Raw genomic sequence first — 57671 nt, forward strand, 5'->3', positions numbered from 1 at the left:
GGGCGCGCCCCCCCCCCGCTTCGTTTCGACACCGGAAACCCACCCTGATGCGTCGCGCGTTGGTAATCGCACCGAACTGGATCGGTGACGCATTGATGGCGCAGCCGCTGTTTTCGCGGCTCGTGAAACTGCATCCGCGCATCGCGATCGATGCAGTCGCGCCCAGCTGGGTCGCGCCCGTGCTCGAACGCATGCCTGAGATTCGCGACGTCTACGCCACCGATCTCGCGCATGGCAAGCTGCAGATGCTGCGCCGCTGGCAGCTCGCGAGCGACCTGCGCGACGTCGGCTATGACGCCGCCTACGTACTGCCGAATTCACTGAAGTCGGCGCTGATTCCGTGGATGGCGGGCATCGGGCTGCGCATCGGCTATACCGGCGAGAGCCGTTATGGCCTGCTGAACGTGCGTCATGCGAATCCGCGCAAGGACGAGCGTCCGCCGATGGTCGGCCAGTACACCGCGCTCGCTTATACGCCGGGCGCAAAAGTGCCCGGCGACCTGCCGATGCCGCGCCTCGACGCCGACCTGAACGAGGCGTCGCGCGTGTCGGCGCGCTTCAATCTGGATACGCGCGTGCCGCTGGTCGTGTTCTGCCCGGGGGCCGAATACGGCCCGGCCAAGCGCTGGCCGCCCGAGCATTTCGCCGCGCTCGCGAAGATGATCGGCCAGTCGTTTCCCTACACGCAGATCGTCGCGCTCGGTTCGCCGAAAGACGCGCCGATTGCGCAGGCCATTGCGGACCGCGCGTCGAACGTGCGCAACCTGTGCGGCCAGACCGCGCTCGGCGAGGCGTGCGCGCTGATCTCGCGGGCGAGCGCCGTCGTCACCAACGATTCCGGGCTGATGCACGTCGCGGCCGCGCTGCGCCGGCCGCTGGTGGCCGTCTACGGCTCGACCGATCCGCGCCACACCCCGCCCCTGTCAGAGCTCGCGAAGGTACAATGGCTGCATCTCGAATGTAGCCCCTGCTTCCAGCGCGAGTGCCCGCTCGGCCATCTGAACTGCCTGCGGCAGCTCAGCGCGGAACAGGTCTTCGATGACCTGCGCGGCATGCTGGTCGCGCAACGCTAGAACCGTCTGATCGCCATACGCATGCTTCATCGCGTCATGTCCGCGCCTCACGGCGCGGACATCCTCGCGGAAGTCCCATTCGTTCATGCACGCCGGGGCACTGCCGCTGACTGTCGAGCCGTTCCGAAGACGCACCCGGACACGCAACCGCGCGCCGCGCACAAGAGACTGACGAGCCATGCCACGTTTTGCCCACATCTTCGAAGCCGCCGCCGACACGCTCAACGCCTGGTATCAGGCCATCGCCGAGGCCAACATCGACAGCTTGATGGGCCTGTGGATCGACGAGGAATTCGTCAGCTGTATCTGGGCGGACGGCTCGCACCTGCATGGCCTCGAAAGCATCCGCGCGGGCCTGTCCGTGCAGCTCGAAATGAATCCGGTGTCGATCGAGCCGCTCGATATCCGCGTCTACGACAGTCTTGGCACCGTGGTCTACGCGATTGCGGAAGCGCACCGGCCGGTCGATCCGGCCGCCACGCCCACGATGGTCTTCGCCACCTACGTGATGGTTCACGAGCGCGGCGAATGGTGCATCGCGCACATTCACGCGAGCCCGATGCCCGACACCGCCGCGAGCCAGTTCGCGGCCAAGATGCGGCGCGGACAGGGATCGCTGCACTGACGCTGCCTGTTTTTCCTGCCGCTCCTGCTTTTCCGTTTTTTCGATCTGGCTGCTGGTATGAGTACGACGCATAACAAGAACGGTTCGGATACGTCGCCTGTCGAGGACGTCGCGCAACGGCTCGCCGACCTGCGCTATCGCGCACCGCTGTGGCTGCCGAACAGCCACGTTCAGACCATCGTTCCCGCGCTTTTCGCTCGCGTGCCGGCCGTCGCCTACCGGCGCGAACGCTGGGACACGCCCGATGGCGACTTCATCGAACTCGACTGGCTGAAGCGCGAACCTTCATCGGCTGCACGCACGCACGATGGCACCGCGCCCCTCCTCGCTTCCGACGACAAAACGCCACTGTTCGTGCTGTTTCACGGCCTGGAAGGCAGTTCCGCATCGCATTACGCGCGCGCGCTGATGGCCGGCGCGCGCGATCGCGGATGGCATGGCGTCGTGCCGCATTTTCGTAGCTGCAGCGGCACGCTGAACCTGCTGCCGCGCTTCTATCATCTCGCCGACAGCAATGAAGTCGACTGGGTGCTGCGACGTCTGCGCGGCATGCATCGCGGGCCGATCGTCGCGGCAGGCGTTTCGCTTGGCGGCAACGTGCTGCTGCGCTGGCTGGGCGAACGCGGGCAGGATGCATCGTTTGTCTCGGCGGCGGCGGCGATTTCCGCGCCGCTCGACGTGCACGCCGGTGGACGCGCACTGTCGCAAGGTTTCGGCAAGGTGTACACGCGCAGCTTCCTGAAGACGCTGAAGCTGAAAGCGGACCAGAAGCTCGCGCAATACCCCGGCCTGTTCGATCGTCACGCGATGCTCGCGAGCCGCACGATGTACGAGTTCGACAATGTCGTGACCGCGCCGCTGCACGGCTTTCGCGATGCCGACGACTACTGGACGCGCGCGACAACGAGCCCGCTGCTGCCGGACATCACCGTGCCGACGCTCGTGCTGAATGCGCGCAACGACCCGTTCCTGCCGGGCTCGGTGCTACCCTCGCGCCATGAGGTGTCGGCGTCGGTGGAACTGGACCAGCCGGATCACGGCGGCCACGTCGGCTTCATGACCGGGCCGTTCCCAGGCCGCATCGACTGGCTCGCGCAGCGCGTTTTCGGCTATCTCTCACCCTTCGCCCATCATGGATGACATCGTCAGGCAGGCCCTCGTCAAATGGCCGAACGTGCCGCATTGCACGGGCTGGCTGCTGCTCGACCGGCGCGGCAACTGGCGCATGCGCGACGAGGCCGCGCAGGCCCAGGGTGCGCCCGGCGCGCCGATCCGTCATGAGGCGCTGCTGGGGTTCATTCACCGCAACTACGAAGCCGACGCACACGGGCAGTGGTTCTTCCAGAACGGCCCGCAACGCGTGTACGTGGAACTGGTCTACACACCGTGGATCGTACGGCTGGCCGTCGATGCAAACGGCGCGCTGACGCTCACCGATCAGGCGGGCGGCACGTTCACGCCCACTGCCGCATGGCTCGACGACGAAGGCGGCATCCTGTTCACCGAGGCGGCGACCGGCGAGGGGAAACAGCCGCGCGTGGCCGCGTTGCACGACCATGATCTCGATCTGTTCTCGGAACACGCCGAAATCACCGACGATGGCCGGAGCGGCGCATTCCACTGGCGTTCCGACGTGACCTTGCCGCTGCAAGCCATCCCGCGCGCGGACGTCGCGGCGCGCTTTGGCTTCGTCGCGAGCCCCGCGGCGCAGGCAGCGCAAGCCGCCGAAGCGTCCGGCGACCGCGCCTGAGCGCCCTATCCGCGATTCTTGTCGTCTTCGCGCTCTTCCTTGTAACGCGCCTCGAAGTCGTGCAGACGCGCGTCGATCGTCGACAGTTCGTAGTAACCGGCGGTCTTGATGTCGCGCGCTTCTTTCAACTGACGGATCGCCGATGGCCACGCCCCCTCCAGCGCGAACTTCTCCGCGAGCGCGCGATGCTGTGTGAGCGCGTCGCCGGTGCCGACGCTCGCCTGCGCGAGATAGCGCCACCATAACGGCTGTTGCGGGTCGCTACGCGTTTCCTTGTACGCGAGCGCCTGGGCATCGGCGAAGCGGCGGGCGCTGAGCAGCGTCTGCAGCCGCATGTCGATCGCGGCGTGCGACGCCGGCCAGCGACGTTGCGCCACTTCGGCGAGACGCACCGCGTCGTCGTTGCGTCCGGCGCGGCGGGCGATATCGACGTCCAGCACGTCGAGGCTCGGCGAGCTGCGGGCAGCGACACCCTCGCTGTGTCCGGTCGCGCAGAAGGCCTTGCGCGACGCGGCAAGCGACGCAGCCGCATCGTCGTAGCGCTCGAGCAGCATTTGCGCGAACGCGATGCCATACCAGTTCGCCGCGACGTTCAGCGCGGTTTTGTCCTCGATCTCGGCGCGCATCCGGGAGATTTCGTCGGCGTAGTCGCTACGCGAGCGGTCCTGCAGCACACGCGCCCGGGCACGCACAAATCCATATTCCGGCGACTGACGCGGCTGGCGATACGGCGAGCGGCGCGCGCGGTCTTCCATGTCGGCGATGCGCTCGACGGTCAGCGGATGCGTGCGCGCGTAGACCGGAATGCCGGCGTCGCCCATCGACGCGCGGTCGAGCCTGCCGAAGAACGTCGGCATCGCGTACGGGTCGTAGCCCGCGCCCGCCAGCATCTGGAAACCGACGCGGTCCGCCTCGTGCTCCGCAGCGCGCGAGAACTTCAGCTGGGTGTCGACCGCATAGGCCTGGCCGCCCATCACAATCGCGCCGCCGAGATCGCCGCTATGAGCGACGACGCCCGCGAGAATGCCGAGCAGCATCGCGGCGAGCGCGGCGTAGCCGGTGCGCTCGCCAGCACTGATCATGCGCGCGATGTGCCGCTGCAGCACGTGTCCCATTTCGTGGCCGATCACGGACGCGAGTTCGGATTCCGTCTGCGTCGTGACAATCAGGCCCGTGTTCACGCCGATGAATCCGCCCGGCAGCGAAAACGCGTTGATCTGCGCGTCGCGCATCGCGAAGAGGTCGAAATCCGGCTGGTAACCGCCGATGTAAAGCGCCGTGGCCGCCGCCGACAGTTTCGCGGAAACCGAATTCAGGTAGTCGCGCATGAGCCAGTCGTCGAGATAATCGGGGTCGGCACGCACTTCGCGCATCACGCGCTCGCCGAGCTTGCGCTCGGCTTGCGGCGTGAGCGAGCCGCCGGAGCCGTCGCCGAGATCCGGCAACTGCTGCGTCAGAAGCGGCGCGTGCAGGCTGACGTTGGCGCCCGGCGTGCCGGCAAACCGGCTCTCGGCGCCGCCGTAAGTGCCGAACACGCCGGGCGCGATATTGTCGGGAATCAGCGGTGACGTCCAGGACCTGATCGGACCGATTTCGAGCGACGGCGTCTTCGGAGCGGAATTCGATGCGGAAGACTGCGCGAACGCCCCCGACGGCGCCGCGAGCGCGATCGAAAGACAGACTGCGAGAAGCCGTTTCAGACGCATTGCGTGATGGGCAAAAGCAAGGTCGGGAACCAGTCGGGCGCTTCGGCGCGGCGGCGCCGGGCGCGCTTTAATTGTACTCAGTGGCAGGCGGTATCGAGAACCCTGTGCCCGGGAAGTTGCCGCTGCTGTGTCTATACCTGCCGTCGAGTCTGTGCTCGCGCCGGATTTGAGGCCGGTTGCCCGCAGGACGTGCATGCGCGCAGCGCGAGGCGGACAATCACCGTCGAATGGGCGCTGTTATGATGGCACCCTTCAGGGAGCCCACCATGACGGAATTGACTCATTTCGACGCAGCTGGCCAGGCGCATATGGTCGACGTCGGCGGCAAGCAGGAGACGAAACGCATCGCCATCGCGAGCGGCACGATCCGCATGCTGCCCGCGACGTTCGCGCTGATCCGCGACGGCAACGCGAAAAAAGGCGATGTGATTGGCATCGCGCGCATCGCGGCGATCCAGGGCGCGAAGCGTACCGCCGACCTGATCCCGCTCTGCCATCCGCTTGCGCTGACGCGTGTCGCCGTCGACTTCACGCTCGACGACGCGCTACCCGGCGTGCACTGCACCGTGCAGGTGGAAACGCTCGGGCGCACCGGCGTGGAGATGGAAGCGCTGACGGCCGTGCAGATCGGTCTTTTGACCGTGTATGACATGTGCAAGGCCGTCGACCGCGGCATGACCATCACCGATGTGAAAGTGCTGGAGAAGCATGGGGGGAAGTCGGGGGACTGGGTGGCGAACCCTTAACCTTCACGCCCGCGCTTCGAGCACGAGATTGAACGGCGTCTCCGTCGCGCGACGGAACTGCGTGAAGCCGCCCTTCGTCACCACGTCGCGCAGTCTCGCTTCGCCGGCCTGCGCGCCGAGCCCCATCTGTCCTTCCTGCGCGAACGACGCCGGCGTGCAGATCATCGCCGATGCCGAATAGAAAATGCGTCCGACGGGATTCATGTTGTCGGCGGCGTTGTCGTTGGCGAACGGCTCGACGATCATCCACGTGCCGCCCGGCTTCAGCGACTGCCGCACATGCGCGGCCGCGCCCACCGGATCGCCCATGTCGTGCAGACAGTCGAAGAACGCGACGAGGTCGTAGTCGTTACCCGGGAACTCCTTCGCGGGCGCGACTTCGAACGTGACGCGATCGCGCACGCCTGCGTCCCCTGCTAGCTGACGTGCACGTTGAATCGACGGCTCGTGATAATCGAAGCCGACGAACGTCGCCTCGGGATACGCCTGCGCCATCAGCACCGTCGACGCGCCGTGCCCGCAGCCGACATCCGCGACTTTCGCGCCGCCCGCCTTCAGCTTCGCCTCGACGCCATCGAGCGCGGGTATCCACGCGCTGACGAGATTCGCCGCGTAGCCAGGACGGAAGAACCGCTCGGTGCCGCGAAAGAGCGAATGATCGTGCTGGTGCCAGCCGAAGCCAAGCCCGGTGCGAAACGTGCCTTCGAGTTTATGGATGTCGCGAAACATCGATTCGGCTATCTGGAAGAAACCCGGCACGAACACTGGACTCGTCTCATCGGCGAAACACATCGCCTGTTCGTCTTCGAGTTCGAAGGCATCCGCGGCAGCGTCGTAACGAAGAAAGCCGGCGGCCGCCTGGGCAAGCAGCCATTCACGCACGTAGCGCCCGTTGACCTGCGCAGATTCGGCGACCTGCCCGGCGGTCATCGGTCCCTGCCCCGCCATCGCCTTGTAGAGACCCAGCCGGTCACCCAGCAGGATCAGCGGCGCTGAAGCAACCGCGCCAAATTCGCCCACCATCCGCCCCATGAAATTCTGCAGCTTGTCCTGATCGATCTGCATGACTGGTCTCCCGTTCGAGTTAAAAATGAAACGGGCATGGCGCGGGGAAATTGAATGGCTACGATACCTTCCACTTTCGAGGCGCTCGCTCGGTATCGAAAAGTATAGGTTTGCAGCAGGAAGTTGAAAGGCGTTTCACCGGCGCGCGCATTGCACGTGCGCGCCCGGTCAATGTATTAACGACATCACTCGTCGTCGGATTCGTCATCCTGATTGATGTCCCTGGGCGGCATGCCGTACTTCTTCATGAGCTCGGCCTTGAAGCCGGAAAGCATCTTCTGGTCGTCGCAAAGATCATACAGATAGCCGAGTTGCGACGGCCAGTCCTTCAACTCCTGCGCGAAGATTTTCAGACGCTCGACCGTATCGAATGCGGCGTCGGTGTCGCCATTCAACGCCTGCAACACGGCATAGCGACGCAGCACCGTCTCGCCCGGCAACAACGCGAGCGCCTGCTTGTGCATCGCCAGCTTGTGCGGCAGGTTCTGCGCGTTCATCGGCAACAACGTTGCCATGCCGTATTCGCCCCACGCCTGGAACAGGAACGACGGGTCCGTTCGATACTCCTCGGCCGGATGTTTGCCGTAGTACAGCACTTCGGCGCGCGCGTAGTCGCGATACACCGGATAGAGCGACGCGAGTCCGACGAAAACCACGAGCGCATAGATACCGAATGCCGCGCCCTGCGGCCCACGCAACGGCTTCGTTTCAAGCAGGCCGAAAACGAACATCGCCGGCAGCAGGAAAAACATGTATTGCTGCGGATACTCGACAAGCGCGTGCATCACCAGCACACCGATCATCGCCAGCCCGAAAATGCGCGCCGCCGTATGCGGCGCGCGCACGACGCGGATCAGCCAGCTCACCAGACCGATGACGACAATCGCGGCACCGAGCAGGCCCGTCTTCGCGAGCAGATCGATAAAAATATCGTGCGAGTTATTGGCGATTTCCACGCCGCCGAGTGTCTTCGCCAGATCGAACTGATAGCGCGGAAACTCACCCCAACCGACGCCCATCAGCGGATGCATCCTGAACATCGTCCAGCCGTACTTCCACAGCGCGAGACGCGGTGCGATCTGACCGGCGTCCTGCATCCGCTCGGCCGCCGACTGCGCGAGATCGAGCTGATAACGCACGTTCGCCCAACGGATCGCCGCGTTGACGACGACGAAGAGCGTCGCCAGCGCAACTGGAATCAGCCACGCGCGGTCGCTGCGCTTGCCTGTCCCGCGCTCCAGCGGCTCGCTGCGTCGCCCGGCAAACGCCATCCAGAACCCGGCCACGACGATCACGCCCATCTGCAGCCACGGCCCGCGCGATACCGTCAACGCGAGCCCGGCGCTGAAAATCGTCGAGACGACAACCCACAGCACGAGATTCAGACGCCGCGTCTGCACCAGATACAACGCACCGGCCATCGCGAACGCGATGTATGTCGCGAGGTGATTGGCCTGCGCCATGTTGCCGAACGGACGGCGATCGATCGTGATGTTGTACGCCACCACGAGCGGCGTGACCTTCGCCTCCAGATGAAACAGTTGCACGACCTGGCAGAACACCGCGAACAGTCCGCCGACGATCAGCGCCGCAGCCATCCAGCGCAACGTCGTCTCGCTCAGGTTCGCGCGCGTGAAGCCATAGCCCGCGTGGGTCGCCATGAACGCAGCCAGCAGGAACCCGGCGCCGAGCCAGTTCATCGACGGTTGCGCAACCGGCAGCGCAAACGACTGCAGAACCAGCACAAGACCGAATGCAAGCGGCACGAGCGCGACAACCGGAGAGGCGAACGCAACACGCGGCCGCGCGCTGCTGACCAGCAGCACGACAGCGGCGCCCGTCAGCAGATACAGCGAGAGTGCGGTGAACTCGGCATAGAACGTCGGAATCGGATACGTGTGATTGACCACGGCATACGGCAGGGTCAACGCAAGAGCCAGCAGGACGAGAGACAGATAGCGCGCGAATGGGGTGGGCATGAGTAACCGGGGGCGTCAGCAACCGGCGCACTATACAAAAAAATCAATGACCTGTGCGCCGGCTGACCTAAATAACGCCAGATTACAGGGATGTACGCATGCGCCCGCCATTTGTGATCCCGTGCGTCGCTACACCCGTATCCACGTTCGTCGTCAGGTGCGGCATTCAGGTGGCGCGAGGTTCGCTGGCAGCGTCGCCGCATCTGCCGGTGCCGGACCCGATCCCGGCGCGGGTAGCGACGAACTGTTCTTGCCGCCCGCGAAGCATTCCCACGTGAGCGTGCCCGGCTGCGACGCTCCCCTGGCGAGGCCGACCCGCGCAGTGGGGGTTTCCGGGTTATCCGGCACCGACGGCACGAGCACGATCGTGTTCGATCCCGCAGCCGCGACCCGCGTCGTGAAGGCGACCGTGATCTGACCGTTGTCGTCGTCGACGTGAATCGACTCGACGTTGCGCGTGGCCGGCGGCGACGCGTATCCGCCACCCAGCGCAGTGCCGCTCGCCGCGTTCTCGGCAACCGACAGACGCGCCGACGAAGCCAGCGACAAGCCCTCGCCCACCCGGCCGCGCGCCAGATAGTCCTGATACGCCGGGATGGCATAGGCGGCGATGACACCGACGATCGCCAGCACGATCATCAGTTCGATGAGCGTGAAGCCGGCGTGACCCCAGCGGGCGTACCGGCGGCGCGCATGGGCAAGCTCGACAGGCCAGGGCCAGCGCCTGAAACACCGCATGGCGCCCACGCGAATGCGGCGGACCATCGATGAGGATGGCGACGAGGAAGGCGATACGGAACAAGGTACAGACACAATCATCAGCAGGCTCCCGAAACGAAAAACGCCTGCTTCACGTATTGAGGCAGGCGCTTCGATCGTAGCCAGTGGGAAAAGCGTCGGACAGTCGGCCGGACGGCCAACGCTCCAGGTTCAAGGTGGGCCGGGCGGCGCCTGCGTGGCCTCGCGACGTGCGTTGCGGCGCTTGAGCGCATAGCCGACGATCACGACGAACAGCGCGCCCGCGATGCTCATGCCGTACTCGGCGGCCGGCATGTCGAGGACAGGCCAGCGGTCGCCGGCAGGATCGTTGATGATGAGACCGCCCGCGATCCAGCCGAGCAGCGCGGCGCCCAGCGTGATCACTACGGGCAAACGGTCGAGCAGCTTCAGCACCAGCTGGCTGCCCCACACGATCAGCGGAATGCTCACGACCAGGCCGAAGATCACGAGCGCAAGGCGATGCTGCGGATCAGCGGCTTCGGCGGCGCCGGCAATCGCGATGACGTTGTCGAGGCTCATCACGGCGTCGGCGACGATGATGGTCTTGATCGCGGCCATCAGCTTGTCGGCCGGCTTGACGTCCGCGTGTGCGTCGTGCGCGGGCGCCATGAGCCGCACGCCAATCCACAACAGCAGCAGGCCGCCCGCGAACTTCAGCAGCGGCACATCGAGCAGGGCGACCGCAAACGCTATCAGCGCGACGCGCAGCACGATCGCACCGACTGTGCCCCACAGCACGCCACGGGTGCGCTGATCGGCCGGCAGATTGCGGCACGCCAGTGCGATCACGACCGCGTTGTCGCCACCCAGCAGGATGTCGATCACGATGATCTGGAAAACGGCGCCCCAGTGGAGCGTAGCGAAAAACTCGAACATGGCAGGAAGCGTAGAAGGACGTGAAGCGAAAAACCAGCGGAAACGAAAGCGCGAAGACAAAAAAAAGCGAGGGAAGCAGATGCTCCCTCGCCTTGACACTTCGCTCTTACGAAAGGGATTCGTAAGGGTATCAAAATTTCGGGACGGCCGGGGCCGTCGTCGTTATTTCGATTACAGCATCGCCTTCAGAAGACGCGCCATTTCCGACGGGTTCTTCGTGACCTTGATGCCGCATGCATCCATGATTTCCAGCTTCGCTTCGGCCGTATCCGCACCGCCCGAGATCAGCGCGCCGGCATGGCCCATGCGCTTGCCCGGAGGCGCCGTCACGCCAGCGATGAAGCCAACCACCGGCTTCTTCATGTTGTCCTTGATCCACTCAGCGGCATTCGCTTCGTCCGGACCGCCGATCTCGCCGATCATGATGACGGCGTCCGTATCCGGATCGTCGTTGAACATCTTCATCACGTCGATGTGCTTCAGACCGTTGATCGGGTCGCCACCGATACCGACTGCCGACGACTGGCCCAGGCCGATCGCCGTCAACTGGCCGACTGCTTCATACGTCAGCGTGCCCGAACGCGACACGACGCCGATGCGGCCCTTGCGGTGGATGTGACCCGGCATGATGCCGATCTTCAGTTCGTCCGGCGTGATCGTGCCCGGGCAGTTCGGTCCGAGCAGCAGCGTCTTGCTGTTCTTTGCGCGCATACGAGCCTTGAGCTCGATCATGTCACGGACGGGAATGCCTTCCGTGATACAGATAGCGAGATCCAGATCGGCCTCGACGGCTTCCCAGATCGCGGCGGCGGCGCCTGCCGGCGGAACATAAATGACCGACACGGTCGCGCCCGTTTCAGCCTTGGCTTCAGCGACGCTTGCGTAGATCGGAATGCCTTCGAAGTCTTCGCCGGCTTTCTTCGGGTTCACACCCGCGACGTACGCTTCGCGGCCGTTTGCGTATTCACGGCAGGCGCGCGTGTGGAACTGACCGGTCTTGCCGGTAATGCCCTGCGTGATGACCTTGGTGTCTTTGTTGATCAGAATCGACATGTATTGACCTCTGTTCGTCTGGCGTCGCACGCGCGTGGGCAGGATATTCTTCGCCCGCGTCGCATGCGCGCCGCCATTCGTAATCCGTGATGAGCGCCGGGGCGGCTTACGCCTTGCCCGCAGCGGCCGCGACGACCTTCTGCGCAGCTTCTTCCATGCTGTCCGCCGCGATGATCGGCAGGCCGGATTCAGCGAGCATCTTCTTGCCGAGGTCTTCGTTCGTGCCCTTCATGCGGACCACGAGCGGCACCTTCAGCGAGACGGCCTTCGAAGCCGCGATCACGCCTTCAGCGATCACATCGCAGCGCATGATGCCGCCGAAGATGTTCACGAGAATCGCCGTCAGGTTCGGGTTCTTCAGCATGATCTTGAACGCTTCCGTGACCTTCTCGGTCGTGGCGCCACCGCCCACGTCGAGGAAGTTCGCCGGTTCGCCGCCGAACAGCTTGATCGTGTCCATGGTTGCCATGGCCAGACCGGCGCCGTTCACGAGACAGCCGATGTTGCCGTCGAGCGAGATGTAGGCGAGGTCGAACTTCGATGCTTCGACTTCAGCCGGATCTTCTTCGTCCAGATCGCGATACGCGACGATTTCCGGATGACGGAACAGTGCGTTCGAATCGAAGTTGAATTTCGCATCAAGCGCGATGACCTTGCCGTCGCCGGTCAGGATCAGCGGGTTGATTTCGGCGAGCGATGCGTCGGTTTCCCAGAATGCCTTGTAGAGGCCCTGCAGGATCGCGCGTGCTTGCGGCAGCGAAGCGGCGGGCACGCCGATCTTCGTTGCGAGTTCGTCGGCTTCGGCGTCCTTCAGGCCGGTCGACGGGTCGACCGCGATCTTGTGGATCAGCTCAGGCGTCTTTTCCGCGACTTCTTCGACGTCCATGCCGCCTTCGCTCGATGCCATCACGACGATCTTCTGCGTAACGCGATCGATCACGAGGCCGACATACAGTTCCTTCTTGATGTCAGCGCCTTCTTCGATCAGCAGACGATTCACCTTCTGGCCTTCCGGGCCGGTCTGGTGCGTGACGAGCTGCATGCCGAGGATCTGGTTCGAGTATTCGCGAACCTGTTCCAGCGTTTTGGCGACCTTCACGCCGCCGCCCTTGCCACGGCCACCCGCGTGGATCTGAGCCTTCACGACCCAAACCGGGCCGCCGAGCTCTTCCGCGGCCTTGACCGCATCATCCACCGAGAAGACCGGCTTGCCGCGCGGTACCGCGACGCCGAATTTCCGCAGGATTTCCTTACCCTGGTACTCGTGAATCTTCATGCGTGATTCCCTTCAGTCTGAGAGTTGGATTGAACTTCGTTTCCGCTTTTATCGCTGTTCAACGACGCGCCGCTCGCGCGGCTTGTCCGTCGGATGCACCTTCCGCGCGCTCCTCTGCTCGCGGCGCGCGGCCGTACCAGCGCGGATAAAACTGCTGCACCGCTTCACCGTCGAATCGCAGCGCGTGGCAGCGACCGAGCTGGAAAGGCGGTTTGTCGGTTGATTCCGTTGCCGGCCTGCCGGCCTGTTCATCCGCGGATACAGGCTCGCTGGCGCCGCGGGCCGGATCTGCGTCTGCTGCTTTCTCGCCGGGCGCGCCGCTGTTCGTGTTCCAGACATCGCCCGCGAACGCCTGGATGGCGGCCGTGGGCATGACCGCGCACAACTCGGTGAGATGCGTGCAGCCGGCGGTGCCACCCAGTAAACGGTTGGCATCGCGACGGAAGTTGTTGAACAGATTGAGCCCGATGAGGGCCCGATAGGCGGGAGTGGCGGTCTGGCAGATGCCCGGATAGGGCACCCAGTCGGACGACGCTTCGGCGTCGACGACGTTGAGCTTGCGATCGATCGTAATGCGGAGCCAGAGTTCATGGATCGGCAGACCGTTGGGCCGGACGCCCGACGCAAGCACCACATCGCGTGGCTTTTCGTCGGTGAGGCATGCCTCGATGTCCCACAGCCCGTCCTCGCGCTCATAGGCTTCCGCACATATTGCGCGGCGATGGCGCAACCGACGGGAAACTGGCGGGGAAAGCGGCATGCGAGAGAGTTAAGGCCGGATTGGGAAACCAGCGAATTTTAGCATACTGGGTATTTGACATTATTCGTGTACGGCTACCCTGCGGCAACCTCGCCCGGGGCAACGCGTCGCGACCTGAAATACGATTAGCGGGCTATTCGCCGCCTTCGGCCCAGTCTTCGTCCATCCCTTTCAGGATCTTGCCGATCGTTGCGCCCGAAAATCCGCGTGCAGCCAGAAAACGCGCCTGTTTCGCGCGCTCGGCGGGCGTTTCAGGAACATGGCCGAATTTCTTGCGCCAGACACCTTGCGCGCGGGCAAGTTCGGTTTCGCGCAACTGCGCACTCGCCTCTTCGATCAACGTCTGGCCGACCGCGTGCTGCTTCAGTTCATTGACGATGCGGCTTGCGCCCATACGCGATGAACGGCGGTGGACCAGGCTTTCGGCGAAGCGCGAATCGGAGAGCCAGCCTTCGGTTTCCAGTATGTCGAGCAGCGCGTCGACGCTGTCGTTTTCTTCGACGAACGGAGCGAGCTTGCGGGCAAGTTCAGCGCGGCTGTATTCGCGACGCGACAGATAGCCGAGCGCACGCCCTTTCAGCGAGCGCACGGGACGTTTGGCGTTGGCGGAGCGGTCTTTGCCAGCGGGCGGCGGATCGCCCGGCGCGCGACGCGAGCGCGAGTAAGTGGGCTCTGCGGGTGCCGGGTCGCTTTCGGAGGTGAAATCTGAAGCGAAGGCACTGGCGGAATTTGAAGCCGACGAACGACGCCCTGCCGCGCGATCATGTGCATCAAACGACTCGAACGAGTCGTCTTCCTGCGGGCCGTCCGCATCTTGCCCTGCACGCCGAGCAGACCGTGGTTCAGGCTGCGAATCAAACTGCGGTGCAGACCGGCCCTTGCGTATCACGCGACGATTACTCTTCTTCGCCCGCGATTTCGGCGCTGACCACGGCGATGTCTGCCATCGTGTTCACACCAAGCGATTCGCGGATGCGGTTTTCAATTTCGCGCGCGATGTCCGCATTCTCACGCAGGAATTCGCGCGCGTTGTCCTTACCCTGGCCAATGCGCTCGCCGTTGTAGCTGTACCAGGCGCCGGCCTTGTCGACGATCTTTGCCTGCACGCCGAGATCGATAACTTCGCCCTGACGCGAAATGCCTTCGCCATAAAGAATGTCGAAGATCGCTTCGCGGAACGGCGGCGCCACCTTGTTCTTGACGACCTTCACGCGCGTTTCGTTACCGATCACCTCGTCGTTCTTCTTGATCGAGCCGATACGGCGGATGTCGAGACGCACCGACGCGTAGAACTTGAGTGCGTTGCCGCCCGTTGTGGTTTCCGGGTTGCCGAACATCACGCCGATCTTCATCCGGATCTGGTTGATGAAGATCACGAGACAGTTCGTACGCTTGATCGTACCGGTGAGCTTGCGCAGCGCCTGGGACATCAGACGCGCCTGCAGACCCGGCAGCGAGTCGCCCATTTCACCTTCGATTTCAGCCTTCGGCACGAGTGCCGCGACCGAGTCGATCACGATCATGTCGATCGAACCCGAGCGCACCAGTGCGTCCGCGATTTCGAGTGCCTGTTCGCCGGTATCCGGCTGCGAAACCAGCAGATCGTTCACGTTCACGCCGAGCTTGGCTGCGTATTGAATATCAAGCGCGTGTTCCGCGTCGATAAACGCTGCCGTGCCGCCCAGTTTCTGCATTTCGGCTACGACCTGCAGCGTCAGGGTGGTTTTACCCGACGATTCCGGACCGTAGATTTCGACGACGCGACCACGCGGCAGACCACCGACGCCCAATGCAATGTCGAGGCCGAGCGATCCGGTGGAGACCACCTGGATGTCTTCGGCAACCTCGCCTGCGCCGAGCCGCATGACCGACCCCTTGCCGAACTGCTTTTCAATCTGCGCGAGCGCGGCTGCCAGTGCCTTGCTCTTTTCAGCAGTCAGTCCAGCCGGGCCTTTCTTGCTTTCTTCCATGAATCGTCCTTTGCTATGATGAACGGCGTCTGACGCAGGGTTGCGGTCCGTTTTTGCGGACGGCGCTCTAAACGCAGACACTGTATAAAAAAACAGTGGTTTTGGCAAGCGCGTTTCGCATTCATTTCGATGCGTGCGCAACGCCAGCCCAACCACCACGATTGTTTCGGAGACCGCCGCGCGCCGGGCGACACCACGACGCGGGCAATGCCAGAGCCTCAACGCCTCATGCGAATTCTCATTGCCGAAGACGACAGCATACTCGCGGACGGTCTCGTCCGATCACTCCGCCAGTCGGCCTATGCCGTCGATCACGTGAAGAACGGCGTCGAGGCCGATACCGCGCTTTCGATGCAGACATTCGACCTGCTGATCCTCGATCTCGGCCTGCCGCGCCTGTCCGGGCTCGAGGTGCTGCGGCGCCTGCGGGCGCGCAGTTCGAACATGCCGGTGCTGATTCTCACGGCCGCGGACAGCGTCGACGAACGTGTGAAGGGCCTCGATCTCGGCGCCGACGACTATATGGCCAAGCCTTTCGCCCTGAACGAGCTCGAAGCGCGTGTGCGGGCGCTCACGCGCCGCGGCGCGGGCGGCGGACCGACCGTCGTGAAACATGGTTCGCTGTCGTTCGACCAGGTTGGGCGGATCGCGTACGTGAACGAGCAGGTCGTGGACCTGTCGGCGCGCGAACTCGGCCTGCTGGAAGTGCTGCTGCAGCGGATCGGCCGGCTGGTGTCGAAGGAACAGCTCGTCGATCACCTGTGCGAATGGGGCGAGGAAGTCAGCAACAACGCCATCGAGGTCTACGTTCACCGGCTGCGCAAGAAGATCGAGCCGAGCGGCGTGCGCATCATCACCGTACGCGGACTCGGCTACTGCCTCGAAAAGGCCGCACCGGCACTGGCTCCGGCAGCCGGCGAAGCCGCTGCCACACCGGCGACACCTTCAGCAACAGCCGCCGCAACCGCCGCGCCCGCTCCGGGCGCGATGCCCGCGAGCCACTACTTCAAGTAAGGCCCGCATGCCCGCTCGCCACGAGCACGCCGCCGCGCATCACGCCGAAGTGCCGGCGCCACGGGCGCAAACCGGACAAAGCATGTCGCCGGGTTCGCCAGGCGCATCCGCCACGGCTCTCGACGACGAAGCCCGCGACGCCCGCTACGCCAACCCCTTCGCCCCGCCCGACGAAAGCGAGGCCGCTGCCGCAGCCCGTCCGCGCTCGCTCTTCGGCGAAATTCTCGACTGGATGCTCGCGCCGCTGCTGCTGCTGTGGCCGATGAGTCTGGCGGTCACCTATCTCGTCGCCAAATCCATCGCGAACGGCCCGTTCGACCGTGCGCTCGAAACCGATGCCTACGTGCTCGCGCGGCAGATTCATCCGGTGAACGGCGTCGCGGAACTGTCGCTGCCCGATTCGACCCGCGATTTCCTGCGCACGGACAACATCGACAGCGTGTTCTACCAGGTGCTCGGCACGCGCGGCGAACTGGTCGGCGGCGACCGCGACATGCCGCTGCCGCACGAGGAAGACCGGCCGCAACCGGGCATCGTCGCGTTCCGCGACGACGTGCTGCGCGGCAACGACATCCGCGTCGCGTACACGACCGTCGAGTTTCCGCAGATGCCCGGTGCCCAGCCGGTGTTGCTGCAGGTGGCCGAAACGCTCGACAAGCGTAGCCAGCTTGCCAACGACATCATCAAAGGCGTGATCCTGCCGCAGTTCGTGATCCTGCCGCTCGCGATCCTGCTGGTGTGGTTCGGGCTCTCGCGCGGGCTCGCGCCGCTGCACGCGCTGCAGTCGAACATCCGCGCGCGTCGTCCAGACGACCTGTCGCCGCTCGAAGCCCGACGCGCGCCGCCGGAAATCGAGCCGCTCGTGACGTCGTTCAACGACCTCCTGACTCGCCTCGAACAGAACATGGAGCTGCAAAAGCGCTTTATCGCCGACGCCGCGCATCAGATGAAGACGCCGCTCGCCGGTCTGCGCACGCAGGCGGAACTGGCGCTGCGGCAGGATGCGCCGGCGGAAGTGCATCGTTCGCTCGAACAGATCGCGACCAGCTCGGAGCACGCCGCGCGGCTCGTCACGCAGTTGCTGGCGCTCGCGCGGGCGGAAAACCGGATGTCCGGGCAGATCTTCACCCCGGTCGAAATCACGGAAGTGGCCCGCAACGCCGTGCGCGACTGGGTTCAGGCCGCCCTCGCCCGGCAGATGGACCTCGGCTACGAAGGCCCCGACGATATCGACGCACCCGACGGCGGGCGCATCGAGGTGGACGGCAATCTCGTGATGTTGCGCGAAATGCTGTCGAACCTGATCGACAACGCGATCCGCTACACGCCCGAAGGCGGGCGCGTCACCGTGCGCGTCAAACCCGAACCCGCCGTGGGACTCGTGCACCTCGAAGTGGAAGATACCGGCATCGGCATTCCGGCCACCGAGCGCGATCGGGTGATCGAGCGCTTCTACCGGATTCTCGGTCGCGAGGGAGATGGCAGCGGCCTCGGCCTCGCCATCGTCCGCGAGATCGCGACGATGCACGGCGGCACCCTGACGATCGGGGACAACGTCTATCAAACCGCGCCAAGGCTCGCGGGGACGCTCGTGCGTGTCAGCCTGAGATTGCTGGAACGCGCCCGGGACTTACCCTAACTGACGGCTTTGCGGCAAGCACCGCACCCCACCAATTCGCGCAATTGCCACCACATTGAACGATCTTGACACCATATTGGATAATGTAGACGGACATTGAGCTTCAGGCGCAGCGCTCTTATTTACGGGACAAGCGTCAGTAGGCAGTAAGTTTTGGCTCCAATAATCGGCTCACGGGCTCGCCTTGCCGGCGGGTCCGCATGCTTATATCAATATTGGAGACGACATATGGCAACCGTTGGCGGGCAAATCTCGCACGCGCCGATGACAAGCGATGAGAAGCGGGTGATCTTCGCTTCATCGCTCGGCACCGTTTTCGAATGGTACGACTTCTATCTGGCCGGCTCGCTGGCGGCTTACATCAGCAAGAGCTTCTTTTCCGGCGTCAACCCGACCGCGGGGTTCATCTTCACGCTGCTCGGTTTCGCGGCGGGCTTCGCGGTGCGTCCGTTCGGCGCGATCGTGTTCGGCCGGCTCGGCGACATGGTGGGCCGCAAGCACACGTTCCTCATCACGATCGTGATCATGGGCCTGTCGACGTTCGTTGTCGGCTTCCTGCCGGGTTACGCGGCCATCGGCTTTGCGTCTCCGGTGATCTTCATTGCGATGCGTCTGCTGCAGGGTCTCGCGCTCGGTGGCGAGTACGGCGGTGCGGCGACCTACGTCGCCGAACATGCGCCGGCTAACCGTCGCGGTTACTACACCGCGTGGATCCAGACGACGGCCACGCTCGGCCTTTTCCTGTCGCTGCTGGTGATTCTCGGCGTGCGCACGTCGATGGGCGAAGATGCGTTCGGCTCATGGGGCTGGCGCATTCCGTTCGTTGCGTCGATCGTGCTGCTCGCGATCTCGGTGTGGATCCGCCTGCAACTGCAGGAATCGCCCGCGTTCGAGCGCATCAAGGCCCAGGGCAAGACGTCGAAGGCGCCGCTGACCGAAGCGTTCGGTCAATGGAAGAACCTGAAGATCGTGATCCTCGCGCTGGTCGGCCTGACGGCCGGTCAGGCGGTGGTCTGGTACACAGGCCAGTTCTACGCGCTGTTCTTCCTCACGCAGACACTGAAGGTGGACGGCACGAGCGCCAACATCCTGATCGCGCTGGCGCTCCTGATCGGCACACCGTTCTTCCTGTTCTTCGGCTCGCTGTCGGACAAGATCGGCCGCAAGCCGATCATCATGGCCGGCTGCCTGATCGCGGCGCTCACGTACTTCCCGCTGTTCCACGCGCTCACTCACTTCGCGAACCCGGCACTCGAAGCCGCGCAGCAGAAGTCGCCGATCGTCGTGGTGGCGAACCCGGACGAATGCTCGTTCCAGTTCAACCCGGTAGGCACCGCGAAGTTCACGAGCTCGTGCGATATCGCGAAAAGCGCGCTGTCGAAAGCCGGCCTGAACTACGACAACGTGGCCGCTCCGGCGGGCACGCTGGCCGAGATCAAGGTGGGCGACAAGATCATCAACACGTATGACGGCAAGGCTGCGGACGCGAAGGATCAGGGCAAGACGTTCGACAAGACGCTGGGCGACGCGCTGAAGACGGCCGGCTACCCGCCGAAGGCCGATCCGTCACAGATCAACTGGCCGATGACGGTCGTGATCCTGACGATCCTCGTGATCTACGTGACGATGGTGTACGGCCCGATCGCGGCGATGCTGGTGGAAATGTTCCCGACGCGGATCCGCTATACGTCGATGTCGCTGCCGTATCACATCGGCAATGGCTGGTTCGGCGGCTTCCTGCCGGCGACCGCCTTCGCGATCGTTGCGGCGAAGGGCAATATCTATTCGGGGCTGTGGTATCCGATCGTGGTCGCGCTGGCGACGTTCGTCATCGGCATGCTGTTCGTGAAGGAGACCAAGGACTCGAACATCTACGCCGAAGACTGACGGCGTGACTGCGGCGCCGGCTTGAGGGCGCCGCCTGGATGGGGTGTCCACGAATATGGCGCGCGGGGGTTGACAGTCCTCGCCGCCATCCGCATAATCTCGCTTCTTTCGGCGAATTAGCTCAGTTGGTTAGAGCGACGGAATCATAATCCGCAGGTCCGGGGTTCGAGTCCCTGATTCGCCACCAAATGCAAAAGCCCTGTAAATCTTTGATTTACAGGGCTTTTTCACTAAGGGCTCTGCGGCTTCGCTGCGAGCCCTTTTCTTTTACCGGCCCCTCGCGGTGCAAATTCGGTGCAATACGCGGTGCAGACCTCAAGGAAGGAGCACCATGGCAGCACTGACAAAAACCCCCTCTGGTACCTGGAAAGCAACCATCCGACGCGTTGGCTGGCCGACTGCCGCCAAGACGTTTCGCACGAAGCGCGACGCCGAGGATTGGGCACGACGCACCGAGGACGAGATGGTGCGCGGCGTGTTCATCCAGCGTGCACCGTCCGAGAAAACGACGGTGGCCGACGCGCTCGACCGCTATGAGCGCGAAATCGTCCCCACCAAGAAAGCCAGCACCCAGCGCAGGGAAGGCGCTCGTATCCGCGAACTGAAAGCACATTTCGGGAAATACTCGCTGGCCGCCGTCACCCCCGACCTCGTGGGTCGATACCGGGACGACCGGCTCGCCCAAGGCAAGGCGAACAACACCGTCCGCCTTGAACTCGCCTTGCTCGGCCACCTGTTCAACGTGGCGATCAAGGAATGGCATATCGGGCTGATCTACAACCCTGTCGCCAACATCCGCAAGCCCCGCCCCGGAGAAGGACGAAATCGGCGCCTGTCGGGCCGCGAGCAAACATTGCTACTCGCAGCTGTCGATAAACACACGAACCCCATGCTGGGCTGGATCGTGCGCCTTGCGATTGAAACCGGAATGCGTCAGTCAGAGATAGTTGGGCTGCGGCGCGGCCAGATCGACCTTGAACGTCGCGTTGTGCGCCTGACCGACACCAAAAACAATGCTGCTCGCACAGTGCCGCTGACCAAGCTCGCGGCGTCAGTCTTGCAAAGCGCCCTTGCGAACCCGATCCGCCCTATCGACACCGATCTCGTATTTTTCGGGGAACCCGGCCGCGATAGGAAACGGCGAGCGTACCAATTCACAAAGGTCTGGAACGCCATCAAAAAGCAGACCGGCCTGATCGACTTCCGCTTTCACGATCTACGCCACGAAGCGGTCAGCCGGCTCGTCGAGGCGGGTCTGAGCGATCAGGAAGTGGCTTCGATCAGCGGGCACAAGTCGATGCAGATGCTCCGCCGGTACACGCACTTGCGTGCCGAGGATCTTGTCGGCAAGCTTGATGCCATCAAAACGGCCTCGCTGACCTAACGGAGTTCACGACCTATGCCCGCTAACGAGCAATGGGAACAGCTGCTCACGCCAGCAGTCATGCAAGAAAAGCTCATCTCGGCGTCGCTCTACATCACTGCCTTTGAACTTCTGAGGCAATCAATCATCGGGCGTATTCGCGATTTCTACAACATTGAAAACATTGGTCTCGAACCTGGCACGTATCAGCTTAGCGAGGAATATCGCTCGAAAGTTCTCGCTCGCAACAAAAGCACCCTGTACGCATCGCTCGATTGGTTGACCGAGCATGACGCAATCGATCTCGGCGATCTTGAGACCTTCGAACGTATCAAGTCGATCCGAAACAAGTTAGCTCACGAACTGCCATCTGTTGTGATGGGCGCGGCGACCTTTGAGCACGTAGAGATTTTCGAAGATTTGATCACAATCCTAAGAAAAATCGAGGTCTGGTGGGTGGTGAACGTTGAAATTCCAACCAGTCCTGATTTTGACGGACAGGAGATCGATGAGGCGGGGATCGTTCCTGGTCCGGTCCTGATGCTTCAAATGATGGTGGAGGTTCTTTCCGGGAACGAAGATCTGTTGGAGCACTATCGGAAGGGCAAGCCCTAATATCACCCCAAACTCAAAGCCACTTTACGTGTACCCAGCTCATGACACGGCGACTCACCAATCGAAGGAGAAACAAGATGCGTAGTGCAACACGCCCGGCAAAGATGGTATTGGCAATTTTGCTCGCAGGAGCAATCAGTGGTCCGGTACACGCCGGCATCCCCGTTATCGATGCGACGAACGTTGCGCAAACGACGATCAGCGCCATGCAAAATGTGGCAGCGGTCGCAAAACAGATTCAGCAGTACGAGACGCAGTTGCAGCAGTATCAAAACATGTTGCAAAACACGCTCGCACCGGCTGCCTACATCTGGGACCAGGCAAACCAGACGATCAGCAAGCTCCTGCAAGCGCAGGACATGCTGAACTACTACAAGAACCAGGCCGGGAGCATCGATAGCTATCTGTCGCGCTATCAGGACGTAGCCTATTACCGCTCGTCGCCGCGCTTTACCGCGACGGGGTGCACAGACGCACAGCGGCAAGCCCTGCTTGATGCATAGACTTGACGGCCGACGATGGCGCCGTAGTTCGCGCATGGACGTCCGGAGCCTTCGCCAGTGATGACGGCGTTCGGCAGCTCGCAAAGGCGTTTACCTCATACGGCTGGACCCAAGCGATGGGCTTCGGAGGGATGGGCGACGTTGTCGCCCAGCGCGTGACAAGAGTCGACCTCAAAGGCATGGCTCGATTGCTCAACCTAGACGCGTTCCGATTGCGCGTTGAAGCTGTTGCTACCGCAGGCGCGCATCCGGAAGTCCAGGAATTCCTGGAGGCTTGGCAGTGCGCTGACCAAGGCAGAGACGACTAACTGCGATCGGCGCGTACACATCGCTTTTTCGAAGGACACTGTCATGACGCAATCAGCCTGGACCCGTGACGGTCGTCCGGTGGACGCGGCCGCAATCTCCAGCGCCGTGTGGGATCAGCTAAAGCAGACCGCGCTGCTCGGGGATTTCGTAATGCCATGCTGCAAGGCACCGGCGGTGCTAAAGACCAGCATCAACGGCCTGCCTTTCTTCGCTCACCTGTCGGACGAGTGCACCACTGCACCCGAGACCAAGTGGCATAAGGCCGGCAAAGCGGCGGTCCTAGCCGCTTTGGATGGCATGGGCATTGTTGGCAGCGAAGAAGCGCCAGGAAGATCATCGAGCGATGACAAGTGGGAGGCCGATGTTCTCTTCTCCGTCCCTGGGCGTACCATCGTGATTGAGTTGCAACGCTAGTACCAGCACCTGCGCGATTTCATTCGCCGCCAAGAGCGGTACACCGCTTCGGCCGTCGAATGCTACTGGCTGGTCCGCAAAGAGAATTTTCGGACCTTAGGCAAGGCGACGTCACGCCTGCTGCTAAAACGCGATTTCGGCAACGAGTTCCCAGAGGGCGGAATCGGCACCGGCATGCTGCCAGAGTTACCGGTAGCAATGCTCGATACCGAGGGTTCGCAACTCGTCCTGTTTGGCGGTCTTAAGACAGCGACGGTATCGACGTGGCTGGCCGGCATCCTCAACGGCACCTACCAATACCGAGGTGGCTCATGGAACCTCGGCGATTGAGGCAAGCTGATTGACACTTGAGGGATCGGGCTTTGAGTCGTACCGCCGGTACAAACCCCTGTCCCATCAACGAGTCGCCGAAGGCGGCCCGCCGGCACTCAGGGTCCCCCATCTGTCAACAACCCGAAGGCGATGCACTGCAATGGGACGCGGCAACCCGCCTTGCCTCCCCCCGAAATGTTTAGCGGAAGACCGCCCCTGATCGACGTATGTATTGAACGAAGTCGATGCAAGGTACGGCTACCTCACGCATGGAACAAACAGACGGTATCTTGCGTTTCGAGTTCACGTCCGGCGGATTGTTTTGTTGAGCCTCATTTGATATCAGCTCTCTTCCGTGGGCTCGAGCTGTAGCAATGATCAGCAAATCGTTTTCGCCTACGCCCTTCGGGTGATAGTTATCGCCCACCACTCCCAGCAGCCCCTTGATGCGCATGGCATCCTGCACAATTTCATTTGTGACTTCCAATCGCTCAAGACCGGCCGTCACAAGCCAATCACCACAGTCCGGTGTCCCTGCGCATACCTCTCCGTAAGCCACGATAGGCATCATGAGCCTTCGCCCATTGATCTCCGCCGCTATCCAGGCCCACAGTCCTGGAAATTGAGCTACGGGATAATTATCCCAAGCGTAAATCATCGAAGAAGCATCAAACACCTGCATAGAAGCGTTCCAATTGATGCAGGTCGTTGATCTTTAGGCCATCGAGATACCGACTCGCCTTTGCCAACGTGATGTATCGGCCATTCAGTGCATCCAATACTGTACGCACGAATCTATCGCCAAAAATATGCGAGGGCTCCCGATGGCGGTACATCCGAGTCCCGCTATCTTGCTCGGGAGAGGGCTGAGCACTCCGCCAGTGTCGATAAGCGGCGTATTGCTCCTGTGGCAGCCGACCCGCATCAAGCAATCGACGCAATATAACCTCCGTGCTGACGCCCCACTGTCGCCGCAGTGGTTTGAGCCACTCGTCGTACTCAGCGACTTGTCGCGGGCGGCCTAGATCGTCCACCCTTGCCAAGAATGCCGTGGGCACAAGCAAGTGACCGGCGAAAGCGTTCGCGTCCCGCTCATTACCTTGGTGGGACTGCATGTCGTGCTCATCGTCGATCGAACTGCTCCGATGCAACAGCAGGTGCCCCAGCTCGTGCATCAGCGTGAAGGATTGCTGGGATTCATAGGTCTGCTTTTTTACAACGATAAGAGGACAGTCAGGGCTGTAGATGCTGAAGCCCAGAATTGGGCTCTCTTTGGCAATTTGCCACTTTCCGTTGTATCCGTTGCTACGGAATACCAGCACACCGCGCGCTTCTATCGCCGACCTGTAACTGTCAAACGTGTTGTCATCACCAAGGCCCAACCACCGACGCGCAATTTTCGCTGCCTCAGCGGGGTTGTCGCGCGGGAGATCCGGCTCTTCGAACCGAGGCAAGTTGGCGTCGTCCAGGTCTTCGCGAAGGCTCAGATATATCTCGCGCTGCCTCTCGACCCGCTCTATGAGCACCTTCAGCCTAGCCGTCAACTCTGGCTTTTGGTTTGCCAACGTCCGGAAAGCGGGGGTGTGTACCTGATCTTCATCGACCTGCCCTGGCTCCAGGAAAAAAAGCGCCCCCCTGCCGAAGAAGCTCGCTACCTTGCTGAGCTGAGGAAACGTCAAGCCACCTTCCCCCGCCAGAACTCGCTCCATCGTCGCCGGCGAGATGCCGACCGCGGACGCAAGTTCGCTTGGCGTTGTGCCGTGATCGGCACAGCACCAAGCTATCCGCTCGGGGTTGATCGACTGTATTCGCTCCATAACAACTCATTATACCGACCGGGTGCCGGCTTGCTGTGCTTCCGCCACCTACCCGAAAGTGCACGGGCGGTGCATGGCTCAGCTTTTCTACCTCGGCCGAAATTACGGTAGACTACTGATGCGAAACAACTTTTGATTTCGGCTGTTTACGGCCAAATTGGCTTAGTTTTCAGCAACTTACCGCGTCACGCGCCGAATCATAATCCGCAGGTCCGGGGTTCGAGTCCCTGATTCGCCACCAGTTGTAAAAAAAGCCGCTGCTTCTCACGAAGCAGCGGCTTTTTTGTTTCCACTGACCGTCCACCGCGCCCAGCGCTACTTCCCCTTCGACGTCGAAAACGGCTGCGCCAGCTCGAAACACGCAAACTGCGCCGCCGGCATGCGCGTCTTCTGGTCGATCTGATGCTGCTCGATGCATTTGAACGCGCCCTGCTCCCGCTGAAGATAAAACGTCTGGGTCGAATTCGCCTCGCCACGCCGCTCGTCGATCACCGATACGATCCGGTACCCGTCCTGCACGAGCGTAAACAAGGTTGCCTGGCTGGGCTGCCACTGGCTTTCGGGAACGGGCTCGGCATGCACGGCCAGCGACGCCACCGCAGGCAGAAACGCCAGCGCAAGCGCGAGCCTTCGCGCGACGAAACAGACTGACATGAACGAGCCTCCTCTGTTCGGTTGACTGAACGCATCCGCTGCCAGTTGCCAGCGTTCACGCCAGCGCCAGCGTTACTTCAGCAGCACAATCCGGGCCTCAGACCTTAGCACGGCTCCCGCGCACGTTCACCCTTCGATCCGCCGGCGCGTCACGCCGAGCAGGTTCGCCATCGCCTGACGCGCGGCTTCGGCGTCGCGATCGCGGATCGCCTCGAAGACCGCCGTGTGCTCCGCGAGCGACGCGTTGAACACGCCCGCCCGCCGCGCGTTCAGTTGCAGTTGTGCCTCAAGCGTGCGCTCGATCAGCGTGCCAAGCGGAATCAGCAGTTCGTTGCTGCACGCCGTCAGCACGTTCAGATGGAACTGAAGATCGGCCCGCACCCATTCGTCGACGTTGCGCGCCGTCACCATCGAGGCATGCGCGGCATCGAGTGCGGCAAACGTCCCATCGCTCCAGGACGACGCAGCTAGCGCCGCCGCATATGGCTCGATCATCTCGCGCATTTCCTGCAGCTTGAGCGCGAACGCCATCGGCGGGGCGACGCGCGAGTACCAGTCGAGCACGTCGACATCGAGCAGATTCCACGCGTTTTTCGGACGCACACGCGTCCCCACCCGCGGACGCGACTCGATCAGCCCCTTCGACGTCAGCGTCCGCAGCGCCTCGCGCAGCACCGTCCGGCTGACGCCGAACGCATCCATCAGCTCCGCCTCGCGCGGCAGGATGGATTCGGGCGCATAGTCGCCGCGCAGGATGGCGGTCGCGAGCAGGTGGGCGACGCGCCCGTGCAGATCATGCTGAATAACGGTTCTCCGCTTTCGCCTCGCGGCGCGATGAGTGACTGGAACGCCCCGGATTATCCAGCATCAGACCAGGAACGCGAGCGAACGGCCAAAGCCGCGTGACAGTCGATGCCCATACCAATAGTACTATTAATACTACTTAACGGCGATTTTGTTGTAGGATGTGTTCCCTGTATCCACGCTTCCACCGTCCCACAATCTGGCCCGCAGCGGCAGTCAGGAGAGCCTCAGCATGAAAATCACCAAACTCGAAACCTTCATCGTCCCGCCGCGCTGGTGCTTCCTGAAGATCACGACGGATGAAGGCATCGTCGGCTGGGGCGAGCCGGTTGTCGAAGGTCGCGCGCACACGGTTGCGGCGGCTGTCGATGAACTGTCGGATTACCTGATCGGCAAGGATCCGCTCCTGATCGAGGATCACTGGCAGGTGATGTACCGCGCCGGCTTCTATCGCGGCGGCCCGATCACTATGAGCGCGATCGCCGGCGTCGACCAGGCGCTGTGGGACATAAAGGGCAAGCATCACGGCGTACCGGTGCATGCGCTGCTCGGCGGCCAGGTGCGCGATCGCATCAAGGTGTATTCGTGGATCGGCGGCGACCGCCCGAGCGACGTCGCGAACAACGCGCGTGCCGTCGTCGAACGCGGTTTCAAGGCAATCAAGATGAACGGCTCGGAAGAGCTGCAGATCATCGACACCTTCGACAAGGTGCAAGGGGTGATCGACAACGTCGCCGCCGTGCGTGAAGCGGTAGGTCCGAACATCGGCATCGGCGTCGACTTCCACGGCCGCGTGCACAAGCCGATGGCGAAGGTGCTGGCGAAGGAGCTCGATCCGTACAAACTGATGTTCATCGAGGAACCGGTGCTGTCGGAAAACGCCGAAGCGCTGCGCGATATCGTCAACCAGACGAACACGCCGATCGCGCTGGGTGAGCGTCTGTACTCGCGCTGGGACTTCAAGCACATCCTCGCGAACGGTTTCGTCGACATCCTGCAGCCGGACGCGTCGCACGCGGGTGGCATTACCGAATGCCGCAAGATCGCGACGATGGCCGAAGCGTACGACGTCGCAATCGCGCTGCACTGCCCGCTTGGTCCGATCGCGCTCGCCACCTGCCTGCAGATCGACGCAGTGAGTTACAACGCATTCATCCAGGAACAGAGCCTCGGCATTCACTACAACCAGGGCAACGACCTGCTCGATTACATCAGGAACCCGGAAGTCTTCAAATACGAAGACGGCTTCGTGTCGATCCCGCAGGGCCCGGGCCTCGGTATCGAAGTCAACGAAGAAAAGGTTCGCGAGATGGCGAAGGTCGGGCATCGCTGGCGTAACCCGGTGTGGCGCCACGCAGACGGCAGTGTCGCCGAATGGTAAGCACGGGAAGCGCGTAAGCATCTGTTTGCGTGACGGGAAGCGCCGCCACTTGAAGGCAAGGTGGCGGGCGCGGTAATCGTTCAGTCAGCGGAGAGCAGCCCGATCAGCCCATCGCGGCGAAGGCCGGAATGCTGTGCGACAGCACGGCAGCCGCGACGAACACGCCCAGCATCGCGAGCGCTTCCAGATACATCACGTTGTTGAACGTGTGCGCATCCATGGTCGACGCGCTGCGCTTCAGGCGCGGCAGCGCCGAAAAGCGGTTGAGTCCGCCCAGCACGAGCGCGAGCGCGACAAGCGCCAGCTTGAGCATCAGCACATGACCCCACGTGCTGGCGTCGATGGCTTCGAACGAACCGCCCGAACCGCGCACCGCGTTGAACACGCCCGTCAGCAGCACGAACACGACCGCGACGAGCGACACACTGGACACCTGGCCCGCCGTGCGGATCAGGACGCCGCGCGCGGTTGACGTATCCAGCGCCGGCAGCACAGCCAGCCCCGCTGACAGCGCGAGACCGCCCCACACGCTCGTGACGAGCACATGCAGCGTATGCATGCCGATTGCCGCCGACGGAATGCCGGCATCCGCCGCGTGACCGAGCGCCGCCTTGCCTGCCGCGACGGCGATCACCGCAAGCCACAGCAGCGCGTTGCGTAACACCCCCTCATGACTCGCAAGCGACGTAAGAAGCAACACAAGCGCGCCGCCGAACGCGAGACTCCACGCAAAGCCGACGTGCGTCTGCGTGAGTACGGAAGGCACGACGCCGAGCGCCTCGGGCAGACCGACGCCGCTCATCGTCGCACTTTGATAGATGAGCCAGCCGAGATCGGCGAGCACCAGCACGACAGCCCCCATCACCAGCGCGCGTTGCGCACGCAGCAACGCCGGCCGCGCCGGCGCCACGGTCTGCCCGCCGTCCTTCGCGAGCCACGCCGCGAGGAGCGCCGACCCGACGGCAAACGCAAACGCGATATTCATGAGCGAGGCCATGGCGACCTGCCCGATCCACAGTCCGTCGACGCTCATTGCGCGGCCTCCGTTCTGTCCAGACGGAAATCGGCGTGGCGGCGCGCACCCGATGCCGTTTCATGCTCCAAAGATGAGCTGTCGATCACGGAGTCTGGCGGCAGGCAGGCAAAATCAGTTGGCATCGTGAATGAAATGAGGAGATAAACAGGGAAGCGGAGTGAAAGCGGAAGCAGGCCCGACGCCGGACAGCACCGTCTGCAAGACCCGCGAGTGTACGCTTCGATGCCCTCGACGCGCGATGGTTTCAGATCTCCCGACGGTCCCTGCAATGCAGGTGGCGATCATTCTGCGGCAAACTGTCGCATCGACGCTGAGGCCGGAACTCACGTCAATGTGTCAAATAGTCACCATCAGTCATCGATGATAGAATGCTGCGTCGCCGCAGCGCCGGCTGGCTTCCACACCGAGCCGCTCGAAGTTCGGTCAGGTCCCCTGATTTTGATGGAGTTACGCGTGTCTTCAAGACGCATTTTCCGCCCATTGCTCGCCGTTCTGTTGATCGGGAGTGCAGGCGTCTTCAGCGCAGCGAATGCGCAGACCCAGCCCAAAGCCCCGGACACGATGGAAGCACGTGTGCAGGGTTGTACTGCGTGCCACGGCTCCCATGGTCAGGGTACCGATAACGACTACTTCCCGCGCCTTGCGGGCAAGCCGGCCGACTATCTGTTCAACCAGTTGCAGAATTTCCGCGAAGGCCGTCGCAAGTATCCGCCGATGAACTACCTCGTCACGTATCTCTCGGACGACTACCTTCATCAGATCGCGACGTACTTCTCGCAGCAGCGTCCGCCGTATCCGCCGCCCGCAAAGCCGACCGTATCGGCCACGACGCTTTCGCGCGGCCAGCAGATCGTGCTGCACGGCGATGCATCGAGGGAGATTCCCGCCTGCGCGGCCTGTCACGGCAAGGGTCTGACGGGCATGGAACCGGCCATCCCGGGTCTCGTCGGCCTGCATGCCGACTACATCAGCGCACAGCTTGGCTCCTGGCGCTCGGGTACGCGCCATGCGGTCGCGCCCGATTGCATGCACACCATCGCCACTCGCCTTACCGATGAAGACGTGAATGCCGTCGCGGCATGGCTTTCCACGCAACCGGCTCCGCATAACCCCGTGCCGGCTCCTGCCCGTTCGATGAAGACTCCGCTTGCCTGCGGCAGCGAACCGCAATAAGGCACCGGGAGAGATATTCAAATGAAACGCAAGTCCCTTTTCGCACTTTCGGCTGTTATCGTCGCTGCAGCCGCTGCGCTTGTTCCGGTCCTGTGGACCGGTGGCGATAACCTGCATAACGGCTCGGCCGTCGCGGCAACGCCCGCCGACCAGGCCGAGCTGATCAAGAAGGGCGAGTACCTCGCCCGCGCCGGCGACTGTATCGCGTGTCACACGGTGCGCGGCGGCAAGACGTTCGCTGGCGGCCTGCCGATGGCTACGCCGTTCGGCACGATGTTCACGCCGAACATCACGCCGGACGATCAATACGGCATCGGCAAATGGACGCGGGACGATTTCTACCGCGCGATGCACACGGGCCGTTCGAAGGACGGCAGCCTGTTGTATCCGGGCTTCCCGTTCACGAGCTACACGAAAGTTACGCGCGCCGACTCCGACGCGATCTACGCGTATCTGCGTTCGGTCACGCCGGTGAACGTGCCGAGCCGTCCGCACGAGCTCAAATTCCCGTTCAACCAGCGCAACATGCTGATTGGCTGGCGCACGCTGTTCTTCCGTGAAGGCGAGTACAAGGCCGATCCGACCAAATCGGTCGAATGGAACCGCGGCGCGTACCTGATCGAAGGCCTCGGCCACTGCGGCATGTGCCACACTTCGATCAACGCGATGGGCGGCCCGGTGAGCTCGGCAGCGTTTGCTGGCGGTCTGATCCCGCTGCAGAACTGGTATGCGCCTTCGCTGACGTCGAACAAGGAAGCCGGCCTCGGCGACTGGGACATCAAGGACATCTCCGATCTGCTGAAGAACGGCGTGTCGAATCGCGGTGCCGTGTTCGGTCCGATGGCTGAAGTGGTTCACAACAGCCTGCAGTACATGTCGGACGATGACATCCACGCGATGTCGACGTACCTGAAGACCATTCCGCAAAAGAAGGAAGCGCCGGAAGGCCTGCAGCTCGAAACGTCGGAACAGTTCGGTGGCGAACTGTTGAAGCAAGGTCAGAAGATCTACGGTGACAACTGCGCGAAGTGCCACGAAGCGAATGGCCTCGGCCAGCCGCCTAACTTCCCGCCGCTCGCGAACAATCAGTCGATCCAGATGCCGTCGGCCGTGAACCCGATCCGCATGGTCCTGAATGGCGGTTATCCGCCGAGCACGGATGGCAATCCGAAGCCGTATGGCATGCCGCCGTTTGCGCAGTCGCTGTCGAATCAGGAAGTGGCTGCAGTTGTGACGTACATCCGTATGTCGTGGGGTAACCACGGCTCGGCAGTGTCGCCGCAACAGGTAAGCGATCTGCGTTCGGCGCCGCTCGATTAAGCGACGCCGGGTGCACCCGGGGCGCGGCCAGCGGTTTTCGCGGGCTGCGCCCTTTGTTTTTGCTGGATTCTGTTTTTGAGGTTCAGTTGCCGGTCACGCGTGTAGCATGAAGCGCATGAGGGCAGGCAGGAGAGAGTGCCGTGCATTTCGGTGAGCGATTCAACAGCATTACCCATCTCGTCGGCGCCGTGCTGTCGGTGGCGGGGCTCGCGACGCTCGTCACGATGGGCGCGCTCGATGGCGATGCGTACAAGGTCGTCAGTTTCGCTGTCTACGGTGCAATGCTGTTCGTGCTGTATGCTATCTCCACGCTTTATCACAGTGTTCGCCATCCGCGTCTGAAGGCGATCCTGCAAAAATGCGACCATTCGGCGATCTATCTGCTGATCGCCGGCAGTTACACGCCGTTCACGCTGGTTACGCTGCGTGGTCCGTGGGGCTGGTCGCTGTTCGGTGTGAGCTGGGGGCTCGCAGCTCTTGGTATCACGCAGGAACTGACGCTCGGGCGACGCACCCGCAGCGTTTCGATGGTGCTGTATGTATTGATGGGGTGGCTCGCGCTCGTTGCCATTCGTCCGCTGGTGGAAGCATTGCCGCCAGCAGGCACCGCATGGCTCGTGGCCGGCGGTCTCATCTACAGCGCCGGCATCTACTTCTTCATCAATGACGAGCGCATCCGGCATGGACATGGCATCTGGCACCTGTTCGTGCTGGCCGGCAGTCTGTGCCAATTCGTCAGTGTCGCGCGCTACGTCGCATGACATTCCACGGCGGCGAAATGCAACTTAACGCCAGTCGACGTGTCTTGATAGCGCGTTGATGCATTCGGTACGCCAGCGAGCGTACCGCCGATTTCCCGGCGATCAGCTTCAGACCCCGGCTTGCGCCCCGGTCTTTGCTCCGGCTTTCATCGCGCCTTTTCCGGCTGCGAACGAGCGGATCGCTACATCTGCATTTACAAAGAGTTTCTATGTCTTTTGATTCCCTCGGCTTGTCCGAACCGCTGGTCCGCGCTGTTCACGAACTGGGCTACACCTCCCCGACTCCGATCCAGACGCAGGCGATTCCTGCCGTGCTGAATGGCGGCGACCTCCTTGCCGGCGCCCAGACCGGCACCGGCAAGACCGCCGGCTTCACGCTGCCGATCCTGCAACGTCTGACGACGATGCAACCGGTCAACAACGCAAACGGCAAGCGCGCGGTGCGCGCGCTGATTCTCACGCCGACGCGCGAACTCGCCGCGCAGGTCGAAGAAAGCGTGCGCCAGTACGGCAAATACCTGAAGCTGAAGTCGACCGTGATGTTCGGCGGCGTCGGCATCAATCCGCAGATCGATGCGCTGCGACGCGGCGTCGATATCGTCGTGGCGACGCCGGGGCGTCTGCTCGACCACATGCAGCAAAAGACGATCGATCTTTCGCAGCTCGACATCCTCGTGCTCGACGAAGCCGACCGCATGCTCGACATGGGCTTCATCCACGACATCAAGCGCGTGCTCGCGAAGCTGCCGGCGAAGCGCCAGAACCTGCTGTTCTCCGCGACGTTCTCCGACGAGATCAAGACCCTCGCCGACAACCTGCTGAACTCGCCGGCGCTGATCGAAGTCGCGCGCCGCAATACGACGGCCGAGAACGTCGCGCAAAAGATCCATCCGGTCGATCGCGACAAGAAACGCGAACTTCTCACGCACCTGATCCAGCAACACAACTGGTTCCAGGTGCTGGTGTTCACGCGCACGAAGCACGGCGCGAACCGTCTCGCCGAACAGCTGACGAAGGATGGCATCAGCGCGCTCGCCATTCACGGCAACAAGAGCCAGTCGGCGCGTACGCGCGCGCTCGCCGAGTTCAAGGATGCGACGCTGCAGGTGCTCGTCGCGACCGATATCGCCGCGCGCGGCATCGACATCGACCAGTTGCCGCACGTCGTCAATTTCGATCTGCCTAACGTGCCGGAAGACTATGTTCACCGCATCGGTCGTACCGGTCGCGCGGGTGCGACGGGCGAGGCGATCTCGCTCGTGTGCGTCGACGAACTGCAACTGCTGAAGGACATCGAGAAGCTCATCAAGCGTCCGGTGCCGCAGGAAGTGATCGCGGGCTTCGAGCCGGACCCGACGGCAAAGCCGGAACCGATCCTGCGCCGTGGACAAGGTGGCGGCGGCGGTGGTCGTCAGCCGCGCCAGCCGCAAGGCGGCGCGCCGAAGCGTGACGGTGCGTCTTCGCCGAAGCCGGCGCAGTCGCGCCCGAACTCGCGTGGCGGTGCACAGCAACAGCCGCAGCAGGCGCGTACGCAAGGCAGCAAGCCCGTGAACAATGGTCCGGCGCAGGTGCGCAAGGACAATCCGCGTCACGAAACCACGCGTCATCACGACAAGCCGCGCGCCGCATCGCACGAGGGCGGCAACGCCAGTTCGCCCGCACCGCGCAAGCCGCAGCGGGCAGGCGGCAATCCCGGCTCACTGCTGGGCGGCGCGCCGCGTGGATCGCATCCTGCGCGTAACGGTGGACAGCGCGGTCGCTAGACCGCAGGTTCCATCGCTCGCATCAGAGAATTAACGGCCGGGGCTTGCTCCGGCCGTTTTTTTCAGGTGCTCGATCTGTTGCTTCCATCGGTCGAGCACCGTCTCGCGCTCCCCTTCCAGATCGAACGTAATGCCGCCGGTGAGGCGCGCATAGCGCACGCGCTGCGCTTCGCCCGTATCGATCGACCCTGTGAAGCACGCCAGATCGCCGCCTGCTTCGGGAAGCGGTTCGATATCGAGCTGCACCTGATAGAACGCATCGTCGAAGACGAAGGTGAGTGCCGCGCGGCCGCCTCCAGCGAGCGCACGGGCAGCGCGCGAATGCGGCCACAGCGCAAGGCACAGCGTGCGCGAGTCCGGTGCATACAACTCGCCGACGCCGAGCAGCGACGTACGCAGATGACCGTTCACATCGCGGGTGATGAGCGATGCGGTGAAGCCGATTTTCGTCTCCAGAGATGTCCCGTCGAACGCCGCTCGCAATGTGGGCGGCCATTCATCGAATACGTCCTGTTCGAGTGATCGCTCGCGATCCGTTGAGGCGGTCATTACGTCGCTCCATGTGGGTTCACACAAAACAGAATGGCCCGCGCAGGCGGGCCATCCGGTCACTGCCACGCAGCGGCATGCGCCGCGCGCGTTGTTCGGAACTATCGGAAGAACACGTGCTGCGTGATCTTCGCCAGCGGATAGTGCACGCCCGGCTGGATCTTCGCGGGCAGATCGAGCGGCTTGAGCAGCATCTTCACACACATATCGGCCGACAGATTGCGACGCACCAGCGAATTGACGCGCGCCGCGCGGTCGCGATTGTAGGCCGAATCGTTGACGCGCTCAGGATAACGGATCGCAAATACATGACGCAGCGCGATTTCCGAATCCTCGTTCTTGATCTCCATCACACGACGCATCAGCGCACCCAGCACCGCCAGCCGGCCGTTACCTTCGATCCTGTTGTACTTCTTGAAGTATTTGAAAAAATGCTTGTAATGGCGCACTTCATCGATACGGATGTTGTCGGTGATTTCCTTCAGCACGGGTTCATCCGAGCATTCGCCGATCGCCCGATACAGCGTTGCCGTACCCGTTTCGACGACGCACCGCGCAACCATTTCGAGCGCGCGCGTCTTTTCGAAGTCTTCGAACGAACAGGTCAGCTTGTACTCTTCGAAGAAGTTATGAAACGCCGTATCCCAGTCGAATTCCGGCCACACATGCGCGATGTACGTCTTGAGCGCGCGCCCGTGCTGCATTTCCTCGGGCTCCCATTCGTTGTTGAGCCACGCGGATACTTCCCGGTCGCCATTGAAGAACGTGCTGAGGTTACTCGTGTAGAGATCGGTGCCGCTTTCAATGAACGACGCCGCGCACAGCAACAACAGCAGATCCTCGTTGACGGCCGCCTTCTGCCGGTCGATCCGGCTGAGATCGATGTCCTCGATACGCCAGGGCATCACATGCATGGAGTCTGTTCGCATTATTCGTGCTCCCAAAAGCTGTCGCGACACGGGAACATGCCAGACCGTATGTCTCTTGCCCGGCTGGCTACGCACCACTGCAACATACAGCGCTTTGAAATGTTTAACCCCTTCTCAACTGCATCTTAGCCAATGTCGCGCAAATGTGCAGATACCACAGCACAGACCGTGCCGGATCGCCGCAGTTCCGCTCAATACCAGGGAAAGCGCTCGGCGCGGGTGACATTCGTCAAACGACAGTCGCGCCACGCTGGCAACTGGCCGAAACCATTCGTCAAGCGGGCGCAAAAAAAGCAGCCGCGAACGGCTGCTTTTTTTGCTGTGTCTGATATTTCGCCCACTATTTTGCGTCGAACGCCTGTAGTGAGCCCGGCTCTCAGCGACCGGTCACGGAATCCGCGCGACCTTTGTACACGAGCAGCATGCGATCAGACGCGCTGACGCACGCGCCGCATGCGTATCGCGACGATCACGAGCGAAATGCCGGACAGCGCGGCCGCAAGCAACACGTAATAGCTGGGCGCGAGCTTGTCGCCGGTCAGATGGATGAACGTCTCGACGATAGTGGGCGCAAAGCCGCCGAAGATCGTGACGCCGACGCTGTAGCCAATTGAAAGACCTGTCGAACGCACCCGCACCGGGAAGATTTCGGACATCAGCGCCGGCATCGGCCCGGAGTACGCGGCCTTGAAAATACCGGCCATGGCTTGCAGCAACAGCAGCCAGCCGATCGTCGGATGAATTTGCAGCAGCGCGAACATCGGATAGATCAGCACGCCCATCAGCACCGACGTTGTCAGCATGATGCGGATACGGCCGATGCGATCCGACAGCGCGCCCATCACCGGCGACAGCAGGAACTGCAGGCCGCCGTTCAGCACGACCACGCCAAACGATGCAGCCGCCGCCATATGTAGCTGCTTCACCGCATAGAGCGGCATGTAGAGCTGGAGCACATACACGCCGACCGTCGATTGCGCGACGATGCCGATCGCAAGCAGCAGATTGACCCACTGGCTGCTGAACGATGCGCCCTGATCCTTGAGCGGCACGGCGCTTTCCACTGCGCGCGCACGCTGGGCCGCGACGAACTCGGGCGTCTCGTCCAGATGCGAGCGGATGTAATAGCCGACCGGCCCGACCAGCAGACCGAACACGAACGGAATACGCCAGCCCCACGCATTGAGCTGATCGGACGGCAGCCAGGCCGTCAGCAACGAGCCGAACGCCGCAGCCGTGATCGCGGCCAGCCCCTGGCTTGCGAACTGCCAGCTCGCGTAATAGCCGCGCCGCGTCGAACTGTGCTCGACCATGAAGGCGGTCGCGCTGCCGAACTCCCCGCCCACCGCGAAGCCCTGCACGAGCCGCGCGACGAGAATCAGGAGAGGCGCGGCAATGCCGATCGCAGAATACGGCGGCATGACGGCCATCGCGAGCGTGCCGACCATCATCAGTGCGATGGCGAGCGTCAGCGCCGCCTTGCGGCCTTTGCGGTCGCCGTAAGTGCCAAGCACGACGGCGCCGAGCGGCCGCATCAGGAACGAGATGCCGAAGGTGCCGATCGCAAGCAGCGTCGAGAGCCACTCGTCGTGAGTCGGGAAGAACTGTTTCGCGATGACGGTCGCGAAGTAACCGTAGACCAGAAAATCGAACCACTCGAGCGCGTTGCCGACGGACGACGAAAATACAATGCGCCGCACCGTCGCTTTCGAAAGCGGGACGGGTTGTGGTGAGGAAGCGGTCGCGGCGTGCGACGCGTGGGTGCTCATGATGTCTCCTGCCTTGCCTGTTATGGCCTGTTATCGCCTTGATTGCTGTATCGCTGTCACGCCGGCCGCGATGCGACGCGGATTGCATCGCATGCGGCGGAAAAACGCGAGATGGATACGCCGGGCGGCGGTACGTTTCACGCGCCGTCGCACCCGGGGCATGCCTGTTCCCTGTACTAGAACCCGGCGGCAAGCCCGTCGCGACGGCTGTCGCTCGCCGCCACATAGCCGCGCTCCGGATCATTGCGGTCGAGCTTCCAGATGTACTGGCCCGAGCCGAAATCCATATACGGATCGTCGACGGACTTGATCGTGTGACCGAGACCTTCCAGCGCGCTGGCAGTTTGCAGGTCGAGGGTCGATTCGACGTCGATCGTGAAGTCTCGGTTGACCTTCCAGCGCGGCGCATCGCAGGCGGCCTGCGGCTGCTGGCCATAGTCGAGCATCCGCACGATGGATTGCAGATGGCCTTGCGGTTGCATGTCGCCGCCCATCACGCCGAAGCTCATGACCGCTTCCTGCTGGCCGTCGACCTGCTGCGTGAGGAACGCCGGGATGATCGTATGGAACGGCCGCTTGCCGCCCTCGACGACGTTCGGCGACTTCGGATCCATCGAGAAGCCGCAGCCGCGGTTCTGCAGCGCGATCCCGCTGTCCGGCACGACGATGCCCGAGCCGAAGCCCATATAGTTCGACTGGATGAAACTCACCATCATGCCGCGCTCGTCCGCCACGGACATATAGATCGTGCCGCCCGCCTTCGGCATGCCGAAGTCGAACTGCGTCGCGCGCTTCGGATCGATCAGTTTCGCGCGCGAAGCCAGGTACGCGTCGTCGAGCATCTGTTCGGGCGTGACATCCATCGAGCGCGGATCCGCGACGTAGCGGTAAACGTCGGCGAATGCCAGTTTCATCGCCTCGATCTGCAGATGCTGCGACTCGATGTTGTCGACCGCCAGCGATCTGATGTCGAAATGTTCCAGGATGCCGAGCGCGATCAGCGCGGCGATACCCTGGCCGTTCGGCGGAATTTCATGCACGGTATAGCCGCGGTAATCTTTGGCGATCGGTTCGACCCAGTCGGCGCGATAGTCGCGCAGATCGTCGAGCGTGAGCGCCGCGCCACCCTGGCGGGCGAAGCCGGCGATCTGTTCGGCGATTTCGCCTTCGTAGTACGCACGCGGCCCAAGCTGAGCCAGCTTGCGCAGTGTCTTCGCGTGACCGGGAAAGCGCACCAGTTCGCTCACTTCCGGCGCACGGCCGCGCGGCATGAACGTCTCCGCGAAGCCCGGCTGATCCTTCAACTCGGGCACCGCTGCCGCCCATTTGTGCGCCACGACGCTCGCCACCGCATGGCCGCGTTCGGCGATCTCGATTGCGGGTTCCATCAGGTCGGCAAACGGCAGCGAGCCGAATTTCTGGTGCAACGCTTCCCAGCCGGCAATCACGCCCGGCACGGTGACCGCGTCCCAGCCGCGCTTCGGCTGCCTCGCGAGGCCGTTTTCCTCACCGTACTTCTGCCTGAAATAGTCGACACTCCACGCCGCTGGCGCCACGCCCGACGCGTTCAGACCGTGCAGCTTCCTGCCGTCCCACACGAGCGCGAATGCGTCGCCACCCAGCCCGCACGACACCGGCTCGACCACCGTGATGGCCGCCGCCGCCGCGATCGCCGCGTCCACCGCATTGCCGCCCTTCCACAGCATGCGCAGGCCGGCCTGGGCCGCAAGCGGATGCGAAGTCGAGACGATGTTGCGGGCGAAGACCGGCAGGCGCGGTGTCGGGTAAGGGTTTTGCCAGTTGAAGCGGGTCATGTCGAACACTCTCTGAAATACGCGGCCCGACATAACGCACGACGTCGAACCGCTGGAAACGGAAACCCGAAATTGCATCGTGTTCGGGCACAAAAAACAAATTCATTTATTGACTGAATAAATGCGCTAAACATCTGAATCGCGGCTGGCGATCGTGCTTGCCGGCAACCTTGCTGACAAGTTGCCTGAAGGTCTTACAATACGTCGACTCCAATACCTGCCCATCAGAGGCGCACCATGCGGCCCGCGTCGCTGAACGGCAATCGATCCTTTCGCCATGACCCGAGACCCACGCCTGACCCTGAACGCACGCCAGCAGGAACTGCTCGAATGGGTCCAGCGCGACGGGTTCGTGACCGTAGACGACCTGGCGGCTCACTTCGACGTGACACCGCAGACCATCCGGCGCGACGTGAACTGGCTCGCGGACATGAATCTCCTGCGACGCTATCACGGCGGCGCCAGCCTGCCGACCAGCTCCGAGAACGTCTCGTACACCGCGCGGCAACGGATGTTCCACGACGAAAAGCGTCGCATCGCCACGTTGGTGGCCACTCACATTCCCGATCAGGCGTCCCTCTTTATCAACCTCGGCACGACGACCGAAGAGGTGGCGCGTGCGCTCAACCGCCATCGCGGACTGCGTGTGATCACCAACAACCTGAACGTCGCCAGCATGATGAGCGGCTACCCCGACTGCGAGGTGCTCGTGACGGGTGGCATCGTGCGGCCGTGGGACAAAGGGATCGTCGGCGAACTGGCCATCGATTTCATCCGCCAGTTCAAGGTCGACTTCGCGATCATCGGCACATCGAGCATCGAGACGGACGGCACGCTGCGCGATTTCGACACCCGGGAAGTGCGCGTCGCGGAAGCGATCATCGAACACGCGCGCATCGTTTTTCTCGCCGCTGACCATTCGAAGTTCGGCCGCCCGGCACTGGTCCGGCAAGGGCATCTCGACCAGATCGACGCGCTTTTCACCGATGCCGCGCCACCACCCGACATGACCGAAACCCTGACGAACGCCGGCACGCAGGTCTACATCGCCGAATAGTCGAGACTGTCGCGATAGCCGGTACGCAGTGCCCGAAAATGCGCCCTGAGTTTGCTGCACCGCACGAACAACTTCGAGTGAAATCAAGGATCTGGCGGCGAAACCAGACCGCCGCTAGCGTGCCTTTCTGTCAACGGGAAAATTTTCCGGGGACGGTTTGGCGTTCTGCGTGCGGTTGACTACACTCCAGTTCCCCGGCGTACATACCGTGCCCGCCGGCGTGACCGCGTGCATCTCTGCCTTACCGCCAGATGTGTCGCGTTGCTTCGGCGCCTTGCGCGCAGTCCGGGAACATTGACATGGAGAGAACAATGCTGAGTCCGCATGAATTCGCCACGTTGTTGCTCGTGAAAGACTCCCCGAATCAGACCGACATGGAACGCGACGAACTCGATGCGCTCCTCGAACGTCAACTCGTTCAGCTCGAAAAGCTTGCGTCCGGCCTCCAGCAGTGGCGTCTCACCGAAGTTGGCGATTCTGCGCTCAGGGCAATCAAGCGCTTCTCCTGACCGCTGCGCCGGGCACTCTCATCAAGTACCGTCATCCGCGCCCACGGCGTGCGGCAACCGCACGCCTGCTCACACCGCAATCATCACGCGCTTCCCGACGCGCGATCGCGCATGCCCGCGCGCTAGCCGCCGCGCAAGGTCGGATCGACCGTCGCCCGCCAGCTGAGCGCCTTCGCGCGCTGTGTGGTGAGGTACGCCACCCACTGGTTTCGGACCTGCGCGTCGCCACTCGCGCCTTCTGCCGTGTAGTGCTGCGCGAGTTCCGTCTGGAACGCGCAATACGCCTCTTTCGATCCTTTCCCACGATGGCTGCCGATATACGCATCGAACAGCATCGAATACACTGACTGCGCGTCCTTGCCGTAATCGAGCGCCTGCCCGCCACACATTTCCTGCAACGACGCGAACGACGGCGCGCCCACCGTGCCGCTCAGGCTCGGTGTACCGACGCACCCCGCCAGCAGCGCCGTCGCGCCAGCTATCCAGATTCCACGCATGTTTCTCACCTTTTGTTGGCTCATCTCGTGAGTATCGTCCGCGAGCGTGCCTCGTGTCACCCTGGCCATTCAGCTATCAGACTATCGAACTTTACTTTTTCGAATATGTTCATTAAAGTTCGAAAACGAACATTATGGTTTCGTCAAAATTTCCTTCGAGATTCAGGGGACACAGCCGGTGACGCAAGGTGCGAGATACGATCTGCTCGTCGCAGGCGGCGGAATCAATGGTGCGGGCATCACGCGCGATGCCGCCGGACGTGGCCTTTCCGTGTTGCTGTGCGAACAGGACGACCTTGCGGCGCACACTTCGTCGGCGAGCACGAAGCTCATTCACGGCGGTTTGCGCTACCTCGAGTATCGCGAATTCGGGCTCGTGCGCAAGGCACTGCAGGAACGTGAAACGCTGCTGCGCGCAGCGCCGCACATCATGTGGCCGCTGCGTTTCGTCATGCCGCACATGCCGGACCTGCGGCCGGCGTGGCTCATCCGGGCCGGCCTCTTTCTCTATGATCACCTCGCGCGCCGCGAACTGCTGCCCGGCTCGCGCGGCATCGACATGCGCCGCCATCCGGCCGGCGAGCCGCTGATCGACTCGATCCGTCGCGGTTTCGTGTATTCGGATGGCTGGGTCGACGACGCGCGGCTCGTCGTGCTGAACGCGCTCGACGCCGCCGAGCGCGGCGCCACCGTCCTCACCCGCACGAAACTCGTCAGCGCGGTACGCGCGGGCGGCGAATGGCACGCGCGGCTCGAAAGCGCGGACGGCCGCACCATCGACATGCGCGCGGGTGCCATCGCGAACGCGGCGGGCCCGTGGGTCGGCGAACTGCTGCAGGGCGCGCTCGGACGCGGCGCGACACACAGCGTGCGCCTCGTGAAAGGTAGCCATATCGTGACGCGGCGCCTCTTCACGCACGATCACGCGTATATCTTCCAGAATCCGGACAAGCGGATCATCTTCGCGATCCCGTACGAGCACGACTACACGCTGATCGGCACGACCGATATCGAGTATCCCGACGATCCCGCCCAGGTGGCGATCACCGCCGGCGAAACGCAGTACCTGTGCGACTCGATCAACCGCTACTTCAAGCGCAAGATCGCGCCGGCAGACGTCTGCTGGACCTATTCCGGCGTGCGCCCGCTGCTCGAGGAAGAAGGCGCGGACAACCCTTCGGCCGTCACACGCGACTATCGTCTGGAACTCGACGCGCCGCCTGGCGAAGCCCCCCTGCTGTCGGTGTTCGGCGGCAAGATCACGACGTTTCGCAAGCTCGCGGAAGAAGCGGTCGACGAACTTTCCCGCGCCCTCGAATCGCCGGCGCCGGCCTGGACGGCCGGTGCGACGCTGCCGGGCGGCGATATCGCGAACGCGAATTTCGAGCGCTTCGCCGTGCAGTTTCAGCAGCAGCACGCGTGGCTGCCCGCCGATCTCGCCCACCGCTACGCGCGCGCTTATGGCACGCGCGCGGCGTATGTCGTCGGCCGTGCGCGCGCGCTTGCCGATCTCGGCCACGCGTTCGCGCCAGGTCTCTACGAAGCGGAACTGCGCTATCTTCGCGATACCGAGTGGGCCCGCTGCGCGCACGACGTGCTCTGGCGACGCACCAAGCTCGGCCTGCATCTCATCGGGTCAGGCAAGCTCGACGTGGTCGCGCGCGAGATCGACGTGTGGTTCGCGCGCGAAGAAGACGTCACGCAGCACGCGTGAAGCCGACGTGGCCGCATGCAGTGCGTGCGGCATGGCTGCCGCGCCAAAGCAGGCACATGACGGCCAGCCCGTTGTGCGCGACACACCGTGCTGCCCGAAACATGAGCGTTGCCGCATGCTGACGTACACCGGCAGCCCGCGAACGCGCCGCGTCATGAAAAACATGGAGAAGACACAATGCAGGACCAGTACATCCTCGCGCTCGATCAGGGCACGACCAGCTCGCGTGCGATGCTGTTCGACCATGACGGCAATGTCGTGTCGATTGCGCAGAAGGAGTTCCAGCAGTTCTATCCGCATCCCGGCTGGGTCGAACACGACCCGCGGGAAATCTGGTCGACGCAGGCAGGCGTCGCCGCCGAAGCCGTCACGCGTGCCGGCCTGAACGGCACGTCGATTGCCGCGATCGGCATCACGAACCAGCGCGAAACGACGATCGTCTGGGATCGCGAAACCGGCCAGCCGGTCTACAACGCAATCGTCTGGCAGGACCGCCGCACCGCGGATTTCTGCGACCAGTTGAAGGCACAGGGCTTCGAAGAAAAAGTGCGGGCGAAAACCGGTCTGCCGATCGACTCGTATTTCTCCGGCACCAAGATCCGCTGGATTCTCGACAACGTCGAAGGTGCACGCGAAAAGGCGCGTCAGGGCAAGCTCGCGTTCGGCACGGTCGACAGCTGGCTCGTGTGGAATTTCACGCAGCACGGCCTGCACGTCACCGACGTGACCAACGCATCGCGCACGATGCTCTTCAACATCCACACGCTGCAGTGGGACGACGAACTGCTCGACGCGCTCGATATTCCGCGCAGCATGTTGCCGGAGGTGCGTTCTTCGTCCGAGATTTACGGGCCGACGAAAACCACGGTGTTCGCTTCGAAGATACCGCTTGCGGGCATCGCCGGCGACCAGCATGCCGCGCTGTTCGGCCAGATGTGCACGCAGTCGGGCATGGTGAAGAACACCTATGGCACCGGCTGCTTTCTCGTGATGAACACCGGCGACAAGCCGATCGAATCGAAGAACAATCTCGTCACGACCATCGCCTGGCAAGTCGGCGACCAGATCAACTATGCGCTCGAAGGCAGCATCTTTATCGCGGGTGCGGTCGTGCAATGGCTGCGCGACGGGCTCGGCATCATCAAGAGCGCGTCGGAAATCGAGCCGCTCGCGCGCAGCGTGCCGCATTGCGACGGCGTCTATCTCGTGCCGGCGTTCGCAGGGCTCGGCGCGCCGCACTGGAATGCGCGCGCACGCGGCACGCTGTTCGGCGTGACGCGCGGCACGACGTCGGCGCATATCGCGCGCGCCGCGCTCGATGCGATCGCCTATCAATCGGTCGACGTGCTGCGCGCGATGGAAGCGGATTCGGGCATTCGCGTCGGCGAACTCCGCGTTGACGGCGGCGCGTGCGCGAACAATCTGCTGATGCAGTTCCAGGCCGATATTCTGGGCGTGGACGCGGTGCGTCCGAAGGTCAGCGAAACCACCGCGCTCGGCGCGGCGTATCTCGCGGGGCTGGCGGTCGGGTACTGGAAAGACGTCGGTGAACTGCAGAGCCAGTGGAAACTCGACCGTCGCTTTTCACCCGCGATGCAGCCTGCCGATGTGACAGCCTGCATGGAAGGCTGGCATCGCGCTGTGCGTGCCGCGACGGCGTGGGCCGATTCACCGGCGCATTGAGCGGGCTGTTCTTCGCCTTGCAGGCCGAAAGCCCACGCGGCATGGCGGTTGCGAGCGTTCGCGCGCGACAACCACGTATGATGACGTTTTCGATCCACGCCGGCCAGTGCGTCACCAGGCCGGCCGGCCCGCCAACCTGATATCCGCGCCCGTTTCACACATGCTCGACCACCTCATCTGTGATTGCGACGGCGTTCTCGTCGATAGCGAAGTCATCGCCGATCACGTCATGCTCGATACGCTGACGTCCACCTTCCCCGGCATCGACTTCGAAGCCACCGTGAAGACTGCGTTCGGCCAGCAGACCTCGCGCTTCCTCGAAAACCTCGAAGCGAGCCAGAACATCACGCTGCCGGCGGATTTTCTGCACACCGTCGAACAGAACGTCGAGCGTGCGCTGGCTTCTTCGCTGAGCGCGATCAGCGGCGTGCGCGATGCGTTGCAACGCGTGACACTGCCGGCGGCGGTCGTGTCGAACAGCCGGATGTCGCGCGTGCTCGCTTCGGTGAAACGTGCGGGGCTGACGGAGATTTTCGCTGGACGCATCTTCAGCGCCGAGCAGGTCGCACGGCCGAAGCCGTACCCCGACGTCTACCTGCTCGCCGCGCGGCAACTCAACGTGGAGCCGGCGCGCTGTATCGTCGTCGAGGACAGCGTTGCGGGACTGAATGCGGCGCGCGCAGCGGGAATGAAGACGATCGCGTTCGTCGGCGCGAGCCACATCCCCGACGGTTACGCGGACGTACTGCGCCACATGGGCATCACCCGGATCATGGAACACATGGACGAACTGCCCGCGCTGGTCGAAGCCGGCAAACGCGGCGAGTTCGGCGACGTGCAGTCGTAGGCCCCAACGCGCGGGCCGATGTAGTGGCGACATCAACTTCAATGCCGACGCCACCGGCTACGTACCGCCCACGCTTTCGTTTTTCAAAGGCCGGTTCGCATGACGAACCGGCCTTTTCTCACGCAGTGTCCGTGCAGCATTCGCGCGTCGTTGCCAGCGCTTCACGAAACGCCACGAGTTCCGCAATCGTCAGCATCGGCAGATTGTGTCGCGCGGCGAAGCGCTCCACATCGGCGCCGCGCGTCATCGTGCCGTCGGCGTTCATCAGTTCGCACAGCACGCCCGCCGGCTTGAGACCCGCGAGAATCGCGAGATCGACCGTGCCTTCGGTGTGGCCGCGTCGCGCGAGCACGCCGCCAGGCATCGCGCGCAGCGGGAACACGTGTCCCGGACGGACGATATCGGCGGGCTTCGCATTGTCGGCGATGGCCGCGCGGATCGTCGTCACGCGGTCGGCCGCGGAAACGCCCGTCGACACCCCTTCACGCGCTTCGATCGACACCGTGAACGCCGTGCCGTGACGGCTTTCGTTGTTGACGGCCATCGGCGGCAGTTCGAGCGCGCGGATCTTCTCGTCGGGCAGGCACAGACACACGATGCCGCTGCATTCGCGGATCAGCAACGCCATCGTTTCATTCGTGAGGCGTTCGGCGGAAACGATCAGATCGGCTTCGTTCTCGCGGTCGTGGTCGTCCTGAAGCACGACCGCGCGACCATCGCGCAGCGCCTCTAGTGCGGCGGCGATACGGGGCGGAACAGCTTCGGTGGAAAGCAGGGGGAGATCGGCAAACGCACTTTCGACGTGCACGGCCGGTGCGGGAAAAGTAGCAAAAGACATGTGAAACGCTCCTCGCGGAAGTTGGGCGAAAAACGTTTCAGGGCATTGCAAACAGACAGAACCCCGTGCGCGCATCGAACGCAATGCGGCACACGTCCACGCGCCGCCGTTCGCATACACGGACGAAACGCATGGGCTGGACCATGACCATCTGCACATCTTCTCTCATCCGGACTATGACCGTCGGCTCTGGCATTTCACCAGATCTGCTGACCCCGCTACAACGTGAAGCGCGGGCGCTCGCGGGCTCGCGGGCCGGACTGCCATGGCCTGCATACCGCCGGTGGGGAATTACACCCCGCCCTGAAGACGCACTGATTGCCGGATAAAACCGGCCGGCAAAGAATACACGAATTCGACGAAAAGGATCGCACAGGAAGATTTACCCTGGGGCTTTCACGACGCCACCGGTTGCGCTGGCGCGTCGTGCGGCATATCCTGGCGCGGCGGTGTCTCGGCGTTGAGCGTCACACGAAACGCGCGCGCTTCGGTGTCGCCGGGATTGCGAAAACTGTGTGGCTGATCCGCATCGAAGACGATCGCATCGCCGGTTGCCAGCAACTGGCGCCGGTCGTGTACGCGCACCTCGAGCGTGCCGTCGCTGACCACCAGATTCACCGTCGTACCCGGCGCGCGACGCGTCCCGGTTTCGGTGTGCAGCGGCGCGACCCTCAGTTCATGAAACTCTGCCGCGACGGGCTCGCCCTCGGGATACAGCGCGCGCGTCGAATACCGCCCGCTGGCGCTGACCACGCGCGCCGCCTGCCCTGCCGGCAGATGCTCGAAACCGTTCACCGCGTGCCGCCGCAAAAACGCCGCCACCGAAACCTTCAGCGCCGCGGCGACCTTGCATAGCACCTTGATCGACGGCACGCTGCGCGCGGATTCGATCTGCGCGAGCATCGCCCGCGAAACGCCGGAAGCGCGTGCGAGTGCATCGAGCGAAAGCTGGCGTTCGGCGCGCAGCCGGACCAGGTTGATGCCGACGAACTGCTCGGGCGCGTCGAACGGTTCAGGCGCGCGGGGGCCGTCGGGCAGATCGGCCGCTGGGTCGCGAACCAGCGCAAGCGGGGAATGCATGGTGGCCTCCAGAAGCGCCGCCATCGGGCGGACGCGCATCAATGAAAAGCCAGACTATCAGCGGATTTCGTCGCGCCCAACGAAGTTATCGTCACACCGTTATCAGCATTGCGCGGCGACGGCCTGCGCATCCTGCTGCCGGACTGCCGCTATCCAGATGCGCCGCTGCACGCGCTTCATCACCGCAACCGCTTCATGGCATCGCACGTGCGGGTGCTGCCCGATTTCCTGAGCACGCGTTTCGCGCAGGTTTCCGTCGAACTGGAAGCGCTGCGAGGCTTTCCAGCGCCCGCGCCGGCGCGCAAAACCATCCGTCAGCAGGGGATATAATGCCGGACTACGCTACACGGATGGCGAACGCCGCAAGAGCCGCTTCAGTGCCCCGTGCAGTTCCTTCGTTCCCCATTACTACCGCGCCCCCAGGTTAACCACTGCGACCGGCGAAATTCGATGACCAAGAAAGTTTATGTAAAGACCTTTGGCTGCCAGATGAACGAGTACGACTCCGACAAGATGGTCGACGTACTCGGCGCGGCTGAAGGCCTCGTGAAGACCGACTCCCCCGAAGACGCGGACGTCATTCTCTTCAACACGTGTTCGGTGCGCGAAAAGGCGCAGGAAAAAGTCTTCTCCGACCTCGGCCGCGTGCGCGAGCTGAAGGAAGCGAACCCGGATCTGATCATCGGCGTCGGCGGTTGCGTCGCGAGCCAGGAAGGCGCGTCGATCGTCGCGCGTGCGCCGTACGTCGATCTCGTGTTCGGTCCGCAAACGCTGCACCGTCTGCCGCAGATGATCGACAAACGCCGCGCAAGCGGCCGCGCGCAGGTCGACATCTCGTTCCCGGAAATCGAAAAGTTCGACCATCTGCCGCCGGCGCGCGTCGATGGCCCGAGCGCGTTTGTGTCGATCATGGAAGGCTGCAGCAAGTACTGCAGCTATTGCGTCGTGCCGTACACGCGCGGTGAGGAAGTGTCGCGCCCGCTCGACGACGTGCTCACCGAAATCGCCGGCCTCGCCGATCAGGGCGTGCGCGAAGTCACGCTGCTCGGTCAGAACGTGAATGCTTATCGCGGCGCGCTGACGCTGGGCGAAACGGAAATCGCCGACTTCGCGACGCTGATCGAATACGTCGCCGATATTCCGGGCATCGAACGGATTCGCTACACCACGTCGCATCCGAAGGAATTCACGCAACGCCTCATCGACACCTACGCGAAGGTGCCGAAGCTCGTGAGTCACCTGCATCTGCCGGTGCAGCACGGCTCCGACCGTATCCTGATGGCGATGAAGCGCGGCTATACCGTGCTCGAATACAAGTCGGTGATCCGCAGGCTGCGCGCGATCCGTCCGGACCTTTCCCTGTCGACCGACATGATCGTCGGCTTCCCCGGCGAGACCGAGGAAGACTTCGACAAGATGATGTCGCTGATTCACGAGATGAAGTACGACACGAGCTACTCGTTTATCTACAGCCCGCGCCCCGGCACGCCGGCCGCGAACCTGCACGACGACACACCGCGCGAGGTGAAGTTGAAGCGCCTGCAACATCTGCAGGCCACGATCGAGGAAAACGTCGCGCGTATCAGCGCGGCGATGGTCGGCAAGATCGAGCGCATCCTGGTCGAGCGCCCGGCGCGCAAGGACCCGAACGAGCTCGCGGGCCGCACCGAAAACAACCGCGTGGTCAACTTCCCGGCGCCGGTCGGGTCGCACGCGCGCCTGACCGGCCAGATGGTCGACGTGAAAATCGTTCAGGCGTACCCGCACTCGCTGCGCGGCGAACTCGTGCTGCTGCACGACGACGTCCCGGCGACCACGCATTAGGCAACGCCCCGAAGCGCAACGAAACCGACAGGATCGACCCACCGCCTTGAAGACCACTCAGCAGCATCTGGAATTCACCGCGCCGCACGAAGACAACGCGCGGCTTGCCAACCTCTGCGGCCCGCTCGACGAAAACCTGCGGCAGATCGAGCAGGCGCTCGACGTCACGCTGCAACGCCGCGGCCATCGCATCACGATTCGCGGACGCGGCGCGAAGATCGCGCTCACCGCGCTCGAAAACTTCTACAACAACGCGCGCGAGCCGCTGTCGGTGGACGATATCCAGCTCGCGCTGGTCGAAGCCCGTCATCCGGTGCGTGCTCGCGGAAACGGTGCGAACGGCACGGATCACGCGGATGCCCGCTTTCCCGGCAACCCCGATCATCCGTTCGACCAGCCGGCCGACACCGGCGACGAAGACCTGGAAGAACTCGGTCCGAAGCTGTACACGCGGCGCGCGGATCTGCGCGGCCGCACGCCCGCGCAACGCGAATACCTGAAGCAGATCGTTTCGCATGACGTGACGTTCGGCATCGGACCGGCCGGCACGGGCAAAACCTATCTCGCGGTGGCGTGCGCGGTCGATGCGCTTGAACGCGATCAGGTGAAGCGCATCGTGCTGACGCGTCCGGCCGTCGAAGCCGGCGAACGCCTCGGGTTCCTGCCAGGCGATCTCGCGCAGAAGGTCGATCCGTATCTGCGTCCGCTGTATGACGCGCTCTACGATCTGCTCGGCTTCGATAAAACCGCGAAGATGTTCGAGCGGCAGATGATCGAAATCGCGCCGCTCGCGTACATGCGCGGCCGCACGCTGAACCATGCGTTCATCATCCTCGACGAGGCGCAGAACACCACGCCGGAACAGATGAAGATGTTCCTCACGCGGATCGGCTTCGGCTCGAAGGCAGTGGTCACCGGCGACACGACGCAGGTCGATTTGCCGCGCGGCCACAAGAGCGGCCTGATCGAAGCGCAACAGGTGCTTTCGAACGTGCGCGGCATTGCGCTCACGCGCTTCACGAGCGTGGACGTGGTGCGCCATCCGCTCGTCGCACGCATCGTCGAGGCCTATGACGCGCATTCCGCGAAGGCCGCCGAAAAGCCCTCCGACGCGCGCTGACCATCGATCATCGAACCGACGCAAAGAAAAGCATCCGCATGAGCCGCGCTCCGAAACTTTCGCTGAATCTGCAGTTTCCCGCTTCGAAAGCCTTCCCCGGGCACAAGGCGATCCTGCCGCGCGCGACCGTCGCCGGCTGGATCAGGGCCGCGCTCTTCGCGGATGCCGAACTGACCGTGCGCCTCGTCGACGCCGAAGAAGGCCGCACGCTGAACCGCACGTATCGCGGCAAGGATTACGCGACCAACGTGCTGACTTTCGCGTACGCCGAATCGGAAGACGATCCGGTGACGGGCGACCTGATCCTGTGCTGTCCGGTGGTCGAAAAGGAAGCCGCCGAGCAGGGCAAACCGCTCGAAGCGCACTACGCGCACCTGCTGGTTCACGGGACCCTGCACGCTCAGGGCTATGATCACGAAGTCGAAGAAGAAGCGCAGGAAATGGAAGGCATCGAGACCGGCATCCTCGTGAAACTCGGCTTCCCCGATCCTTACTGACACGCCGGATTTCACCGTGAGCGCCCGCTACCCCAGTCCCGCCGAAGACAGCACCGCACCCTGCCCGGACTATCCGCCGGCGCTCGGCGAATCGCGGTTGCTGACGGACGGGGAACTCGCGGCATCGCTGGAATGCGCGTTGCGCACGTGGGACAGCAAGAGCGACCTGTGGCTCTTCGGTTACGGCTCGCTGATCTGGAATCCCGGGCTGCCGACCATCGAAGCCACGCGCTCGAAAGTGCACGGCTATCACCGCGGGCTGTATCTGTGGTCGCGCGTGAATCGCGGCACGCCGGAACAGCCGGGCCTCGTTCTCGCGCTCGATCGCGGCGGCTCATGCACCGGTATCGCGTTCCGGCTGGCCGCCGAAGGCGCGATGCCACATCTCGAAGCGCTCTGGCGACGCGAAATGGCGATGGGCTCCTACCGGCCGGCGTGGCTGCCGTGCGTGCTCGCCGACGGCCGCCGCGTCGCGGCGCTCGCCTTCGTCATGCGTCGCGACGTGCCGAGCTATACCGGCAAGCTGCGCGACGATACGGTCCGGACCGTGCTCGGCTGCGCCTGTGGCCGCTACGGCACGACGCTCGACTACGTCAGCCGCACCGTCGCCGCGCTGCGCGAAAGCGGCATGCCCGATCGCGCACTCGAAGCGCTGCTTGCCCGCTGCCGGTAATCGTCCGCCGGTCACGGATCGAACGACCCGCGGCACCACCCCGAACCACCTGCATTTTTGGCGAAAAGTCCCGCCGCGCGGTTTCTGCGCCAGGGGTTGAATCTCGCCTCGCACGACCCGCGCCGCCGTCTTCAGGCATCCGGGACCGTGATACAGCCATCCGGCCAGGTGCGCCCGGACACGGAGCCGCCATGTGCGTGGTGTATCCTTAATGCTCTGCCATCACGCGCCCAGCCTTGCCGGGCGCACCATCATGAACGACACGTATCCCAGTCGACGCCATACCGACAAACCGCCAGAAAAGCGCTCACTCCTCGAGCGACTGACCGACTTTATCTCGCCCGAGCCCGATTCGCGCGGCGAACTTCTCGAAATCCTGCAGGACGCGCACGAACGCAATCTGATCGACGCCGATTCGCTGTCGATGATCGAAGGCGTGTTCCAGGTCTCCGAACTCAGCGCGCGCGACATCATGATCCCGCGCGCCCAGATGGACGCGGTCAACATCGCGGAAACGCCTGAAGAATTCATGCCTTACGTGCTGGAGAAGGCGCACTCGCGCTATCCGGTGTACGACGGCAACCGCGACAACATCATCGGCGTGCTGCTCGCGAAAGACCTGCTGCGCTACTACGCGGAAGAAGAGTTCGACGTGCGCGGCATGCTGCGCCCGGCCGTGTTCATCCCGGAATCGAAGCGCCTGAACGTGCTGCTGCATGACTTCCGCGTGAACCGCAATCACATCGCGATCGTCGTCGACGAATACGGCGGTGTCGCGGGTCTCATCACGATTGAAGACGTGCTGGAACAGATCGTCGGCGACATCGAGGACGAATACGATTTCGACGAGGAAAGCGGCAACATCATCGCCTCGCCCGACGGGCGCTTCCGCGTGCGCGCGCTGACCGGCATCGAGCAGTTCAACGAGGCATTCAACACGCACTATTCCGACGAGGAAGTCGACACGATCGGCGGGCTCGTCACGCATCACTTCGGGCGGGTGCCGCATCGCGGCGAAAAGGTTCGCCTTGACGACCTGATCTTCGAGATCCTGCGGGGCGATGCGCGGCAGATTCACATGCTGCTGGTGCGCCGTGACCCGATGGCCGGACAGCGCGAGCGCGACGCACAGCACGTCCAGACCTGATTTTCGCCGACGTATCCCGTCTTCCCTCCACTTTTCCCGCCGACCGCGTAACGATGGCCGACCCGATCTCTTCCCGTCTGCGCCGTGGCGTGACGCCCACCGCCACAGAAGCGGGCGGCCGCGCGCTGCCACGCTGGCATTACCTCGTAGCGCTCGCAGCCGGCGCGGCGAACACGCTCTCCTTCGCCCCGACGCCGCACGGCGGCTGGCTCGAACTCGCGCTCTTCGTATTCCTGTTCGCGTGGCTCACGCGCGCGACCGGCTGGAAAAGCGCGGCGCTCACGGGCGGCGCGTTCGGCTTCGGCAATTACGTGACCGGCGTGTGGTGGCTGTACGTTAGCATGCACTTCTACGGCGGCATGGCCGCGCCGCTCGCGGGCGCGGCGCTGGTGCTGTTTTCGCTTTATCTCGCGCTGTATCCGGCGCTGGCCGCGGGCGTCTGGTCGTTTTGCGCCGGACACGCGCGTAACGGCCGGCTCGGCGACAAGCCGTTCGCACCGACGTGGCACGGCGCGTTCGCGTTCGCGAGCGCGTGGGCGATCGGCGAATGGGCGCGCGGAACCGTGTTCACCGGCTTTCCGTGGCTCGCGAGCGGCTATGCGCAGGTCGACGGCCCGCTGGCCGGCTTCGCGCCCGTGGCGGGCGTGTACGGCGTCGGCTGGGTGCTGGCGCTCGTGGCCGCGCTGATCGTGCAGGCGGCGACGCGTTCGCGCGGAACCACGGGCGTCGAGCGTCGATCTGGCAACGGGCGTCTGGCCCGCACGCTCACGCCGGCTGTCATCGCGCTCGGGTTGCTCGCGGCGGGCATGATGCTGCCCTGGGTCCAGTGGACGCTGCCGTCCGGCGCACCGCTTTCCGTGCGTCTGCTCCAGGGCAACGTGAAGCAGGAAATGAAGTTCGAGGAATCCGGCGTCATGACCGCGATCAACGAATTCCAGCAGATGATCACCGCGAAGCCCGCGGATCTGATCGTCACGCCGGAAACCGCGATTCCGGTGCTCGCCCAGCAGGTTCCGCAACCATTCGCCAGCGCCGTGCGGCAGTTCGCCGATACGACGAACTCGTCGATCCTGTTCGGGGCGATCGGCGGCACGATTACGCCAGAAGGCCGGGTCGTCGACTATACGAACAGTCTGTTCGGCATCACGCCCGGTTCAACAGATGTCTATCGCTACGACAAGCATCATCTCGTGCCATTCGGCGAATTCGTGCCGTGGGGCTTTCGCTGGTTCGTGAACCTGATGAACATTCCGCTCGGCGATTTCGCGCGCGGCGATCCGGTGCAAAAGCCGTTCATGGTCCGCAACCAGCCGATTGCGCTCGATATCTGCTACGAGGACATCTTCGGTGAGGAGATCGCGCGCACCGTGCGCGAGAGCGACACGTCGCCGGGCGTGCTCGTCAACTCGACGAACCTCGCGTGGTTCGGCGACACGATCGCGCTCGACCAGCATCTGCAAATCGCACGGATGCGCTCGCTGGAAACCGGCCGGCCGATGCTGCGCGCGACGAACACCGGCACCACGGCGGCAATCGATGCACAGGGCCATGTGATCGCGCGTCTGCCTGTGTACACAAAAGGTTCGCTTGAAGCGACCGTGCAGGGCACGGCGGGCGAAACGCCGTACGTGACGAGCGGCAACAACACGGTGCTGGCGGTTTCGCTGTTGCTGCTCGCGTTCGGGTTTGCGTTTGGGCCGGGGCGGGAGAAGCGCGAAAACGGGGAGTCGGATGACTGAAGTCTGGCGTTGGGCGTCGCGGGTGGGGGTTGCGCGCTCGTTCCGCACTTCGCTGATGTGATCCTGAGAGCGTCAGTCTGCTGGTTTCAGCGAGATCGCACGCGCATGTGCTTGACGCTGTCGAACAGCAGCCGCTCCTCGCTACACCGTTTGAAAGACAGAAGGGCCGATTGAGCGACCCTTCGTTCACGAAACGACGTTAGATCATTGGCGCGCGGCAATTAAATGAGTTGAACCAGCTTTCCGGCCACTCTTCGCGCTCGCTCGACATCTGCCGGCAACCCCATCTGTTCTGTCTCGGCCCATAACAGATAATCGATCACTTCCTCAACCGACTGCCTTTGCACGATGAGCGCGCAAATCCTGGTGACATAGGCATCGTATTCATCCTTCGCGGCATCTTCCCTTCCGATACCGATCGGATCCCAGTCACGAAGCAGAACCTGTTTGGCCTCACCCCGAACGGGAAATATTCTTTTCATGCTCTCAATCTCCGAGCCTTTCAACTTATGGAATTGAGCAACAATCCAAATGGTGAGCTTCATAGGGCGGAACGCGCCATGAAAAGCAGGACAGTAACTACCGGGTAGCTTCCATTAGCAAAGTGAACTTGCCCACCTTGCTCCGTCCCTGGCCATCGACGTCGTTAAACATTTGCTTTTCCGATTGGCACTCTTCAGAAGGGTTGCAGTACTGGAATCAACCACCCCGTTCGTCTCCAAAATAAATATCGAAATAAAGCGGGAGATTGAGTGCCGACAGGCCCGCCATTACATCCGGCTCTAATCCCGGCCCCCCGTTACCGGAGCTCGAAACCCAGAAGCAACTTACCCAGCACTTGCAGCCAAGACCAAGTAAGTTGGCTAGATCAAGCCCGGCGCGTGATATGAGTTCTAAAACGTAGCGCAAGTGGTCGGCTACGTCGGTTGAAGAGACGGAACGCCGGCTGCTCCAAAACCATCCGTATACGCCATCCCGCTCTGTCATCAACGTCGGGGGAACTTGCGAAAACCCGCCGATGGCGTCATAAACCTCCCTCGTCGCCGGATACACACAAAGCGTGACGAAAGTCTCGTCGCAGGCCGACATAGGCTCAATGCCCATCATGGCTCCTCAATCGATTAACAGGCTCATCGACCCTCAACGACTTCCTGGCGCAGGACAACCGAGGTCCTGCCACTGATTCCAAAGCTCTTTGATATCGCTCTGGGTAAAATTTTCGTGCGGTGCCCGACCCATGATTTGTTTTTCAGTATGAGCCCAACGCTGAAAATTTCTGTCGTTGAATCCATACCACTTGTCTCCCGGCGCCAAACCACTCGGGTCTGTGAACTGCACCGGATTCCCGCTGACGTAAGCATACGCGTTCGTCTGCCCACTCGCGTAGCCGATAGGGTCTTCGCTAATGAACCGCCCAGTCTGCGGACTGTAATACCGGTTCCGGTAGTAATACAACCCCGTCCCATCATTCTCCCGTCCCGTAAACTGCTGCGTATTCATATCGGCAGCACCAGTCAGCGTCGTCGCACCATAGGGCTCATAGCGGTATTGCGTCTGGATCTGCTGATCAGAGTCGGTCAGTGCGATCACGTTGTTGTTGCCGTCACGCAGAAAGTAGCGATCCTGACTCGCATCATCGCCAATGCGTCGCAACGTCTGTTCGTCGACGTCACTGTCCGGGTACGCGGAAAACAGGCGGCCGCGTTGCGCCCAGTCGCCCGACGGAATCGCAAGATCAAGTTCGTCGCCGTCCCAGAAATAGTTCATCGGGCTGCCGGCCACGTTACGCACACGACGCCTCCCGAATGCGTCGTAGCTGAAGGCTGCTGTGACCGCTCCACTCATCTGGCTCAACAGATTCTGCTCATTCCACTCGTAGCGATTCACGCCGTCGTTTGACAGATTGCCATTCAGATCCCAGGTCAGCGTCTTACCCGCCCAGCGGGTGAGCTGATTCGCGGCGTTGTACTCGATGTCGCTTTGCGGCTGTGGCAGAACGACTTTCGCCAGACTTCCACCGGTCTTGACGCGCCGTCCTGCGGCGTCATATCCGTATGTCAGGTCGCCAAGAAGACTACCGTTCGATTTCCGATATGTGAGTCCTGTCAGCTGTCCCGCCGCATCCCACGAATAGTCCGCCGTGATGCCGTTGGCCATGGTCATCCGCGTGCGTCGGCCGAGTGAGTCATAGGCAAGCTGAACTGTGCGAACGTCGTCGTTAATCTGATACTCGATCTGCGTCACCCGACGCTCCGCGTCACGACTGAAACTCGCGGTCGCGCGATCAAAGATGACCTGTTGGAGGTCCCGGGTATCAGGCGCGTACAGGTACTGTGCGTAGCCCTGCTTGCTGGGCCATTCCCAGGCGGCGGTATATTTACCACTCACCTGCTCATAGGAGAAAAGCGTCACCGCATCGGCCAGGCCCGGCTGGCTGTCCGTCACGTCAGACAACCGGTTCAGCTTGACGTCCCAACCGTACTGCCAGCTTCGGCTGATCGCAGCCGCTGCTTGCGGCCGGAAATCGACTTTCCGGAGATGTCCCGCCACATCATAGGTATAGGTTCTGACCTGCCCCTTACGATCGGTCGCCGTCGCGATCTGGCCGGCACCATTCCATGTGTATGACTCGCTATGACCTAATGGGTCTGTCCTGCTCACAGGCAGACCGATCGCGTTATAGGTATAGCGTGTCGTGACGCCTTTCGCGTCGGCGTGACTGAGCAGGTGGCCGTTGCGATCCCAGGTAAGGTGGGACCGACCGCCGGTTGCGTCGGTGATATCAACTGGACGATCCAGCGCATCGAGCGTGCGACGCGTCATGTTTCCGGGCGGATCCTGTATGGCAACAAGCCGTCCCACAGCATCTGTCGTGAACTGCGTCGTCCGGTTCAGCGGATCCGTCACGGCCGTAAGATCCGGTCCTGTCCATGTATAGCGTGTCACGCCTTTGAGTGCATC

Annotated in this window: 53 protein-coding genes, 1 tRNA gene, 1 pseudogene and 1 riboswitch (1 of these 56 running past the window's edge); of the genes and pseudogenes, 30 read left to right on the forward strand and 25 right to left on the reverse strand. The window is 62.9% G+C overall.

Features of this window, described 5'->3' with window-relative positions:
* Nucleotides 1-47: 47 nt before the first annotated feature.
* From waaF to LPA34_RS13195, 4 genes are all read left to right on the forward strand, one after another.
* Complete coding sequence (gene waaF / locus LPA34_RS13180) at nt 48-1073, forward strand: lipopolysaccharide heptosyltransferase II (protein WP_228978995.1); 1026 nt, start codon at nt 48-50, stop codon at nt 1071-1073.
* A 178-nt stretch (nt 1074-1251) separates the two neighbouring features.
* Entirely contained in the window at nt 1252-1698 is a 447-nt protein-coding gene (locus tag LPA34_RS13185) for a nuclear transport factor 2 family protein (protein WP_228978762.1), read from the forward strand.
* A 57-nt stretch (nt 1699-1755) separates the two neighbouring features.
* The gene (locus tag LPA34_RS13190) at nt 1756-2838 is read left to right on the forward strand and encodes a hydrolase (RefSeq protein ID WP_228978764.1); all 1083 of its coding nucleotides are present in this window, start codon (nt 1756-1758) and stop codon (nt 2836-2838) included.
* Entirely contained in the window at nt 2831-3448 is a 618-nt protein-coding gene (locus LPA34_RS13195; protein ID WP_228978767.1) for a DUF2946 family protein, read from the forward strand. Before LPA34_RS13190 ends, LPA34_RS13195 begins: the two co-directional genes overlap by 8 nt.
* A 5-nt stretch (nt 3449-3453) precedes the next feature.
* On the opposite strand, the gene LPA34_RS13200 is transcribed toward LPA34_RS13195, so the two are convergent.
* Nucleotides 3454-5154 carry a M48 family metalloprotease gene (locus tag LPA34_RS13200; RefSeq protein WP_228978768.1) on the reverse strand — a complete coding sequence of 567 codons (1701 nt, stop codon included), beginning with the start codon at nt 5152-5154 and terminating at the stop codon, nt 3454-3456.
* Nucleotides 5155-5420: 266 nt separating this feature from the next.
* Here LPA34_RS13200 and moaC point away from each other — a divergent pair, with 266 nt between their 5' ends.
* Entirely contained in the window at nt 5421-5900 is a 480-nt protein-coding gene (gene moaC, locus LPA34_RS13205) for a cyclic pyranopterin monophosphate synthase MoaC (protein ID WP_228978770.1), read from the forward strand.
* Nucleotides 5901-5903: 3 nt separating this feature from the next.
* On the opposite strand, the gene LPA34_RS13210 is transcribed toward moaC, so the two are convergent.
* From LPA34_RS13210 to recA, 9 genes are all read right to left on the reverse strand, one after another.
* Nucleotides 5904-6965 carry a class I SAM-dependent methyltransferase gene (locus tag LPA34_RS13210; protein WP_228978772.1) on the reverse strand — a complete coding sequence of 354 codons (1062 nt, stop codon included), beginning with the start codon at nt 6963-6965 and terminating at the stop codon, nt 5904-5906.
* Between the two features lie 185 nt (nt 6966-7150).
* Nucleotides 7151-8944: a PglL family O-oligosaccharyltransferase gene (locus tag LPA34_RS13215; RefSeq protein ID WP_228978774.1), complete on the reverse strand. Its 1794-nt coding sequence runs from the start codon at nt 8942-8944 to the stop codon at nt 7151-7153.
* Between the two features lie 153 nt (nt 8945-9097).
* Entirely contained in the window at nt 9098-9709 is a 612-nt protein-coding gene (locus tag LPA34_RS13220) for a pilin (protein WP_324251735.1), read from the reverse strand.
* 165 nt (nt 9710-9874) lie between these two features.
* Entirely contained in the window at nt 9875-10600 is a 726-nt protein-coding gene (locus tag LPA34_RS13225; RefSeq protein ID WP_228978776.1) for a TerC family protein, read from the reverse strand.
* Nucleotides 10601-10771: 171 nt separating this feature from the next.
* A complete protein-coding gene (gene sucD, locus LPA34_RS13230) occupies nt 10772-11653 on the reverse strand; it encodes a succinate--CoA ligase subunit alpha (RefSeq protein WP_228875199.1) in 882 nt (293 codons plus the stop codon).
* 106 nt (nt 11654-11759) lie between these two features.
* A complete protein-coding gene (gene sucC, locus LPA34_RS13235; protein ID WP_228978777.1) occupies nt 11760-12929 on the reverse strand; it encodes an ADP-forming succinate--CoA ligase subunit beta in 1170 nt (389 codons plus the stop codon).
* Nucleotides 12930-12987: 58 nt separating this feature from the next.
* Nucleotides 12988-13689 carry a DUF2889 domain-containing protein gene (locus LPA34_RS13240; RefSeq protein ID WP_228978779.1) on the reverse strand — a complete coding sequence of 234 codons (702 nt, stop codon included), beginning with the start codon at nt 13687-13689 and terminating at the stop codon, nt 12988-12990.
* Between the two features lie 133 nt (nt 13690-13822).
* Complete coding sequence (gene recX / locus LPA34_RS13245; protein WP_228978782.1) at nt 13823-14578, reverse strand: recombination regulator RecX; 756 nt, start codon at nt 14576-14578, stop codon at nt 13823-13825.
* A gap of 7 nt (nt 14579-14585) precedes the next feature.
* Nucleotides 14586-15659, reverse strand: coding sequence for a recombinase RecA (gene recA / locus LPA34_RS13250; protein ID WP_228978783.1), 1074 nt, complete (start codon nt 15657-15659; stop codon nt 14586-14588).
* Between the two features lie 228 nt (nt 15660-15887).
* Between recA and LPA34_RS13255 the strand changes: the two genes are divergently transcribed.
* From LPA34_RS13255 to LPA34_RS13290, 8 genes are all read left to right on the forward strand, one after another.
* A complete protein-coding gene (locus tag LPA34_RS13255; RefSeq protein ID WP_228978786.1) occupies nt 15888-16673 on the forward strand; it encodes a response regulator transcription factor in 786 nt (261 codons plus the stop codon).
* 82 nt (nt 16674-16755) lie between these two features.
* Nucleotides 16756-18312: a sensor histidine kinase gene (locus tag LPA34_RS13260; protein WP_228978999.1), complete on the forward strand. Its 1557-nt coding sequence runs from the start codon at nt 16756-16758 to the stop codon at nt 18310-18312.
* A gap of 228 nt (nt 18313-18540) precedes the next feature.
* Nucleotides 18541-20199, forward strand: a complete 1659-nt coding sequence (locus LPA34_RS13265) for an MFS transporter (RefSeq protein WP_228978788.1) — start codon at nt 18541-18543, stop codon at nt 20197-20199.
* 110 nt (nt 20200-20309) lie between these two features.
* Nucleotides 20310-20386 (forward strand) — tRNA-Met (locus LPA34_RS13270).
* A gap of 144 nt (nt 20387-20530) precedes the next feature.
* Entirely contained in the window at nt 20531-21583 is a 1053-nt protein-coding gene (locus LPA34_RS13275) for a tyrosine-type recombinase/integrase (RefSeq protein ID WP_228978792.1), read from the forward strand.
* Between the two features lie 15 nt (nt 21584-21598).
* The gene (locus LPA34_RS13280; RefSeq protein ID WP_228978794.1) at nt 21599-22177 is read left to right on the forward strand and encodes a hypothetical protein; all 579 of its coding nucleotides are present in this window, start codon (nt 21599-21601) and stop codon (nt 22175-22177) included.
* 77 nt (nt 22178-22254) lie between these two features.
* Nucleotides 22255-22680, forward strand: a complete 426-nt coding sequence (locus tag LPA34_RS13285; protein ID WP_458796458.1) for a TrbJ/VirB5 family protein — start codon at nt 22255-22257, stop codon at nt 22678-22680.
* A gap of 351 nt (nt 22681-23031) precedes the next feature.
* Nucleotides 23032-23403 carry a competence protein CoiA gene (locus LPA34_RS13290; protein WP_228978795.1) on the forward strand — a complete coding sequence of 124 codons (372 nt, stop codon included), beginning with the start codon at nt 23032-23034 and terminating at the stop codon, nt 23401-23403.
* A gap of 511 nt (nt 23404-23914) precedes the next feature.
* Here LPA34_RS13290 and LPA34_RS13295 read toward each other — a convergent pair.
* The 4 genes from LPA34_RS13295 to LPA34_RS13310 all read right to left on the reverse strand — a co-directional run bounded on the left by LPA34_RS13295 (nt 23915) and on the right by LPA34_RS13310 (nt 27044).
* Nucleotides 23915-24397 carry a DUF4411 family protein gene (locus tag LPA34_RS13295; RefSeq protein ID WP_228978798.1) on the reverse strand — a complete coding sequence of 161 codons (483 nt, stop codon included), beginning with the start codon at nt 24395-24397 and terminating at the stop codon, nt 23915-23917.
* Nucleotides 24384-25532 carry an ImmA/IrrE family metallo-endopeptidase gene (locus LPA34_RS13300; RefSeq protein WP_228978799.1) on the reverse strand — a complete coding sequence of 383 codons (1149 nt, stop codon included), beginning with the start codon at nt 25530-25532 and terminating at the stop codon, nt 24384-24386. Before LPA34_RS13300 ends, LPA34_RS13295 begins: the two co-directional genes overlap by 14 nt.
* Before the next feature lie 315 nt (nt 25533-25847).
* Nucleotides 25848-26186: a hypothetical protein gene (locus LPA34_RS13305; protein WP_228978801.1), complete on the reverse strand. Its 339-nt coding sequence runs from the start codon at nt 26184-26186 to the stop codon at nt 25848-25850.
* Between the two features lie 126 nt (nt 26187-26312).
* On the reverse strand, nt 26313-27044 hold the full coding sequence (locus LPA34_RS13310) for a FadR/GntR family transcriptional regulator (RefSeq protein ID WP_228979000.1): 732 nt from the start codon (nt 27042-27044) through the stop codon (nt 26313-26315).
* A gap of 178 nt (nt 27045-27222) precedes the next feature.
* Between LPA34_RS13310 and dgoD the strand changes: the two genes are divergently transcribed.
* The gene (gene dgoD / locus LPA34_RS13315; protein ID WP_228978803.1) at nt 27223-28371 is read left to right on the forward strand and encodes a galactonate dehydratase; all 1149 of its coding nucleotides are present in this window, start codon (nt 27223-27225) and stop codon (nt 28369-28371) included.
* A 103-nt stretch (nt 28372-28474) separates the two neighbouring features.
* On the opposite strand, the gene LPA34_RS13320 is transcribed toward dgoD, so the two are convergent.
* Entirely contained in the window at nt 28475-29404 is a 930-nt protein-coding gene (locus tag LPA34_RS13320) for a CopD family protein (protein WP_228978805.1), read from the reverse strand.
* A gap of 444 nt (nt 29405-29848) precedes the next feature.
* Here LPA34_RS13320 and LPA34_RS13325 point away from each other — a divergent pair, with 444 nt between their 5' ends.
* The 4 genes from LPA34_RS13325 to LPA34_RS13340 all read left to right on the forward strand — a co-directional run bounded on the left by LPA34_RS13325 (nt 29849) and on the right by LPA34_RS13340 (nt 34424).
* Entirely contained in the window at nt 29849-30580 is a 732-nt protein-coding gene (locus LPA34_RS13325; RefSeq protein WP_228978807.1) for a c-type cytochrome, read from the forward strand.
* Nucleotides 30581-30601: 21 nt separating this feature from the next.
* A complete protein-coding gene (locus LPA34_RS13330) occupies nt 30602-31900 on the forward strand; it encodes a c-type cytochrome (protein WP_228978809.1) in 1299 nt (432 codons plus the stop codon).
* A 140-nt stretch (nt 31901-32040) separates the two neighbouring features.
* Nucleotides 32041-32661 (forward strand): PAQR family membrane homeostasis protein TrhA, encoded by a 621-nt coding sequence (gene trhA / locus LPA34_RS13335; protein ID WP_090528059.1) that lies wholly within the window; start codon nt 32041-32043, stop codon nt 32659-32661.
* A gap of 209 nt (nt 32662-32870) precedes the next feature.
* Entirely contained in the window at nt 32871-34424 is a 1554-nt protein-coding gene (locus LPA34_RS13340) for a DEAD/DEAH box helicase (protein ID WP_228978811.1), read from the forward strand.
* A gap of 30 nt (nt 34425-34454) precedes the next feature.
* Here LPA34_RS13340 and LPA34_RS13345 read toward each other — a convergent pair whose 3' ends face one another.
* The 4 genes from LPA34_RS13345 to ggt form a co-directional block, all read right to left on the reverse strand.
* Nucleotides 34455-34973, reverse strand: coding sequence for a hypothetical protein (locus LPA34_RS13345; RefSeq protein ID WP_228978814.1), 519 nt, complete (start codon nt 34971-34973; stop codon nt 34455-34457).
* Nucleotides 34974-35074: 101 nt separating this feature from the next.
* Nucleotides 35075-35902: a ferritin-like domain-containing protein gene (locus LPA34_RS13350; protein WP_228978816.1), complete on the reverse strand. Its 828-nt coding sequence runs from the start codon at nt 35900-35902 to the stop codon at nt 35075-35077.
* Between the two features lie 428 nt (nt 35903-36330).
* Complete coding sequence (locus LPA34_RS13355; protein ID WP_228978818.1) at nt 36331-37671, reverse strand: MFS transporter; 1341 nt, start codon at nt 37669-37671, stop codon at nt 36331-36333.
* Nucleotides 37672-37847: 176 nt separating this feature from the next.
* The gene (gene ggt / locus LPA34_RS13360; protein ID WP_228978819.1) at nt 37848-39485 is read right to left on the reverse strand and encodes a gamma-glutamyltransferase; all 1638 of its coding nucleotides are present in this window, start codon (nt 39483-39485) and stop codon (nt 37848-37850) included.
* A 277-nt stretch (nt 39486-39762) separates the two neighbouring features.
* Here ggt and LPA34_RS13365 point away from each other — a divergent pair, with 277 nt between their 5' ends.
* Together LPA34_RS13365 and LPA34_RS13370 are read left to right on the forward strand one after the other, a co-directional pair.
* On the forward strand, nt 39763-40542 hold the full coding sequence (locus LPA34_RS13365) for a DeoR/GlpR family DNA-binding transcription regulator (RefSeq protein WP_228978822.1): 780 nt from the start codon (nt 39763-39765) through the stop codon (nt 40540-40542).
* A 311-nt stretch (nt 40543-40853) separates the two neighbouring features.
* Nucleotides 40854-41051, forward strand: a complete 198-nt coding sequence (locus tag LPA34_RS13370; RefSeq protein WP_176954051.1) for a hypothetical protein — start codon at nt 40854-40856, stop codon at nt 41049-41051.
* Between the two features lie 122 nt (nt 41052-41173).
* Here LPA34_RS13370 and LPA34_RS13375 read toward each other — a convergent pair whose 3' ends face one another.
* Nucleotides 41174-41548 carry a hypothetical protein gene (locus LPA34_RS13375; protein ID WP_228978823.1) on the reverse strand — a complete coding sequence of 125 codons (375 nt, stop codon included), beginning with the start codon at nt 41546-41548 and terminating at the stop codon, nt 41174-41176.
* A gap of 178 nt (nt 41549-41726) precedes the next feature.
* Between LPA34_RS13375 and glpD the strand changes: the two genes are divergently transcribed.
* The 3 genes from glpD (at nt 41727) to LPA34_RS13390 (ending at nt 45792) form a co-directional block, all read left to right on the forward strand.
* On the forward strand, nt 41727-43262 hold the full coding sequence (glpD, locus tag LPA34_RS13380) for a glycerol-3-phosphate dehydrogenase (RefSeq protein ID WP_228978825.1): 1536 nt from the start codon (nt 41727-41729) through the stop codon (nt 43260-43262).
* A 177-nt stretch (nt 43263-43439) separates the two neighbouring features.
* A complete protein-coding gene (gene glpK, locus LPA34_RS13385; protein WP_228978828.1) occupies nt 43440-44945 on the forward strand; it encodes a glycerol kinase GlpK in 1506 nt (501 codons plus the stop codon).
* Between the two features lie 160 nt (nt 44946-45105).
* Nucleotides 45106-45792 carry an HAD family hydrolase gene (locus tag LPA34_RS13390; protein WP_228978830.1) on the forward strand — a complete coding sequence of 229 codons (687 nt, stop codon included), beginning with the start codon at nt 45106-45108 and terminating at the stop codon, nt 45790-45792.
* Nucleotides 45793-45910: 118 nt separating this feature from the next.
* On the opposite strand, the gene ribB is transcribed toward LPA34_RS13390, so the two are convergent.
* Both ribB and LPA34_RS13400 read right to left on the reverse strand, forming a co-directional pair.
* Nucleotides 45911-46630 carry a 3,4-dihydroxy-2-butanone-4-phosphate synthase gene (ribB, locus tag LPA34_RS13395; protein ID WP_228978833.1) on the reverse strand — a complete coding sequence of 240 codons (720 nt, stop codon included), beginning with the start codon at nt 46628-46630 and terminating at the stop codon, nt 45911-45913.
* 153 nt (nt 46631-46783) lie between these two features.
* A riboswitch (FMN riboswitch) is annotated at nt 46784-46945 on the reverse strand.
* A gap of 81 nt (nt 46946-47026) precedes the next feature.
* Nucleotides 47027-47710, reverse strand: a complete 684-nt coding sequence (locus LPA34_RS13400; protein ID WP_228978835.1) for a helix-turn-helix domain-containing protein — start codon at nt 47708-47710, stop codon at nt 47027-47029.
* Between the two features lie 108 nt (nt 47711-47818).
* Here LPA34_RS13400 and LPA34_RS13405 point away from each other — a divergent pair.
* The 7 genes and pseudogenes from LPA34_RS13405 to lnt all read left to right on the forward strand — a co-directional run.
* A pseudogene (locus LPA34_RS13405) lies at nt 47819-48040 on the forward strand (LysR family transcriptional regulator); the annotation flags it as partial.
* Nucleotides 48041-48160: 120 nt separating this feature from the next.
* Entirely contained in the window at nt 48161-49534 is a 1374-nt protein-coding gene (miaB, locus tag LPA34_RS13410) for a tRNA (N6-isopentenyl adenosine(37)-C2)-methylthiotransferase MiaB (RefSeq protein WP_228978837.1), read from the forward strand.
* A 46-nt stretch (nt 49535-49580) separates the two neighbouring features.
* Nucleotides 49581-50654, forward strand: coding sequence for a PhoH family protein (locus LPA34_RS13415; RefSeq protein WP_228978839.1), 1074 nt, complete (start codon nt 49581-49583; stop codon nt 50652-50654).
* A gap of 38 nt (nt 50655-50692) precedes the next feature.
* Nucleotides 50693-51151 (forward strand): rRNA maturation RNase YbeY, encoded by a 459-nt coding sequence (gene ybeY, locus LPA34_RS13420; protein ID WP_228978842.1) that lies wholly within the window; start codon nt 50693-50695, stop codon nt 51149-51151.
* A gap of 16 nt (nt 51152-51167) precedes the next feature.
* Complete coding sequence (locus LPA34_RS13425; protein WP_228978844.1) at nt 51168-51824, forward strand: gamma-glutamylcyclotransferase; 657 nt, start codon at nt 51168-51170, stop codon at nt 51822-51824.
* A 253-nt stretch (nt 51825-52077) separates the two neighbouring features.
* Nucleotides 52078-52971 (forward strand): HlyC/CorC family transporter, encoded by an 894-nt coding sequence (locus LPA34_RS13430; RefSeq protein WP_228978846.1) that lies wholly within the window; start codon nt 52078-52080, stop codon nt 52969-52971.
* A 53-nt stretch (nt 52972-53024) separates the two neighbouring features.
* The gene (lnt, locus tag LPA34_RS13435; RefSeq protein ID WP_228978848.1) at nt 53025-54710 is read left to right on the forward strand and encodes an apolipoprotein N-acyltransferase; all 1686 of its coding nucleotides are present in this window, start codon (nt 53025-53027) and stop codon (nt 54708-54710) included.
* 221 nt (nt 54711-54931) lie between these two features.
* Here the strand turns inward: lnt and LPA34_RS13440 are convergent, their stop codons facing one another.
* From LPA34_RS13440 to LPA34_RS13450, 3 genes are all read right to left on the reverse strand, one after another.
* Nucleotides 54932-55255, reverse strand: a complete 324-nt coding sequence (locus LPA34_RS13440) for a hypothetical protein (protein ID WP_228978850.1) — start codon at nt 55253-55255, stop codon at nt 54932-54934.
* Between the two features lie 154 nt (nt 55256-55409).
* The gene (locus LPA34_RS13445; protein WP_228978853.1) at nt 55410-55817 is read right to left on the reverse strand and encodes a hypothetical protein; all 408 of its coding nucleotides are present in this window, start codon (nt 55815-55817) and stop codon (nt 55410-55412) included.
* Nucleotides 55818-55850: 33 nt separating this feature from the next.
* On the reverse strand, nt 55851-57671 hold the 3' portion of the coding sequence (locus LPA34_RS13450) for an RHS repeat-associated core domain-containing protein (RefSeq protein ID WP_228978855.1). The gene runs 1653 nt beyond the window's last position; 1821 of the gene's 3474 nt are visible here — the last part of the coding sequence; its start codon lies beyond the right edge, outside the window — the gene reads right to left on this strand; its stop codon occupies nt 55851-55853.

This window comes from Paraburkholderia gardini (genome assembly GCF_907164575.1).
Lineage (GTDB): Bacteria > Pseudomonadota > Gammaproteobacteria > Burkholderiales > Burkholderiaceae > Paraburkholderia > Paraburkholderia gardini.

Coding starts and splice junctions, on each gene's coding strand:
- waaF (WP_228978995.1), top strand. CDS start 48: ATGCGTCGCGCGTTGGTAATCGCACCGAACTGGATCGGTGACGCATTG.
- LPA34_RS13185 (WP_228978762.1), top strand. CDS start 1,252: ATGCCACGTTTTGCCCACATCTTCGAAGCCGCCGCCGACACGCTCAAC.
- LPA34_RS13190 (WP_228978764.1), top strand. CDS start 1,756: ATGAGTACGACGCATAACAAGAACGGTTCGGATACGTCGCCTGTCGAG.
- LPA34_RS13195 (WP_228978767.1), top strand. CDS start 2,831: ATGGATGACATCGTCAGGCAGGCCCTCGTCAAATGGCCGAACGTGCCG.
- LPA34_RS13200 (WP_228978768.1), bottom strand. CDS start 5,154: ATGCGTCTGAAACGGCTTCTCGCAGTCTGTCTTTCGATCGCGCTCGCG.
- moaC (WP_228978770.1), top strand. CDS start 5,421: ATGACGGAATTGACTCATTTCGACGCAGCTGGCCAGGCGCATATGGTC.
- LPA34_RS13210 (WP_228978772.1), bottom strand. CDS start 6,965: ATGCAGATCGATCAGGACAAGCTGCAGAATTTCATGGGGCGGATGGTG.
- LPA34_RS13215 (WP_228978774.1), bottom strand. CDS start 8,944: ATGCCCACCCCATTCGCGCGCTATCTGTCTCTCGTCCTGCTGGCTCTT.
- LPA34_RS13220 (WP_324251735.1), bottom strand. CDS start 9,709: ATGGTCCGCCGCATTCGCGTGGGCGCCATGCGGTGTTTCAGGCGCTGG.
- LPA34_RS13225 (WP_228978776.1), bottom strand. CDS start 10,600: ATGTTCGAGTTTTTCGCTACGCTCCACTGGGGCGCCGTTTTCCAGATC.
- sucD (WP_228875199.1), bottom strand. CDS start 11,653: ATGTCGATTCTGATCAACAAAGACACCAAGGTCATCACGCAGGGCATT.
- sucC (WP_228978777.1), bottom strand. CDS start 12,929: ATGAAGATTCACGAGTACCAGGGTAAGGAAATCCTGCGGAAATTCGGC.
- LPA34_RS13240 (WP_228978779.1), bottom strand. CDS start 13,689: ATGCCGCTTTCCCCGCCAGTTTCCCGTCGGTTGCGCCATCGCCGCGCA.
- recA (WP_228978783.1), bottom strand. CDS start 15,659: ATGGAAGAAAGCAAGAAAGGCCCGGCTGGACTGACTGCTGAAAAGAGC.
- LPA34_RS13255 (WP_228978786.1), top strand. CDS start 15,888: ATGCGAATTCTCATTGCCGAAGACGACAGCATACTCGCGGACGGTCTC.
- LPA34_RS13260 (WP_228978999.1), top strand. CDS start 16,756: ATGTCGCCGGGTTCGCCAGGCGCATCCGCCACGGCTCTCGACGACGAA.
- LPA34_RS13265 (WP_228978788.1), top strand. CDS start 18,541: ATGGCAACCGTTGGCGGGCAAATCTCGCACGCGCCGATGACAAGCGAT.
- LPA34_RS13275 (WP_228978792.1), top strand. CDS start 20,531: ATGGCAGCACTGACAAAAACCCCCTCTGGTACCTGGAAAGCAACCATC.
- LPA34_RS13280 (WP_228978794.1), top strand. CDS start 21,599: ATGCCCGCTAACGAGCAATGGGAACAGCTGCTCACGCCAGCAGTCATG.
- LPA34_RS13285 (WP_458796458.1), top strand. CDS start 22,255: ATGCGTAGTGCAACACGCCCGGCAAAGATGGTATTGGCAATTTTGCTC.
- LPA34_RS13290 (WP_228978795.1), top strand. CDS start 23,032: ATGACGCAATCAGCCTGGACCCGTGACGGTCGTCCGGTGGACGCGGCC.
- LPA34_RS13295 (WP_228978798.1), bottom strand. CDS start 24,397: ATGCAGGTGTTTGATGCTTCTTCGATGATTTACGCTTGGGATAATTAT.
- LPA34_RS13300 (WP_228978799.1), bottom strand. CDS start 25,532: ATGGAGCGAATACAGTCGATCAACCCCGAGCGGATAGCTTGGTGCTGT.
- LPA34_RS13305 (WP_228978801.1), bottom strand. CDS start 26,186: ATGTCAGTCTGTTTCGTCGCGCGAAGGCTCGCGCTTGCGCTGGCGTTT.
- dgoD (WP_228978803.1), top strand. CDS start 27,223: ATGAAAATCACCAAACTCGAAACCTTCATCGTCCCGCCGCGCTGGTGC.
- LPA34_RS13320 (WP_228978805.1), bottom strand. CDS start 29,404: ATGAGCGTCGACGGACTGTGGATCGGGCAGGTCGCCATGGCCTCGCTC.
- LPA34_RS13325 (WP_228978807.1), top strand. CDS start 29,849: ATGGAGTTACGCGTGTCTTCAAGACGCATTTTCCGCCCATTGCTCGCC.
- LPA34_RS13330 (WP_228978809.1), top strand. CDS start 30,602: ATGAAACGCAAGTCCCTTTTCGCACTTTCGGCTGTTATCGTCGCTGCA.
- LPA34_RS13340 (WP_228978811.1), top strand. CDS start 32,871: ATGTCTTTTGATTCCCTCGGCTTGTCCGAACCGCTGGTCCGCGCTGTT.
- LPA34_RS13345 (WP_228978814.1), bottom strand. CDS start 34,973: ATGACCGCCTCAACGGATCGCGAGCGATCACTCGAACAGGACGTATTC.
- LPA34_RS13350 (WP_228978816.1), bottom strand. CDS start 35,902: ATGCGAACAGACTCCATGCATGTGATGCCCTGGCGTATCGAGGACATC.
- LPA34_RS13355 (WP_228978818.1), bottom strand. CDS start 37,671: ATGAGCACCCACGCGTCGCACGCCGCGACCGCTTCCTCACCACAACCC.
- ggt (WP_228978819.1), bottom strand. CDS start 39,485: ATGACCCGCTTCAACTGGCAAAACCCTTACCCGACACCGCGCCTGCCG.
- LPA34_RS13365 (WP_228978822.1), top strand. CDS start 39,763: ATGACCCGAGACCCACGCCTGACCCTGAACGCACGCCAGCAGGAACTG.
- LPA34_RS13370 (WP_176954051.1), top strand. CDS start 40,854: ATGCTGAGTCCGCATGAATTCGCCACGTTGTTGCTCGTGAAAGACTCC.
- LPA34_RS13375 (WP_228978823.1), bottom strand. CDS start 41,548: ATGCGTGGAATCTGGATAGCTGGCGCGACGGCGCTGCTGGCGGGGTGC.
- glpK (WP_228978828.1), top strand. CDS start 43,440: ATGCAGGACCAGTACATCCTCGCGCTCGATCAGGGCACGACCAGCTCG.
- LPA34_RS13390 (WP_228978830.1), top strand. CDS start 45,106: ATGCTCGACCACCTCATCTGTGATTGCGACGGCGTTCTCGTCGATAGC.
- ribB (WP_228978833.1), bottom strand. CDS start 46,630: ATGTCTTTTGCTACTTTTCCCGCACCGGCCGTGCACGTCGAAAGTGCG.
- LPA34_RS13400 (WP_228978835.1), bottom strand. CDS start 47,710: ATGCATTCCCCGCTTGCGCTGGTTCGCGACCCAGCGGCCGATCTGCCC.
- miaB (WP_228978837.1), top strand. CDS start 48,161: ATGACCAAGAAAGTTTATGTAAAGACCTTTGGCTGCCAGATGAACGAG.
- ybeY (WP_228978842.1), top strand. CDS start 50,693: ATGAGCCGCGCTCCGAAACTTTCGCTGAATCTGCAGTTTCCCGCTTCG.
- LPA34_RS13430 (WP_228978846.1), top strand. CDS start 52,078: ATGAACGACACGTATCCCAGTCGACGCCATACCGACAAACCGCCAGAA.
- lnt (WP_228978848.1), top strand. CDS start 53,025: ATGGCCGACCCGATCTCTTCCCGTCTGCGCCGTGGCGTGACGCCCACC.
- LPA34_RS13440 (WP_228978850.1), bottom strand. CDS start 55,255: ATGAAGCTCACCATTTGGATTGTTGCTCAATTCCATAAGTTGAAAGGC.
- LPA34_RS13445 (WP_228978853.1), bottom strand. CDS start 55,817: ATGATGGGCATTGAGCCTATGTCGGCCTGCGACGAGACTTTCGTCACG.